The sequence below is a fragment of the Pseudomonas sp. RA_105y_Pfl2_P56 genome, assembly GCF_963970845.1.
Classification (GTDB): domain Bacteria; phylum Pseudomonadota; class Gammaproteobacteria; order Pseudomonadales; family Pseudomonadaceae; genus Aquipseudomonas; species Aquipseudomonas baetica_A.
In genome coordinates, this window is the sequence record NZ_CAXAPL010000026.1 from 1 (window position 1) to 56650 (window position 56650).

At 60.6% G+C, this 56650-nt stretch carries 56 protein-coding genes (1 of these 56 cut by a window edge); 35 read left to right on the top strand and 21 right to left on the bottom strand.

Annotated elements, in window-relative coordinates:
* Positions 1 to 220: 220 nt before the first annotated feature.
* From AACY11_RS18005 to pilG, 6 genes are all read right to left on the bottom strand, one after another.
* Positions 221 to 691, bottom strand: a complete 471-nt coding sequence (locus AACY11_RS18005) for a chemotaxis protein CheW (RefSeq protein WP_339430336.1) — start codon at positions 689 to 691, stop codon at positions 221 to 223.
* On the bottom strand, positions 684 to 6593 hold the full coding sequence (locus AACY11_RS18010; protein ID WP_339495453.1) for an Hpt domain-containing protein: 5910 nt from the start codon (positions 6591 to 6593) through the stop codon (positions 684 to 686). The genes AACY11_RS18005 and AACY11_RS18010 overlap by 8 nt, the downstream gene beginning before the upstream one ends.
* An 11-nt stretch (positions 6594 to 6604) precedes the next feature.
* The gene (locus tag AACY11_RS18015; RefSeq protein WP_339430338.1) at positions 6605 to 8665 is read right to left on the bottom strand and encodes a methyl-accepting chemotaxis protein; all 2061 of its coding nucleotides are present in this window, start codon (positions 8663 to 8665) and stop codon (positions 6605 to 6607) included.
* Between the two features lie 141 nt (positions 8666 to 8806).
* Positions 8807 to 9346: a chemotaxis protein CheW gene (locus AACY11_RS18020; RefSeq protein ID WP_339430339.1), complete on the bottom strand. Its 540-nt coding sequence runs from the start codon at positions 9344 to 9346 to the stop codon at positions 8807 to 8809.
* A gap of 10 nt (positions 9347 to 9356) precedes the next feature.
* Positions 9357 to 9722 (bottom strand): twitching motility response regulator PilH, encoded by a 366-nt coding sequence (pilH, locus tag AACY11_RS18025; RefSeq protein WP_221732374.1) that lies wholly within the window; start codon positions 9720 to 9722, stop codon positions 9357 to 9359.
* 60 nt (positions 9723 to 9782) lie between these two features.
* Positions 9783 to 10187 carry a twitching motility response regulator PilG gene (gene pilG / locus AACY11_RS18030; RefSeq protein ID WP_007913673.1) on the bottom strand — a complete coding sequence of 135 codons (405 nt, stop codon included), beginning with the start codon at positions 10185 to 10187 and terminating at the stop codon, positions 9783 to 9785.
* Positions 10188 to 10412: 225 nt separating this feature from the next.
* Between pilG and gshB the strand changes: the two genes are divergently transcribed.
* The 7 genes from gshB (at position 10413) to AACY11_RS18065 (ending at position 16342) form a co-directional block, all read left to right on the top strand.
* Positions 10413 to 11366, top strand: coding sequence for a glutathione synthase (gshB, locus tag AACY11_RS18035; protein WP_339430340.1), 954 nt, complete (start codon positions 10413 to 10415; stop codon positions 11364 to 11366).
* Between the two features lie 77 nt (positions 11367 to 11443).
* Positions 11444 to 12343, top strand: a complete 900-nt coding sequence (locus AACY11_RS18040; protein WP_339430341.1) for an energy transducer TonB — start codon at positions 11444 to 11446, stop codon at positions 12341 to 12343.
* A gap of 86 nt (positions 12344 to 12429) precedes the next feature.
* On the top strand, positions 12430 to 13002 hold the full coding sequence (locus AACY11_RS18045) for a YqgE/AlgH family protein (protein WP_339430342.1): 573 nt from the start codon (positions 12430 to 12432) through the stop codon (positions 13000 to 13002).
* Positions 13002 to 13439, top strand: a complete 438-nt coding sequence (gene ruvX / locus AACY11_RS18050; RefSeq protein WP_008077844.1) for a Holliday junction resolvase RuvX — start codon at positions 13002 to 13004, stop codon at positions 13437 to 13439. The genes AACY11_RS18045 and ruvX overlap by 1 nt, the downstream gene beginning before the upstream one ends.
* A 97-nt stretch (positions 13440 to 13536) precedes the next feature.
* Positions 13537 to 14043 (top strand): bifunctional pyr operon transcriptional regulator/uracil phosphoribosyltransferase PyrR, encoded by a 507-nt coding sequence (pyrR, locus tag AACY11_RS18055; RefSeq protein ID WP_339464693.1) that lies wholly within the window; start codon positions 13537 to 13539, stop codon positions 14041 to 14043.
* A gap of 26 nt (positions 14044 to 14069) precedes the next feature.
* A complete protein-coding gene (locus AACY11_RS18060) occupies positions 14070 to 15074 on the top strand; it encodes an aspartate carbamoyltransferase catalytic subunit (protein WP_339430344.1) in 1005 nt (334 codons plus the stop codon).
* A complete protein-coding gene (locus AACY11_RS18065) occupies positions 15071 to 16342 on the top strand; it encodes a dihydroorotase (protein ID WP_339495454.1) in 1272 nt (423 codons plus the stop codon). The genes AACY11_RS18060 and AACY11_RS18065 overlap by 4 nt, the downstream gene beginning before the upstream one ends.
* 73 nt (positions 16343 to 16415) lie before the next feature.
* Here the strand turns inward: AACY11_RS18065 and AACY11_RS18070 are convergent, their stop codons facing one another.
* A complete protein-coding gene (locus AACY11_RS18070; protein ID WP_339430346.1) occupies positions 16416 to 16850 on the bottom strand; it encodes a TM2 domain-containing protein in 435 nt (144 codons plus the stop codon).
* 248 nt (positions 16851 to 17098) lie between these two features.
* Here AACY11_RS18070 and AACY11_RS18075 point away from each other — a divergent pair, with 248 nt between their 5' ends.
* Positions 17099 to 17716, top strand: a complete 618-nt coding sequence (locus AACY11_RS18075; RefSeq protein ID WP_339430347.1) for a C40 family peptidase — start codon at positions 17099 to 17101, stop codon at positions 17714 to 17716.
* 144 nt (positions 17717 to 17860) lie between these two features.
* Here AACY11_RS18075 and AACY11_RS18080 read toward each other — a convergent pair whose 3' ends face one another.
* On the bottom strand, positions 17861 to 18895 hold the full coding sequence (locus AACY11_RS18080) for a type IV pilus twitching motility protein PilT (protein WP_339430348.1): 1035 nt from the start codon (positions 18893 to 18895) through the stop codon (positions 17861 to 17863).
* A 56-nt stretch (positions 18896 to 18951) separates the two neighbouring features.
* On the opposite strand from AACY11_RS18080, the gene AACY11_RS18085 reads away from it, so the two are divergent.
* The 10 genes from AACY11_RS18085 to AACY11_RS18130 all read left to right on the top strand — a co-directional run bounded on the left by AACY11_RS18085 (position 18952) and on the right by AACY11_RS18130 (position 25803).
* On the top strand, positions 18952 to 19638 hold the full coding sequence (locus AACY11_RS18085) for a YggS family pyridoxal phosphate-dependent enzyme (RefSeq protein ID WP_339495455.1): 687 nt from the start codon (positions 18952 to 18954) through the stop codon (positions 19636 to 19638).
* A gap of 23 nt (positions 19639 to 19661) precedes the next feature.
* Entirely contained in the window at positions 19662 to 20480 is an 819-nt protein-coding gene (gene proC, locus AACY11_RS18090) for a pyrroline-5-carboxylate reductase (protein WP_339430350.1), read from the top strand.
* Between the two features lie 10 nt (positions 20481 to 20490).
* The gene (locus AACY11_RS18095) at positions 20491 to 21081 is read left to right on the top strand and encodes a YggT family protein (protein WP_096817605.1); all 591 of its coding nucleotides are present in this window, start codon (positions 20491 to 20493) and stop codon (positions 21079 to 21081) included.
* Positions 21078 to 21368 (top strand): DUF167 domain-containing protein, encoded by a 291-nt coding sequence (locus AACY11_RS18100; RefSeq protein ID WP_169432301.1) that lies wholly within the window; start codon positions 21078 to 21080, stop codon positions 21366 to 21368. The genes AACY11_RS18095 and AACY11_RS18100 overlap by 4 nt, the downstream gene beginning before the upstream one ends.
* Before the next feature lie 65 nt (positions 21369 to 21433).
* Positions 21434 to 22573 (top strand): homoserine O-succinyltransferase MetX, encoded by a 1140-nt coding sequence (gene metX / locus AACY11_RS18105; RefSeq protein ID WP_339430352.1) that lies wholly within the window; start codon positions 21434 to 21436, stop codon positions 22571 to 22573.
* Between the two features lie 7 nt (positions 22574 to 22580).
* A complete protein-coding gene (metW, locus tag AACY11_RS18110; protein ID WP_339430353.1) occupies positions 22581 to 23201 on the top strand; it encodes a methionine biosynthesis protein MetW in 621 nt (206 codons plus the stop codon).
* Between the two features lie 26 nt (positions 23202 to 23227).
* Entirely contained in the window at positions 23228 to 23662 is a 435-nt protein-coding gene (locus AACY11_RS18115; RefSeq protein WP_221732391.1) for a DUF4426 domain-containing protein, read from the top strand.
* The gene (gene rdgB, locus AACY11_RS18120) at positions 23659 to 24255 is read left to right on the top strand and encodes an RdgB/HAM1 family non-canonical purine NTP pyrophosphatase (protein WP_339430354.1); all 597 of its coding nucleotides are present in this window, start codon (positions 23659 to 23661) and stop codon (positions 24253 to 24255) included. The genes AACY11_RS18115 and rdgB overlap by 4 nt, the downstream gene beginning before the upstream one ends.
* Positions 24252 to 25457: a radical SAM family heme chaperone HemW gene (gene hemW, locus AACY11_RS18125; RefSeq protein WP_339495456.1), complete on the top strand. Its 1206-nt coding sequence runs from the start codon at positions 24252 to 24254 to the stop codon at positions 25455 to 25457. The genes rdgB and hemW overlap by 4 nt, the downstream gene beginning before the upstream one ends.
* 22 nt (positions 25458 to 25479) lie before the next feature.
* A complete protein-coding gene (locus tag AACY11_RS18130; RefSeq protein WP_095186985.1) occupies positions 25480 to 25803 on the top strand; it encodes a DUF3392 domain-containing protein in 324 nt (107 codons plus the stop codon).
* Between the two features lie 130 nt (positions 25804 to 25933).
* Here the strand turns inward: AACY11_RS18130 and trmB are convergent, their stop codons facing one another.
* The 4 genes from trmB to AACY11_RS18150 form a co-directional block, all read right to left on the bottom strand.
* Positions 25934 to 26659: a tRNA (guanosine(46)-N7)-methyltransferase TrmB gene (trmB, locus tag AACY11_RS18135; protein ID WP_007913622.1), complete on the bottom strand. Its 726-nt coding sequence runs from the start codon at positions 26657 to 26659 to the stop codon at positions 25934 to 25936.
* A gap of 9 nt (positions 26660 to 26668) precedes the next feature.
* Positions 26669 to 27463, bottom strand: coding sequence for a thiazole synthase (locus tag AACY11_RS18140; protein ID WP_339430356.1), 795 nt, complete (start codon positions 27461 to 27463; stop codon positions 26669 to 26671).
* A gap of 60 nt (positions 27464 to 27523) precedes the next feature.
* Positions 27524 to 27724: a sulfur carrier protein ThiS gene (thiS, locus tag AACY11_RS18145; RefSeq protein ID WP_122604433.1), complete on the bottom strand. Its 201-nt coding sequence runs from the start codon at positions 27722 to 27724 to the stop codon at positions 27524 to 27526.
* Between the two features lie 71 nt (positions 27725 to 27795).
* Entirely contained in the window at positions 27796 to 28176 is a 381-nt protein-coding gene (locus AACY11_RS18150; protein ID WP_339430357.1) for a DUF423 domain-containing protein, read from the bottom strand.
* A 74-nt stretch (positions 28177 to 28250) separates the two neighbouring features.
* On the opposite strand from AACY11_RS18150, the gene mtgA reads away from it, so the two are divergent.
* Positions 28251 to 28973: a monofunctional biosynthetic peptidoglycan transglycosylase gene (gene mtgA, locus AACY11_RS18155; protein WP_339430358.1), complete on the top strand. Its 723-nt coding sequence runs from the start codon at positions 28251 to 28253 to the stop codon at positions 28971 to 28973.
* A 185-nt stretch (positions 28974 to 29158) separates the two neighbouring features.
* Here the strand turns inward: mtgA and rpoH are convergent, their stop codons facing one another.
* The 4 genes from rpoH to ftsY all read right to left on the bottom strand — a co-directional run bounded on the left by rpoH (position 29159) and on the right by ftsY (position 33326).
* On the bottom strand, positions 29159 to 30013 hold the full coding sequence (gene rpoH, locus AACY11_RS18160) for an RNA polymerase sigma factor RpoH (protein WP_003229146.1): 855 nt from the start codon (positions 30011 to 30013) through the stop codon (positions 29159 to 29161).
* A gap of 114 nt (positions 30014 to 30127) precedes the next feature.
* Complete coding sequence (ftsX, locus tag AACY11_RS18165; protein WP_221732397.1) at positions 30128 to 31153, bottom strand: permease-like cell division protein FtsX; 1026 nt, start codon at positions 31151 to 31153, stop codon at positions 30128 to 30130.
* On the bottom strand, positions 31150 to 31821 hold the full coding sequence (ftsE, locus tag AACY11_RS18170) for a cell division ATP-binding protein FtsE (RefSeq protein ID WP_003229148.1): 672 nt from the start codon (positions 31819 to 31821) through the stop codon (positions 31150 to 31152). The genes ftsX and ftsE overlap by 4 nt, the downstream gene beginning before the upstream one ends.
* Positions 31818 to 33326 (bottom strand): signal recognition particle-docking protein FtsY, encoded by a 1509-nt coding sequence (gene ftsY, locus AACY11_RS18175; protein ID WP_339495457.1) that lies wholly within the window; start codon positions 33324 to 33326, stop codon positions 31818 to 31820. Before ftsY ends, ftsE begins: the two co-directional genes overlap by 4 nt.
* Before the next feature lie 344 nt (positions 33327 to 33670).
* On the opposite strand from ftsY, the gene AACY11_RS18180 reads away from it, so the two are divergent.
* The 6 genes from AACY11_RS18180 (at position 33671) to AACY11_RS18205 (ending at position 41139) form a co-directional block, all read left to right on the top strand.
* Positions 33671 to 35026 (top strand): M16 family metallopeptidase, encoded by a 1356-nt coding sequence (locus AACY11_RS18180; RefSeq protein ID WP_339495458.1) that lies wholly within the window; start codon positions 33671 to 33673, stop codon positions 35024 to 35026.
* A complete protein-coding gene (locus AACY11_RS18185) occupies positions 35019 to 36506 on the top strand; it encodes a M16 family metallopeptidase (protein WP_339430361.1) in 1488 nt (495 codons plus the stop codon). Before AACY11_RS18180 ends, AACY11_RS18185 begins: the two co-directional genes overlap by 8 nt.
* Positions 36506 to 37108, top strand: a complete 603-nt coding sequence (gene rsmD, locus AACY11_RS18190; RefSeq protein ID WP_221732401.1) for a 16S rRNA (guanine(966)-N(2))-methyltransferase RsmD — start codon at positions 36506 to 36508, stop codon at positions 37106 to 37108. Before AACY11_RS18185 ends, rsmD begins: the two co-directional genes overlap by 1 nt.
* A gap of 113 nt (positions 37109 to 37221) precedes the next feature.
* Complete coding sequence (locus tag AACY11_RS18195; protein WP_339495459.1) at positions 37222 to 38562, top strand: M16 family metallopeptidase; 1341 nt, start codon at positions 37222 to 37224, stop codon at positions 38560 to 38562.
* Positions 38559 to 40043 (top strand): M16 family metallopeptidase, encoded by a 1485-nt coding sequence (locus AACY11_RS18200; RefSeq protein WP_339495460.1) that lies wholly within the window; start codon positions 38559 to 38561, stop codon positions 40041 to 40043. Before AACY11_RS18195 ends, AACY11_RS18200 begins: the two co-directional genes overlap by 4 nt.
* A gap of 88 nt (positions 40044 to 40131) precedes the next feature.
* Positions 40132 to 41139 (top strand): hydrolase, encoded by a 1008-nt coding sequence (locus AACY11_RS18205; protein WP_339495461.1) that lies wholly within the window; start codon positions 40132 to 40134, stop codon positions 41137 to 41139.
* Between the two features lie 37 nt (positions 41140 to 41176).
* On the opposite strand, the gene AACY11_RS18210 is transcribed toward AACY11_RS18205, so the two are convergent.
* Positions 41177 to 42031, bottom strand: a complete 855-nt coding sequence (locus AACY11_RS18210) for a sulfurtransferase (RefSeq protein WP_339464684.1) — start codon at positions 42029 to 42031, stop codon at positions 41177 to 41179.
* Positions 42032 to 42062: 31 nt separating this feature from the next.
* Positions 42063 to 42734 (bottom strand): TetR/AcrR family transcriptional regulator, encoded by a 672-nt coding sequence (locus AACY11_RS18215; protein WP_221732406.1) that lies wholly within the window; start codon positions 42732 to 42734, stop codon positions 42063 to 42065.
* Between the two features lie 146 nt (positions 42735 to 42880).
* Here AACY11_RS18215 and AACY11_RS18220 point away from each other — a divergent pair, with 146 nt between their 5' ends.
* From AACY11_RS18220 to AACY11_RS18240, 5 genes are all read left to right on the top strand, one after another.
* On the top strand, positions 42881 to 44311 hold the full coding sequence (locus tag AACY11_RS18220; RefSeq protein ID WP_339495462.1) for a coniferyl aldehyde dehydrogenase: 1431 nt from the start codon (positions 42881 to 42883) through the stop codon (positions 44309 to 44311).
* A gap of 32 nt (positions 44312 to 44343) precedes the next feature.
* Positions 44344 to 44889 (top strand): twin-arginine translocation pathway signal protein, encoded by a 546-nt coding sequence (locus tag AACY11_RS18225; protein WP_339495463.1) that lies wholly within the window; start codon positions 44344 to 44346, stop codon positions 44887 to 44889.
* A gap of 117 nt (positions 44890 to 45006) precedes the next feature.
* The gene (locus tag AACY11_RS18230; RefSeq protein ID WP_339495464.1) at positions 45007 to 46602 is read left to right on the top strand and encodes a GMC family oxidoreductase; all 1596 of its coding nucleotides are present in this window, start codon (positions 45007 to 45009) and stop codon (positions 46600 to 46602) included.
* A gap of 115 nt (positions 46603 to 46717) precedes the next feature.
* Positions 46718 to 47197 carry a pantetheine-phosphate adenylyltransferase gene (gene coaD / locus AACY11_RS18235; protein ID WP_221732410.1) on the top strand — a complete coding sequence of 160 codons (480 nt, stop codon included), beginning with the start codon at positions 46718 to 46720 and terminating at the stop codon, positions 47195 to 47197.
* Positions 47198 to 47299: 102 nt separating this feature from the next.
* Positions 47300 to 47551 carry a YfhL family 4Fe-4S dicluster ferredoxin gene (locus AACY11_RS18240; RefSeq protein WP_221732411.1) on the top strand — a complete coding sequence of 84 codons (252 nt, stop codon included), beginning with the start codon at positions 47300 to 47302 and terminating at the stop codon, positions 47549 to 47551.
* Positions 47552 to 47673: 122 nt separating this feature from the next.
* On the opposite strand, the gene AACY11_RS18245 is transcribed toward AACY11_RS18240, so the two are convergent.
* The 3 genes from AACY11_RS18245 to AACY11_RS18255 form a co-directional block, all read right to left on the bottom strand.
* Positions 47674 to 48006 carry a multidrug transporter gene (locus AACY11_RS18245; protein ID WP_339495465.1) on the bottom strand — a complete coding sequence of 111 codons (333 nt, stop codon included), beginning with the start codon at positions 48004 to 48006 and terminating at the stop codon, positions 47674 to 47676.
* A 69-nt stretch (positions 48007 to 48075) separates the two neighbouring features.
* Complete coding sequence (mutM, locus tag AACY11_RS18250; RefSeq protein WP_339495466.1) at positions 48076 to 48888, bottom strand: bifunctional DNA-formamidopyrimidine glycosylase/DNA-(apurinic or apyrimidinic site) lyase; 813 nt, start codon at positions 48886 to 48888, stop codon at positions 48076 to 48078.
* A gap of 12 nt (positions 48889 to 48900) precedes the next feature.
* Positions 48901 to 49713 (bottom strand): HDOD domain-containing protein, encoded by an 813-nt coding sequence (locus tag AACY11_RS18255; RefSeq protein WP_339495477.1) that lies wholly within the window; start codon positions 49711 to 49713, stop codon positions 48901 to 48903.
* Between the two features lie 300 nt (positions 49714 to 50013).
* Here AACY11_RS18255 and AACY11_RS18260 point away from each other — a divergent pair, with 300 nt between their 5' ends.
* The 5 genes from AACY11_RS18260 to ilvD all read left to right on the top strand — a co-directional run.
* Entirely contained in the window at positions 50014 to 51210 is a 1197-nt protein-coding gene (locus AACY11_RS18260; protein WP_339430370.1) for a class I SAM-dependent rRNA methyltransferase, read from the top strand.
* 453 nt (positions 51211 to 51663) lie between these two features.
* Positions 51664 to 52737: a SagB family peptide dehydrogenase gene (locus tag AACY11_RS18265; RefSeq protein WP_339495478.1), complete on the top strand. Its 1074-nt coding sequence runs from the start codon at positions 51664 to 51666 to the stop codon at positions 52735 to 52737.
* Complete coding sequence (locus tag AACY11_RS18270) at positions 52734 to 53711, top strand: diiron oxygenase (RefSeq protein WP_339430371.1); 978 nt, start codon at positions 52734 to 52736, stop codon at positions 53709 to 53711. Before AACY11_RS18265 ends, AACY11_RS18270 begins: the two co-directional genes overlap by 4 nt.
* Positions 53704 to 54936 carry an MFS transporter gene (locus tag AACY11_RS18275; RefSeq protein WP_339430372.1) on the top strand — a complete coding sequence of 411 codons (1233 nt, stop codon included), beginning with the start codon at positions 53704 to 53706 and terminating at the stop codon, positions 54934 to 54936. Before AACY11_RS18270 ends, AACY11_RS18275 begins: the two co-directional genes overlap by 8 nt.
* A 258-nt stretch (positions 54937 to 55194) precedes the next feature.
* Positions 55195 to 56650: the 5' portion of a dihydroxy-acid dehydratase gene (ilvD, locus tag AACY11_RS18280; protein WP_339430373.1), read on the top strand. 386 nt of this gene lie beyond the right edge of the window; 1456 of the gene's 1842 nt are visible here — the first part of the coding sequence; it begins with the start codon at positions 55195 to 55197; the stop codon falls past the right edge of the window.

Below are 56650 nucleotides of genomic sequence, written 5' to 3' on the forward strand. Positions count from 1 at the left end.
TACCCAAGCACTGGTCGCACTAGCCCGCAAGCTTGCCCGGGTGGTATTTGCTCTGTTGAAAAACCAGAGCGAATACTCACCTAAAGCGGTTTAGGGGCTAGGCATGAACCATAGAATCTCCCACAGGAGATCTTCAGAGAACGCAGATTTTGTGTACGACATAAACCTACTGTGCGAGCTTGCTCGCGAAGAGTCCAGTCTGGTCACCGCAAATCTTGGATCAGTCAACGAGACCCGCATCCACCAACAACTTCTCCAACCCCAACAAATCCGGCACCTTCGCCACCTGCTCCCCGACCTGCACCGCCGCCTGCTCCAATTCACACAACGGCACATCGACATAGCTCAACTGGCTATCGAGTTTGTACGAACGCGGTATCCCCTGCACCAGAAGCGCAATGAACTTCAGCTCCGGCAACCCGCCGAGGGCATTGAGAATGACGATCCGCGCCCGTTCGCCGATGACGATTTTCTGCCCGCACGCCGATTCAAAACTCAGCAGCGGGATCTGCCGTTCACGCCAGCTCACTCGCCCCAGATACCACGGTGGCGTATCGAGATCGAACGCGCTGGCCTGGTAGTCGATCAGCTCGGCCACGGCGACGTTGGGCAGGATCAGGTTGCGATCGGCCAGCGGCAGCAGCAGGCCGGTGAGTTGGCTGTTACGCGCATTGTACCGGCGCTCATGCATGTTTCTTGCTCCAGTGGACAATGCTCTCGAGCAGCACCGACTCCTGATACGGCTTGCCGAGGTAGTCATTGACGCCGATGGCCATGGCGCGGTCGCGGTGTTTCTGCCCGGTGCGCGAGGTAATCATGATGATCGGCAGGTGTTGCAGGCGTTCGTCGTGGCGCACTTGGGTGGCGACTTCGAAGCCGTCCATGCGCGGCATTTCGATGTCGAGCAGCATCAGGTCGGGCATGTGTTCTTCCAGCAGCAACATGGCATCGACCCCGTCCTTGGCCGTCAGCACGTTCATGCCGTGACGTTCGAGCAAACGGCTGGTGACCTTGCGCACGGTGACCGAGTCGTCGACCACCATCACCAGCAGCGGCTTGTGCGGTTCGCTGTCGATGTCCGGCAGCGTCGGATGCTGCGCAACGCGCGCCTGCATCGCCCGGATCGGCGCCAGCAAATCAAGAATCAGCACCACCCGGCCATCACCGAGAATGGTTGCGCCAGACACGCCCTGCACTGCCGCAAACTGCGGGCCAAGACTCTTGACCACAATCTCGCGGGTGCCCGCCATGGCGTCGACCTGCACGGCGACGTGACGGTCGTTGCACTGCACCAGCAGCACCGGCAACGGCAGGCTCTGGCCAATCAGTTTGGGGCGCGGCGCGGTTTTCAGCAGCTCGCCCAAATAACACAACTCATAGCGTTGCCCGGCGTATTGGTAGCTCGGCGGATCCTGGCGAAAATGCCCCTCCAGATCATTGGGCAATACCCGAACAATGCCTTCAATGGTGTTCAGCGGTATCGCGTACTGGTCTTCAAAGCACTGCACCATCAGCGCACGATTGACCGACACGGTGAACGGCAGGCGAATGCGAAAATGCACGCCCTGCCCCGGTACCGAATCGATGCTCATGCTGCCGCCCAGTTGCCGGACCTCTTCGTGAACCACATCCATGCCGACACCGCGCCCGGAAATCTGGGTGATTTTTTCGGCGGTGGAAAACCCCGGCTGGAGGATGAATTGCAGCACGTCGCGGTCGCTGATCTCGGCCTGCGCGGCGAGCATGCCGCGCTTGATCGCTTTGCGGCGCACAGCGTCCAGCGGCACCCCGGCGCCGTCGTCGCGGATGTCGAAAATGATGTCGCCGCCCTCGCGGGACAGGTCGAGGCGGATCTGTCCTTGCGCAGGTTTGCCCGCTGCCAACCGTACTTCGGCGGTTTCCAGCCCGTGGTCAACGGCGTTGCGCAGCATGTGTTCCAGCGGTGCGGCCATGCGCTCAAGCACGTTGCGATCCATCTCGCCTTCGGCATTGCCAACGACGAACGCGACATCTTTGTTCAGCTCTTCGGCGACCTGGCGGACGATGCGTTTGAGGCGCGGCAACATCCGTTCGAACGGCACCATGCGCGTGCGCATCAGGCCTTCCTGCAATTCGGTGTTGATCCGCCCTTGCTGCTGCAGCAGGTTTTCGGCGTCCTGATTGCGTCGATCCAGCGTTTCCTTGAGATCGAGCAGGTCGGAGGCGGATTCGAACAGGGCCCGCGACAGTTGCTGCAACTGCGAGTGACGGTCCATTTCCAGCGGATCGAATTCTTCGTAACCGAGGCGTTCGGCGTCCACTTGCTGACGGCTGAGGATACGTCCCTGGGTTTCGGTGTCGAGGCGGCGTAATTGATCGCGCATGCGCTCGATGGTGGTTTCCATCTCGTTGAGCGCCACTTGCGCGTCGTTGACTTGCTGTTCGATGCGGCCCCGGAAAATCGAGGTTTCCCCGGCCAGGTTGACCAGATCGTCGAGCAGTTCGGCGGAGACCTTGACCATGTCCGCACCGGCGTCCGGGGCGGTCGCCGTGGTTTCGGTTTTTACCGGCACAGGCAACAGCGGCGGCGTGTCGAGGCTCGCCGGGTGACTGAAATTCTGGATCGCATTGATCAACCGATCCGCCGGCGGGCACGGTTGCCCGGCGCGCACGGCATCGAGCATTTGCGCCAGTCGGTCATGGCCGCGCTGCACCAGGGCGAACAGCTCGGCCGAGGTTGGCAGCGTGGCCGCCGAGACGCTTTCGTAGAGGTACTCCAGCTCATGAGCGAGGTCGCCGATGGGGCCGATCTCGACCATCCGCGCGCCGCCCTTGAGGGTGTGCAGATCGCGCAGCAGGGTTTCGACTTCCTGGCGATTGCCCGGCTCGGCTTGCCAGCGCAGCAGCGCAGCGCCGGAGTTTTCGATGATGTCGAAACCTTCTTCGAGGAAGATTTCCAGCAGTTCCGGATCGTGCCCGGCGCTGTCGGGATCCACCGTCGGCGGCTGTGTTTCGCCCAGCGTCTGCCCCTGGCGCAGCTTTCGAATGGTTTCAATCAGATCCTGCGCCGGGGTCAGCGGCTGATGGTTTTGCAACTGATCAAGCAACTGAGCCAACCGGTCATGGCTCTTGTGCAGCAAGCGCTCCAAGGCTTGGTTATGGCTGTAGCGCCGATCGAGCAGCCCTTCATAAAGGCTTTCCAGTTCCTGAGCCAGATCGCCGATGGCCTCGACCTCAGCCATCCGCGCACCGCCCTTGAGGGTGTGCAGATCGCGTTGCAGGGACGACAGCGGCGCGGTGTTGTCAGGGTCTTTCAACCAGCGCTGCAAGGCCTGGCCGGAACTGTCGAGAATGTCCACCGCCTCTTCGAGGAAGATCTCGACAATCTCGTCAGCCGGCGCAGCAGACGCAGCGGTTTGTGACAGTTCGGCCGTCGCCGCACCCAGCTCGCGGATGCTCAGGCTGCGGCTGCCATCGCTGCGGATCAAGCCCATGGACGACGGGTCAAGACTCTCATCGAGCAGGTCATGCAAGGCACGAATCCGCTCAGGCTGCGGCGTGACTTCCTGACCGGCGGCCAGTTCGTCGAGCATGTTGATCAGCGCTTCGTGGGCGTTCTGCGCTTCCTGAAAAAACCTGTCGCTGACCGCCAGGCTGCTTTCTTCGACGGCCCCATAAAGGTCGAGCAAGGCTTCGCACAAGACGTCGACCGGCAGCAGATCCGCCAGGTGCGCACCTTCGCCGAGGGTGGTCAGTTCGTCCAGCAACGCGCTGAGTTCCTGACGTTCGCCGGGGTGCTGCTGCCAGCGCTGCAAGAGGCTTTCGGCGTCGAGCAGGATGTCCATGCCCTGGGCGAGGAAATTGTTGATCAGTTGCGGGTCGCGCTTGACGCGCAGGCCGGTGTTCAGCGCATTGAGGATCGATTCCAGACGTTCGGCGAGCAGTGTTTCCGTGCGTTTGATCAGCGACTGAGCACCGACAATCGGTGCCAGCGGATCGTGCTTGAGCTGACGCAGGCCGACCCGAAACAGACCTTCGGCTTCAAGCAGCAATTCCACCTCATCAAGGTCCAGCGCCAGTTGATGGGCCTTGAATTCGCGAGCGAGTTTATCGAGCGGGGCGGCCAGTTCGGCAATCGGCGAGACCCCGGCCATCGATGCACTGCCCTTGAGGGTGTGCAACGCACGTTGCAACTCGTCGCTGGCTTGCAGCGGCACGTGTTCGGCGGCTTGATCGAGGAAACGATTGAGGCTGACGAGATGGTTTTCGGCCTCGTTGCGAAAGATCTCCAGCAACAAGGGGTCGAGTGCCGCGACGTCATCGGTGTCTTCGGCGGCCAGCGGTTCGTCCCCCTTGGCCAGGGCGTGGGCGCGGGCGGCGAGTTGATCGACATCGCTGCGCTGGCGTTGACGGTGGGTGGCGAACTCGCTGATCAGTTCCGGCAGCAATAGCACGGTGTCGCCCAGCAGTTGCTGCACCACCGAACCGGGTTCGACGCTTTGTTCCAGCACGCGATTGAGCAGGTTTTCCACCGCCCACGCCAGTTCCCCAAGGATCAACGCACGCACCATCCGCCCGCTGCCCTTGAGGGTATGGAAGGCACGGCGCAGTTCGCTCAGCGCGGCGCGATCCTGCGGATGGGCCGTCCAGCGCGGTAAGTACTCGTGGAGGACTTCAAGGACTTCGTCGGTCTCTTCGAGGAACACTTCGCGCAGTTCATCGTCGACCGGTTCTTCATCCGCCGGCGGCGGCATCAGGCTGCCGGGGGTGATCAGTGCCGGCGGGTTGACCGCCGACACCGGGCTGGCCAGCACATCCGCCAGCGACTGGACGATGTGCGGGTCGTCGAGCGCCTGCATGTCTTGCATCACCAGCGCTTCGCTGGGGCTGAGCACATCCTCGAGCACCGGCACATGCTGTTCGTCGGGCTGCTCGTCGGGAAAGAAACCGAGGCTGGCGAGGGACTTTTGCGCGACGTCCAGCAGTTGCTCGCTCGGCGCCAGTGGGTCATCGCTCAAACGCTCAAGGTAATACTCAAGACTGGTGATGACGTCGGCGAGGTTGTCCAGTTGCTGCCAGCCTGGTTCGTGCGAATCAAGTAGCAGGTGTTCGCGGATGAAACCATTGCAGGCCTCGACCAGTTTGGCCGCGCGACCGAGCGCAATCACCGCCAGCGCACCGCGCACCTGGGTCAGCAGCGCCGGCAGCGGCAGCAGATGCTGGCGATCCCAGTCGGCGTCGATGTAGTCGACGATCATGTCCTTGGCCTGTTGCAGGCAGATGCGCGCTTCCTTGATCACGATCTGGTGGATCTGCGTCAGGTCGGTGGTCGGCAGGCGCGAATCTTCCGGGCTTTGCGGCTCGACCGTGCCAACCATGCCGGCCAGCGTGGCTTCGACATACAGCAGCGCCCCGGCGACGTCCATCAGGATGGCGTCGTTCGGCTCGCGCTGGCCTTGAGCGAGGCTGAGCACCACCGCCAGTTGATCGATGATGACTTTGCGCGGCTGGCCGAAACCGAGCACCGCGAGGGTGTCGGCGATCTGCCGCAGCGGCGCCAGAAGCGTCTCCAGATCCGAGATGTGCTGACGGTCGCTGCGCACGAACAGGTCCAGGCGCTCCTTGACCCGCACCAGCTCTTCACACAACGCCGCCAGCACCGAGCGCATCGCGTCGCGGTCGGGGCCGGCCAGGCGCGTGCGCTCTTCGTCGACCATCGCGCTGTCGGGCAACGCGTCGTCCAGGGAGTAGTGATCTTTCATGGTCAGCATCTGCCCGGTGGGATGTTCGGCTTTGGCAATATAGAACAACAGGCTTTTGAGCAGCTCCGGCGGTGGCGGCTGATTGAGGCCGGCCATGCCCTGTTCGAGCAGACGTTTGAGTTCCTTGTCAGCGTCCTTGAGCAGGCTGCGCAGCGCCGGGCTGTTGGCGATCTCGCCTTGGCGCATGCCTTCGACCAAGGCTGATGCCACCTGCCACAAGGGGCTCAACGGTGCATCGCCGCTCAAGGCTTCGAGGCGGGTGAAGACCTTCGCCAGATAATCGAGGTGCGTCTGATCGTCCTGCTCGCGCAGCAAACCGACCAAGGCCATTTGCAGCATCTGGCGCCATTTGCGCAGCATGTTTGGCAGTTCTGCCGGCGCCAGCAATGCCAGCGCTTGTGCGTTCAGGGGCGGCAGTTCGGGCAGTTGTGGGCTGAACAGGCTGGTTTCCGAGAGCAGGCTCTCGCCCCGGGCACTGCGCAAATCGTTGAGCAGCGGCAGCACCACCAACGGCAGATCGCGCCGAGCGTTCTGCACGCGATCAAGGTAGATCGGCAATTGCCCAAGGGCTTGCAGCAACAGGTGCAGGGCTTCGTCGCGATGACTGACGCGCTCGTGTTGCAGGGCTTCGACCAGTTGCTCCATTTCTTCGGCCAGCAGTGCCGCGCCATAGAACTCGACCATTTGCAGGCTGCCGTGGACCTGATGGATGTAATCCAGGCACTCGTCCAGCCCAGGCGTCGCCTGCGGATCATCGAGCACGGTTTCAATGGCCCGATGCGCCTGTTTCAGCGTTTCGGCAATTTCGCCTTTGACCCACTCGAGGGCCACATAGTCGTGGCGATCACCCATGGCAGCTCCAATCACACTTTATCCGTCGCCGACGCGGAGGCCGCCGGCAAGGTGAAGCCGGACACCGAGCGGCGCAACTGACTGGCCATTTTTGCCAGGTTGCCGATGCTCTCGGCGGTGGCCGTGGAACCGGACGACGTCTGCGAGGTGATCTGCTGGATCACGTTCATCGTCAGCGAGATCTGCCCAGCCGACGACGTCTGCTGCTGCGCCGCATTGGAGATGCTCTGAATCAGCGCCGCGAGCGTCTTGGACACGCCTTCGATTTCTTCCAGGGCCACACCGGCATCCTGCGCCAGCCGTGCGCCGCGCACCACTTCGGTGGTGGTCTGCTCCATCGAGATCACCGCTTCGTTGGTGTCCGTCTGGATCGCCCGCACCAGGGTTTCGATTTGCCGGGTGGCGGCGGACGAGCGCTCGGCCAGCCGCTGCACTTCGTCGGCCACCACGGCAAAACCGCGTCCGGCATCACCGGCCATCGACGCCTGAATCGCGGCGTTGAGGGCCAGAATGTTGGTCTGGTCGGCAATGTCGTCGATCAGGCTGACGATATCGCCGATTTCTTGGGAAGACTCACCCAAGCGTTTGATGCGTTTGGCGGTGTCTTGAATCTGCTCGCGAATGTTGTCCATGCCGTGGATGGTGTTGTGCACCACCTCGTTGCCCTTGTTGGCGATCTCTACCGAGCGCTCGGCCACCGCCGAGGATTCAGCGGCGTTGGCCGAGACCTGATCGATGGACTCGGCCATGTCGCTGATCGCGCTCGAGGCTTCGGAAATCTGCTGGGCCTGATGCTCGGAGGCCTGCGCCAAATGCATGGCGGTGGCCTGGGTTTCCTGCACTGCAGCGGCGACCTGGCCGGCGGTGAGGTTGATGGTGGCGACCAGATCGCGCAGTTGGTCGACGGAATAGTTGATCGAGTCGGCGATGGTCCCGGTGAAGTCTTCGGTGACCGAGGCGGTCACGGTCAGGTCGCCGTCGGCGAGGTCTTCGATTTCGTCGAGCAGACGCATGATCGCGTTCTGGTTGCGCTCGTTTTTCTCGGCAGTCTCGCGCAGTTGGCGATTGGTTTCCCGCACCATCACCAGGCCTATAAGGATGATCGAGGCCAGCGCCAGCAAGCCCAGCACGTAGCCACCGATGGTGTCGGTGTTGCGCCCGCCCGCCAGGTTTTCGAAACCGTTGGCCAGGTGCGAAGCTTCGTCGAGCAGGGTTTGCGACAGGTTGAAGATGTTGCTGGCCGACTCGCGAACCTTGAACAGCTCCGGCGAGGTTTCGAGGATTTCATCCACGGAGCCGGAGACGAACTGGAACAGCTCGGAAATATCACTCAAGCGCGCACGAGCGTCGCGGTCTTCGACCTGGCTGATTTTCAGCGTCGGGTTGCCCTGAAGCATGCCGTTGAGTACCTGGCCGAAACGGGTGGCGTCGCGGCCAAAGGCGTCGGCGGCTTGTTGGGAGTTTTCATCACCGGCCAGCACCGTGTTGACCGCGCCGAGGATGCGTTCGGCCAGCAGCGATTGGCGCTGAGCCATCGCCACTTGGGCGGCCGGAGCGCCGCGCTGAAGGAGAATCTCGACGACTTTTTCGTATTCGATCTGCAACTGCGGCACGGTTTCGGCCAGGGTCGCGGCGACCTGATGCAGGGACAGTACGGTCTGTTCGCTGGAGAGGATGGCGTCGGTGTTTTTCAGCAGGCGCTCCCAGTCCAGTTGCACGGCGCGCATTTCCGGGCGCACGGTAGACGGCGCGGCTGGCAGGCCGGTGGCCGGGTCACCCTTTTTCAGATACCCCCAACGCTGGGCGAAATCATTGCGCGCATCACTGAGCAACTTGAACGCAGCCGCTTTGCCGGCAGCGGCTTCGGTGGCGTTCTTGGCGATGCGTTGCGAGAGCACGCGCAGTTCCCCGGCGTGGCCGATGTACTGTTTGTCGTGGTTCGCCTGGGTGTTGAGGTAGGCGAAGTTGGCGAACAGCAGCATGATGAACACGATCAGTGCGATGAACAGCACGACGATCTGCGAGCGACTGCGCGATCCTTCCGCCGACTTGCCTGTGTTTGCTTTTGTCATCGGTCCTCGCCTATGAAACCTGCCGCATTCAATGTGGCAGCGGGCTTGCTCGCGAATGCGGTGGGTCAGCCAGCATCGAATTGAATGTCAGACCGTATTTGCGAGCAAGCCCGCTCCCACATGGGATTTGTGGTGTTTCGACTAAATTGCGACGCTCATGAACACCGGGGATTGTGCCAGCGCAAACAGGCTGAACACCCGCCAGTTCTGCTCACGGCGGAAATACCCTTTGACGAACTCGGCCTTGGAACCCTGCCGTTTACTGATCGAAATGGGCTCGAAGCTGTCCTGATCGAAGTGCTGCAAGCCAAAGACTTCATCGACCATCAGCCCGGCAAACACCTCGCCATGCTCCACCACCAATACCCGCCGCTGTTTACGCAGTGGCGACAGTTCATGACCGAAAAAACCGCACAGATCCATGATCGGCAGCAACCGCCCACGCAGGTTAGCGACTCCCTTGACCCACGGTTTGACCCCGGGCAACTGAGTGAAACGCGGTTCATGCAGCACTTCGCTGACTTCGCCCATCGGCGCCACATACCAGTGCTCGCCGAGGCGAAAGCCGATGCCGCTCCAGCGATCCTGGCGCGCCGGTTGCGACGGCAGGTCCGCCGCCAGCAAGCGGCAGCGCTGGTCGATCTGCCAGAGCAGTTCGAACGCGGTCAGCGATTCGCTCATGGTTGCGCGATCAGCCTTTGAGTACGTTGTTCAGGGTTTTGATCAGGGTCTCTTCGTCGACCGGTTTGGTCAGGTAGTCCCTGGCGCCCTGACGAGTGCCCCAGACCTTGTCGGTTTCCTGATCCTTGGTGGTGATGATGATCACCGGGATGTGGCTGGTATCGGCGTCCTTGGTCAACTGACGGGTCGCCTGAAAGCCATTGAGGCCGGGCATGACGATGTCCATCAGTACCGCGTCAGGTTTTTCCTGACGGGCCAGCGCGACACCGTCGGCGCCGTTCTCGGCTTTCAGCACTTCGTGGCCGTGCTTTTCCAGCATGCCGGTCAGTTTGTACATTTCAGTCGGCGAATCATCGACGATCAGGATACGTGCCATGGTTTTCCCCATTTTTCTTGTCGACATCCGGCCCGCTGGCCGAGCGTCACTGTGCGTGTCTTACTGCGGCAAAACAGCGGCGAAGCCCGGAACATGGGCCTGAATCGCGTTGAGCAGTTCTTCCTTGCTGAAAGGCTTGGTCAAAAATTGATCAGAGCCGACAATCCGGCCCTTGGCCTTGTCGAACAACCCGTCCCTGGACGACAGCATGATCACCGGCGTTGCCTTGAACGCGCTGTTGTTCTTGATTAAAGCGCAGGTCTGATAACCATCCAGACGCGGCATCATGATGTCGACAAAAATGATTCCGGGATGGTTGTCGGCGATCTTCGCCAACGCGTCGAAACCGTCAATCGCCGTGATCACTTCGCAGCCGACATTTTTCAACAATGTTTCGGCGGTGCGACGAATCGTTTTGGAGTCGTCGATCACCATGACCTTCAAGGCGCTGGACTGCTGTTCCATAAGGGGGCTCTACCGTCGCCTTTGCGAATCAAATTGTCCGTTTTGTGATGACTGATGGCCGGAAACCCTTGATGTTCAAGGGCCAGCACGGCATGGCAGCCTTTTTAGCACAGTCTCCAGATGCAATCTATCGACGGGTTTTTCCTTGACCGAAAACCCGCTCGGAGCCACTCTGGCGGCACTTTTTCAATACCGATCCGGTAGCCAATTTTCGAGGAAAACCCAATGAGCGTTCGCGTCGGGATTGTCATGGACCCTATCGCCAGCATCTCCTATAAAAAGGATAGCTCGCTGGCCATGCTGCTGGCCGCGCAGAAGCGTGGCTGGGAGCTGTTCTATATGGAGCAGCGCGACCTGTATCAGGCCGAAGGTCAGGCGCGGGCGCGGATGCGCCCACTGAAAGTCTTCGCCAACCCGGAAAAATGGTTCGAACTGGACGCCGAGCAGGACAACCTGCTGAGCGATCTGAACGTGATCCTGATGCGCAAGGATCCACCCTTCGACATGGAGTTCGTCTACTCCACTTATCTGCTCGAACAAGCCGAAACCGCGGGCGTGCTGGTGGTGAACAAGCCGCAGAGCCTGCGCGACTGCAATGAAAAGCTGTTCGCCACGCTGTTCCCGCAGTGCACGCCACCGACCGTGGTCAGCCGCCGCGCGGATGTGTTGCGTGAATTCGCCGCCAAACACGGCGATGTGATCCTCAAGCCGCTGGACGGCATGGGTGGCACCTCGATCTTCCGCCACCGTGCGGGCGATCCGAACCTCTCGGTGATTCTGGAAACCCTGACCGCTCTCGGCGGCCAGCAGATCATGGGTCAGGCTTACCTGCCAGCCATCAAGGACGGCGACAAACGCATTCTGATGATCGACGGCGAGCCGGTGGATTACTGCCTGGCGCGGATTCCGGCGCAGGGCGAAACCCGTGGCAACCTCGCGGCCGGTGGCCGTGGTGAAGCGCGGCCGCTGACCGACAAGGATCGCTGGATCGCCGCTCAGGTCGGCCCGACCTTGCGCGAGAAAGGCCTGCTGTTCGTCGGCCTGGACGTGATCGGCGAGCACCTGACCGAGATCAACGTCACCAGCCCGACCTGCATCCGTGAAATCGATAACGCGTTTGGCACCGACATTGGTGGCCTGTTGATGGATGCCATCGATCAGAAGCTTCAAGCTCGTTGAGATAGAACAACCAAGATGCGACCAACATTGCGTTATCATGCCCCGCCTCTGAAAAACGCGATGTTGGTTTCCTTGTCATGACCCTCCCGTCCGATCTGCCCACTGAACTCGCCCATCGCGGCGTGCGCCCGGCCGATCGCCTCGGATTTACCCTGTTTCTCGCGGCGCTGATTCATTTGGCGCTGCTGCTTGGCGTCGGCTTCACGATGGTCGAGCCCAAGCAGATCAGCAAAACCCTGGAAATCACCCTCGCCACCTTCAAGAGCGAAAAGAAGCCCGAGAAAGCTGACTTTCTGGCGCAGGAACATCAGGAAGGCAGCGGCACCCTCGACAAGAAGGCGATCCCCAAGACCACCGAAGTCGCGCCGTTCCAGGACAATCAGGTCAAAAAAGTCACCCCGCCACCGGCCGCCAAACCGCAAGTACAGGAAGCCGCGCCGAAGGCTGCCGTGACCACGGTCGCGCCAAAGCCGAAAAAAGCGCCAACCAAGAAAGAAGAACCCAAAACCAAAGTCAAACCGACCGTCGACGCGCCGGAGTTCGACAGCTCCCAGTTGTCCAGCGACATCGCCAGCCTCGAAGCGGAACTGGCCAAGGAACAACAACTCTACGCCAAACGCCCGCGCATCCACCGTTTGAGCGCCGCATCGACCATGCGCGACAAGGGCGCCTGGTACAAAGACGACTGGCGCAAGAAGGTCGAGCGCATCGGCAACCTCAATTACCCCGACGAAGCGCGGCGCAAACAGATCTACGGTAATTTGCGCCTGTTGGTCTCGATCAACCGCGACGGTTCGCTGTATGAAGTGCTGGTGCTGGAATCGTCCGGCCATCCGCTGCTGGATCAGGCGGCACAGCGCATCGTCCGGCTGGCGGCGCCGTTTGCACCGTTTACCGGCGATCTGTCGGATATCGACCGACTGGAAATCATCCGCACCTGGAAATTCGCCCGGGGTGACAAACTCTCGAGCAACTGAACACACCGCAAATCCCCTGTGGGAACTGTGTTGCTGCCAGCATCCCCAGCTTGTCAGTTCGCCCCTTGAACGCCACACTAGCGCACATGAAAAACGTCAGCCCCAGCTACCTCAAGCACCAATTCCTGATCGCCATGCCGCACATGGCCGACCCGAACTTTGCCCACACCTTGACCTACATCGTCGAGCACACGGCCAATGGCGCCATGGGCATCGTGGTCAACAGGCCGCAAGAGCTGAATCTGGCAGACATCCTTGAGCAATTGCGCCCGGAAATCGACCCGCCCGGCCTCTGCCAGCATGTGCCGATCTTCATCGGCGGCCCGGTGCAGACCGATCGTGGTTTCGTTCTGCACCCGGCGGGCAAGACGTTCCAGGCCACCGCCCAGCTCGACGGCGACCTGGCCCTGTCCACCTCGCAGGACGTGCTGTTCGCCATTGCTGACGGCGTGGGCCCGGCGAAAAGCCTGATCGCCCTCGGCTACGCCGGTTGGGAAGCCGGGCAGCTGGAGGCCGAAATGGCCGACAACGCCTGGCTGAACTGCCCGTACAATGCCGACATCCTGTTCAACACCACCAGCGAATTACGCCTTGAAGCGGCGGCCAGGCACTTGGGGATCAACCTCAACCTGCTGACCAGCCAGGCAGGTCACGCCTGATGGCCCTGCGCTTGATTCTCGGCTTTGACTACGGCACCAAACAGATCGGCGTTGCCGTCGGCCAGGTGATCACCGGCCAGGCCCGCGAACTCTGCACCTTGAAAGCGCAGAACGGCGTGCCCGACTGGAACCAGGTCGAGGCCCTTATAAAGGAATGGAAACCCGACGCCGTGGTGGTCGGTTTGCCGCTGAACATGGACGGCACGCCGAGCGAGATGTGCCTGCGCGCCGAGAAATTCGCCCGCCGCCTCAACGGCCGCTTCAATGTGCCCTTCTATACCCACGACGAACGCCTGACCACGTTCGAGGCCAAGGGCGAGCGTCTGGTACGTGGCGGACAAAAGGGCAGCTACCGCGACAACCCGGTGGACGCCATCGCCGCCGCCCTGCTGTTGCAAGGCTGGCTCGATGAAAACACTGCATTGTTCGAATCCTGACTGCATTTAATTCTGCAAAGCGCTACGGCGCTTTTCTTTTGGCCAAACGCCCAGCCACGTCCGGTAGGACACGGCTCGGGTTGAAGAAGGAGCAACCATGAGCCTGCCCAATCCCGCCGATCTGATCAGTCAGATGGCGACCCGCCTCAAGGCGCACCTTGCACAGCGTGATATCAGCGAACCGCGTTACATCGGCATCCGCACCGGCGGCATCTGGGTCGCGCAGGCTCTGCTCAAGGAACTGGGCAGCGACGCACCACTGGGCACGCTGGATGTCTCCTTCTACCGCGACGACTTCAGCCAGAACGGCCTGCACCCGCAAGTGCGTCCGTCCGCCCTGCCCTTCGAAATCGAAGGCCAGCATCTGGTATTGATCGACGACGTGCTGATGAGCGGACGCACCATCCGCGCCGCCCTGAACGAACTGTTCGACTATGGCCGCCCGGCCAGCGTGACCCTGGTGTGCATGCTCGATCTGGACGCTGGCGAGCTGCCGATCCGCCCGAACGTGGTCGGCGCAACGCTGTCGCTGGCCGCCCACGAGCGCGTAAAGCTGTCCGGCCCCGAGCCGTTGACGCTCGAACTGCAAGACCTGAATCCTTAATCCGCCCTATTGAGAGTACCCTCGCGATGACGCCTCTAGATACCAAGCGCCCGCTGCAGCTCAATGATCAGGGCCAGCTGCGCCACTTCCTCTCGCTCGATGGCCTGCGCCGCGAGTTGCTGACGGAAATCCTCGACACCGCCGACTCGTTCCTTGAAGTCGGTGCCCGCGCAGTGAAGAAAGTTCCGTTGCTGCGCGGCAAGACCGTGTGCAACGTGTTCTTCGAAAACTCCACCCGCACCCGCACCACCTTCGAAATGGCAGCCCAGCGGCTGTCAGCGGACGTGATCACCCTGAACGTGTCGACGTCGTCGGCCAGTAAAGGTGAAACCCTGCTCGACACCCTGCGCAACCTCGAAGCCATGGCCGCCGACATGTTCGTCGTGCGCCACGGCGACTCCGGCGCCGCGCACTTCATCGCCGAGCATGTCTGCCCGCAAGTGGCGATCATCAACGGCGGCGACGGCCGTCACGCGCACCCGACGCAAGGCATGCTCGACATGCTCACCATCCGTCGGCACAAGGGCGGCTTCGAAAACCTCTCGGTGGCCATCGTCGGCGACATCCTGCACTCGCGGGTGGCGCGTTCGAACATGCTCGCCCTCAAGACCCTCGGCTGCCCGGACATCCGCGTGATCGCGCCCAAAACCCTGCTGCCGATCGGCATCGAGCAGTACGGCGTGAAGGTGTACACCGACATGACTGAAGGCCTTAAGGACGTTGACGTGGTGATCATGCTGCGCCTGCAACGTGAACGCATGTCCGGCGGCCTGCTGCCGAGCGAAGGCGAGTTCTATCGCCTGTTCGGCCTGACCACTGCACGTCTGGCCGGGGCCAAACCCGATTGCATCGTCATGCACCCGGGGCCGATCAACCGTGGGGTGGAGATCGAGTCGGCGGTGGCCGACGGCCCGCACTCGGTGATCCTCAACCAGGTGACCTACGGCATCGCGGTGCGTATGGCTGTGCTGTCGATGGCCATGAGCGGACAGACTGCGCAACGTCAATTCGAGCAGGAGAACGCCCAGTGAAGCTCAGCATTCTCGGCGCCCGCGTCATCGATCCAAGCAGTGGCCTGGATCAAATCACCGATATTCACGTTCAAGCCTGCAAGATCGTCGCCCTGGGCGCGGCGCCGGCCGGTTTCAACGCTGTCGAAACCATCGACGCCACAGGCCTTGTGGCCGCTCCGGGCCTGGTCGACTTGAACGTCGCCCTGCGCGAGCCGGGTTACAGCCGCAAAGGCAGCATCGCCAGCGAAACCCGCGCGGCGGCGGCCGGTGGCGTGACCAGCCTGTGCTGCCCGCCGAAAACCAAACCGGTGCTCGACACCTCTGCCGTGGCCGAGCTGATTCTCGACCGCGCCCGCGAGGCCGGCAACACCAAGGTCTTCCCGATTGGCGCGCTGAGCAAAGGCCTGGACGGCGAACAACTGGCCGAACTGATCGCCCTGCGTGACGCCGGTTGCGTCGCATTCGGCAATGGTCTGGAGAGTTTCCGCAACACCCGTACCCTGTGCCGGGCGCTGGAGTACGCCGCCACCTTCGACCTGACGGTGATCTTCAACTCGCAGGATCACGATCTGGCCGACGGGGGGCTGGCCCACGAAGGCCCAACCGCCAGCTTCCTTGGCCTGCCGGGCATTCCGGAAACCGCTGAAACCGTGGCCTTGGCCCGGGACCTGCTGCTGGTCGAGCAAACCGGGGTGCGCGCGCACTTCAGCCAGTTGACCAGCGCTCGCGGCGTCGCGCTGATCGCTCAGGCGCAGGCCCGTGGTTTGAAAGTGACGGCAGACGTGGCGTTGTATCAGTTGATTCTGACCGACGAAGCGCTGATCGACTTCAGCAGCCTCTATCACGTCCAGCCGCCGCTGCGCACCCGCGCCGACCGCGACGGCCTGCGTGAAGCCGTGAAGTCGGGTGTGGTGTCGGCGATTTCCAGCCATCACCAGCCCCACGAGCATGACGCCAAACTGGCACCGTTCGGCGCGACCGAGCCGGGCATCAGCAGTGTTGAATTGCTGCTGCCTCTGGCGATGACGCTGGTTGAGGATGGCTTGCTCGATCTACCGACCCTGCTGGCACGCTTGAGCGCAGGCCCAGCGCAGGCGCTGCGCCTGCCAGCGGGCAAACTGGCGGTCGGCGGTGCGGCGGATATCGTGCTGTTCGATCCGAAAGCCTCGACCGTGGCCGGCGAAGGCTGGCTGTCGAAGGGCGAGAACTGCCCGTTCCTCGGTCACAGCTTGCCGGGTGTGGTTCGCTATACCTTGGTGGACGGACGGATCAGCCACCAGGCTTGATACCGGGCTGGCTCCCACACTGGATTGGTGTCGATCACAAATCCAGTGTGGGAGCGGTCTTGCTCGCGAAGGCTTACTGGAAGGCGCCGCGATTTTCGGCGTTACGCAGCGACACCTGATCATTGAGCGTCCAGAAGTCATACAGCACACCCACAAAGAACAACCCACCGGTCAGCAGGTACAGCAAGCCGCTGATCCACTTGCCCTGGTACATCCGGTGCACACCGAGCACGCCAAGGAACGTCAGCAGAATCCACGCCACGTTGTATTCGATCGGCCCTGCGGCAAATCGCAGATCCGCTTCGCGGTCCATCGCCGGGATCAGAAACACGTCGATCAGCCAGCCGATCCCTAACAAACCGAAGGTGAAAAACCAGATCGTCCCGGTCACCGGTTTGCCGTAATAAAAGCGGTGAGCGCCGGTAAAACCGAAAATCCACAGCAGGTAGCCGATCACTTTGCTGTGGGTGTCTTTTTCCTTCACACGGGGTAACCGATAGCTGTTCATGAAGACCTCGTTGCACACGATAGATAAATATTCTTGAATTCTTTGTGACTTTTTTACAGGTGGCCGACGTATGGCAAATGTTAAGGTGACGTCCGTCAAACCCTTATAACACCGGACCTCTGTCAGACAATCGCGTCAATTTGCAGCTTATTTGGTTCCGTTGCCTCCCGATTGAATCGACCAACGGCCTCGGTAGGGACAAAAAAGCTGTTATAAAGTTGCGCGCTATCACCTAAGAGCCACGCCTAATGCGACCATTTTTCAAGACATGGCTAACTATTTGCCTATTAATGCCACTGGCCGCCCACGCCACCAATCGTGAGCAACGTCTTCCCAACGTTAACGGCTTTACCCCTAAATCCCATGCTTCTGCGCCATCGAGCAAAAGCAAACAGGTCAAACACACCGTCCTGAGCAGCAATGGCCACAGCAAGCTGCTTCCGCAGATGGCGAACAAAACCAGCAGCAACGTCCTCAGCCGTGCGGTGAACGTCCTCGGTACGCCTTACCGTTGGGGCGGCAGCAGCCCCAGTAAAGGCTTCGATTGCAGCGGCCTGGTGAAATACGCGTTCAACGACGCTACGTTCGACCTGCCACGCACCTCCAATGCCATGGCCAGCGGTCACGGCGTGAAAGTCGAGCGCAAGGATCTGAAGCCGGGCGATCTGATCTTCTTCAACATCAAGAGCCGTCGGGTCAATCACGTTGCAATCTACCTGGGCAACGACCGCTTCATCCACGCACCACGTCGTGGCAAAGCGGTGAGCATCGACACACTGAACAAACCGTACTGGCAGAAGCATTACGTCGTGGCCAAACGCGTATTGCCCAACGAGTCGAAGCAGATGCGCGTGGTTCAGCGCTGAGCTGACTGATCCAGAATCTGTTCAAGCAGTACTGGCCCCTTCGCGAGCAAGCCCGCTCCCACATTGGATCTGTGTCGTTCACAAATCAAAGGTGGGAGCGGGCTTGCTCGCGAAGGGTGCAATGGAAGCGACACAAGCGCCCGCTCAGAAATTATCCGGCGTACGCGCCTTATCCCGCGCATGCTCGCGACTGATCAAGCCTTTGGTCACCAGATCCTTCAGGCACATGTCCAGTGTCTGCATCCCCAACGACCCGCCGGTCTGAATCGCCGAATACATCTGCGCCACCTTGTCCTCGCGGATCAGGTTACGGATCGCCGACGTGCCCAGCATGATTTCGTGCGCCGCCACCCGTCCGCCGCCAACCTTCTTGATCAGCGTCTGCGAGACGACTGCCAGCAACGACTCTGACAGCATTGAACGCACCATCGATTTCTCGTCACCGGGAAACACGTCCACCACCCGATCGATGGTCTTGGCCGCCGAGGTGGTGTGCAGCGTGCCGAACACCAGATGCCCGGTTTCAGCCGCGGTCAGCGCCAGGCGAATGGTTTCCAGGTCGCGCATCTCGCCCACCAGGATCACATCCGGGTCTTCCCGCAACGCTGAACGCAACGCGGTGGCGAAACTGCGGGTATCGCGGTGGACTTCACGCTGATTGATCAGACATTTGCGCGATTCGTGAACGAATTCGATGGGATCTTCGATGGTCAGGATGTGGTGATGGCGATGGGTGTTGAGGTAATCGATCATCGCCGCCAGCGTGGTCGACTTGCCGGAACCGGTCGGCCCGGTGACCAGCACCAGCCCGCGTGGCGCATCGGTGATCTTGCGAAAGACGTCGCCCATGGCGAGGTCTTCCATGCTCAACACTTTCGAGGGAATGGTGCGAAACACCGCCCCGGCGCCACGGTTCTGGTTGAACGCATTGACCCGAAAGCGCGCCACGCCAGGGACTTCGAAGGAGAAATCCGTTTCCAGGTGTTTCTCGAAGTCGACTCGCTGGGTGTCGTTCATGATGTCGTAGATCAATTCGTGCACTTGCTTGTGATCCAGCGCGGGCAGATTGATCCGTCGCACATCGCCATCGACGCGGATCATCGGCGGCAGACCGGCCGACAGGTGCAGGTCGGACGCGCCCTGTTTGGCGCTGAAGGCCAGCAGTTCAGTGATATCCATAGCGCTCCTCAATTCCAGTAGAATGCCGCGAACCTTCAGACCGCTGGCGCCTCTTGATGTCCACGATAGCAGACAACATCCAACTGGTTGGTTCGCGCATCCAGGCAGCGGTAAAAGCTGCAAAGCGCGATGAAAACAGCGTCCAACTGCTGGCGGTAAGCAAAACCAAACCCGCCCAGGCCCTGCGCGAAGCGCATGCCGCCGGCTTGCGTGACTTTGGCGAGAACTACCTGCAGGAAGCCTTGGGCAAACAGCTCGAACTGGCCGACCTGCCCTTGATCTGGCACTTCATCGGCCCCATTCAATCGAACAAGACTCGCGCCATCGCCGAGCATTTCGACTGGGTGCACTCCGTGGATCGCCTGAAAATCGCCCAACGCCTGTCCGAGCAGCGCCCGGCCGACCTGCCGCCGCTGAACATCTGCATTCAGGTCAACGTCAGCGGTGAAGCCAGCAAGTCCGGCTGCACCCCGGCCGACCTACCGGCACTGGCCTTGGCCATCAGCGCCCTGCCGCACCTGAAGCTGCGCGGACTGATGGCCATTCCCGAGCCAACCGAAGAGCGCGCCGAACAGGACGCCGCTTTTGCCGCCGTGCAACGTTTGCAGGAAAGCCTGAATCTGCCGCTCGACACACTTTCGATGGGCATGAGCCACGATCTTGAGTCGGCTATCGCCCAAGGCGCCACCTGGGTTCGTATCGGTACGGCCCTGTTTGGCGCCCGAGATTATTCCCAATCCTGAACATTTCCAGATAAGGACCTGACATGAGCAACACACGCATTGCCTTTATCGGTGCCGGCAACATGGCCGCCAGCCTCATCGGCGGCCTGCGGGCCAAGGGTCTGGAAGCCACGCACATCCGCGCCAGCGATCCGGGTGAAGAAACCCGCGCCAAGGTCAGCGCCGCGCATGGCATCGAAACATTTGCCGACAACGCCCAAGCCATCGACGGCGTCGACGTCGTCGTTCTCGCGGTCAAGCCTCAGGCAATGAAAGCCGTGTGCGAAGCCATCCGCCCGAGCCTGAAACCCAATCAACTGGTGGTTTCGATTGCCGCTGGCATCACCTGCGCCAGCATGACCGCCTGGCTCGGCGAACAGCCGATTGTGCGCTGCATGCCGAACACCCCGGCGCTGTTGCGTCAGGGCGTCAGCGGTTTGTACGCCACCGACGCAGTGACCGCCGAGCAGCGTCAGCAAGCCGAAGAGCTACTGTCCGCCGTCGGCATGGCGCTGTGGCTGAACGAAGAACAACAACTGGATGCGGTCACTGCGGTGTCCGGTTCCGGCCCGGCGTATTTCTTCCTGCTGATCGAAGCGATGACCGCTGCTGGCGTCAAACTCGGCCTGCCAAAAGAAACCGCTGAACAACTGACCCTGCAAACCGCCCTCGGCGCCGCGCACATGGCCGCTTCCAGCGACGTTGATGCCGCCGAACTGCGCCGCCGCGTGACGTCGCCGGCCGGCACCACAGAAGCTGCAATCAAATCGTTCCAGGCCGGTGGTTTCGAAGCCCTGGTTGAAAAAGCACTCGGCGCCGCCGCGCACCGCTCGGCCGAAATGGCCGAACAACTGGGCAAATAAGGAGCCTTACATGATTGGATTGAACACCGCAGCGGTTTACGTGCTGCAAACCCTCGGCAGCCTGTACCTGCTGATCGTACTGCTGCGCTTCGTCCTGCAACTGGTGCGGGCGAATTTCTACAACCCGCTGTGCCAGTTCGTGGTCAAGGCCACCCAGCCACTGCTCAAGCCTCTGCGCCGGATCATCCCGAGCGTGTTCGGTCTCGACATGTCGTCGCTGGTGCTGGCGATTCTGGTGCAACTGGCGCTGATGGCGCTGACCCTGCTGCTGACTTACGGCACCACCGGCAACCCGCTGCAACTGTTCATTTGGTCGATCATTGGCGTGACCGCGCTGTTTCTGAAGATCTTCTTCTTCGCCCTGATCATCAGCGTGATCCTGTCGTGGGTCGCTCCGGGCAGCCACAACCCGGGTGCCGAACTGGTCAACCAGATCTGCGAACCGGCCCTGGCGCCGTTCCGTCGCTTCCTGCCAAGCATGGGTGGCCTGGACCTGTCGCCGATCTTCGCCTTCCTCGCGTTGAAACTGATCGACATGCTGGTGATCAACAACCTCGCGGCGATGACGATGATGCCGGAAATCCTGCGCCTGCTGATGTGAGCTGGTTTCGCTGGGACGGGGACGACCTGATCCTCGAATGTCATCTTCAACCGGCGGCCCGTAGCGATGATTTCGCCGGGCTGCATGGTGATCGTTTGAAGATCCGCCTGACCGCGCCGCCGGTCGAGGGCAAGGCCAATGCCTATCTGATGGGTTTTCTGGCCAAGGCTTTTGGGGTTTCCAAGAGCCAGGTCAGTTTGCTCAGTGGTGAGCTGAATCGGCAGAAGCGGGTGAAGATCTGCTCGCCGAAGAAGTTGCCGGATTTGCCGGGGCTCTGCCGCCCCTGATCGTTGCTTGCCGCTAACCCCAGCGGTCTTTAGACTTACGCCTCATTTCAACGAGAGCAGGGTCGATGCCAACTGCCTTCCCCCCCGATTCTGTTGGTCTGGTGACGCCGCACACGGCGCACTTCAGCGAACCTCTGGCTTTGGCCTGTGGCCGTTCGCTGGCGGCCTATGACCTGATCTACGAAACCTACGGCACGCTGAACGCGCAGGCGAGCAACGCTGTACTGATCTGCCATGCCTTGTCCGGCCATCATCATGCCGCCGGCTATCACAGCCCAGACGACCGCAAGCCCGGCTGGTGGGACAGTTGCATCGGCCCCGGCAAACCGATCGACACCCACAAGTTCTTCGTGGTCAGCCTGAACAACCTCGGCGGCTGCAACGGGTCCACCGGCCCGAGCAGCCTCAACCCGGAAACCGGCAAGCCATTTGGCGCCGATTTCCCGGTGCTGACCGTCGAAGACTGGGTACACAGCCAGGCGCGTCTGGCCGACCTGCTGGGCATCGGCCAATGGGCAGCGGTGATCGGCGGTAGCCTGGGCGGCATGCAAGCGTTGCAATGGACCATCACCTACCCCGATCGCGTACGCCATTGCCTGGCCATCGCTTCGGCCCCCAAGCTGTCGGCGCAAAACATCGCCTTCAACGAAGTGGCGCGCCAGGCGATCCTCACCGACCCGGAATTTCACGGCGGTTCGTTCCAGGAAGCGGGTGTGATCCCCAAGCGCGGGCTGATGCTGGCGCGGATGGTCGGGCACATCACCTACCTGTCCGACGACTCCATGGGCGAGAAATTCGGCCGCGGCCTGAAGAGCGAGAAGCTCAACTACGACTTCCACAGTGTCGAGTTCCAGGTCGAAAGCTATTTACGCTATCAGGGCGAAGAGTTCTCCGGACGTTTCGACGCCAACACCTATCTGCTGATGACCAAGGCGCTGGACTACTTCGATCCGGCGGCGAACTTCGACGATAACCTGGCGAAAACCTTCGAGAACGCCACGGCCAAGTTCTGCGTGATGTCGTTCACCACCGACTGGCGCTTCTCCCCGGCCCGTTCGCGGGAACTGGTGGATGCCCTGATGGCGGCGCGCAAAGACGTCAGCTACCTGGAAATCGACGCGCCACAGGGCCACGACGCCTTCCTGATTCCGATCCCCCGCTACTTGCAGGCGTTCGGCAATTACATGAACCGAATCACGCTGTGAGAAAGCCATGAGAGCTGATCTGGAAATCATCCAGGAATGGATCCCCGCTGGCAGCCGCGTCCTCGACCTCGGGTGCGGTAACGGCGAGTTGCTGAGTTGGCTGCGCGACCATAAACAGGTCACCGGTTATGGCCTGGAAAACGACGCCAACAACATCGCCGAGTGTGTGGCCAAAGGCGTCAACGTCATCGAGCAGGATCTGGACAAGGGGCTGGGCAACTTCGCCAGCAACAGCTTCGACATCGTGGTGATGACCCAGGCCCTGCAGGCGGTGCATTACCCGGACAAGATCCTCGACGAAATGCTGCGTGTCGGTCGTCAGTGCATCATTACGTTCCCGAACTTCGGCCACTGGCGCTGCCGCTGGTACCTGGCGAGCAAGGGCCGCATGCCGGTTTCCGAGTTTCTTCCTTATACCTGGTACAACACGCCGAACATCCACTTCTGCACCTTTGAAGACTTTGAAGAACTTTGTCGCGAACGTGACGCGAAGGTCATTGATCGGCTTGCCGTAGATCAACAGCACCGCCACGGGTGGGCCAGTAAGCTATGGCCTAATCTGTTAGGTGAAATTGGTATCTACCGCGTCAGCAGCCCCGTGCTGGCTGACCACAAGGTCGCGGTCTGAGCCACGACAATCCGAGGAGAACGATCATGGGCCGTTTAGCGCTGTTGTTATTCACTGCCTGCCTGAGCGCCACCGCGATGGCTGCCGATGCCATCAAGAGTGAGCGCAAGGAAGTGTTCGGTGATGTCACCGTGCATTACAACACCTTCAACTCCACCTTCCTGACGCCCGACATCGCCAAGGCTGCCGAACTGATCCGCAGCAAGAACCAGGGCGTGATCAATGTCTCGGTGATCAAGGACGGCAAACCACTGAGCGCCAGCGTCACCGGCACGGTCAAAGACCTGACCAGCCAGAGCGTGCCGCTGAATTTCAAGCAAGTCACCGAACAGGGCGCGATCTACTACATCGCCCAATACCCGGTACCTCAGCAGGAAACCCGCACCTTTGAAATCAAGGTGCAGACCGGTGACAAGATCGACACCATCAATTTCAACCAAGAACTTTTTCCCGGCGAATGATGAACCTCAAGCAACTCGTACTGGCCAGCCATAACGCCGGCAAACTCAAGGAACTCCAGGCCATGCTCGGCGAATCGGTGCAACTGCGCTCGATCGGCGAGTGGAGCACGGTTGAGCCGGAGGAAACCGGCCTGTCGTTCGTCGAGAACGCGATCCTCAAGGCGCGCAATGCTGCACGCATTTCCGGCCTGCCGGCGCTGGCCGACGATTCCGGTCTGGCGGTGGATTTCCTCGGCGGTGCGCCGGGCATCTACTCGGCGCGCTATGCCGACGGCAAGGGCGATGCGGCGAACAACGCCAAATTGCTCGACGCCCTCAAAGACGTACCTGAAGCCGAACGCGGCGCGCAATTCGTCTGCGTCCTGGCGCTGGTGCGTCACGCCGATGATCCGTTGCCGATCCTCTGCGAAGGGCTGTGGCACGGGCGCATGCTGACCGCCGCCAGCGGCGAGCACGGTTTCGGCTACGACCCGCTGTTCTGGGTGCCGGAGCGCGATTGCTCAAGCGCCGAACTGACTCCTGCCGACAAGAACCAGATCAGCCACCGCGCCCGAGCAATGGATCTGCTGCGCCAGCGTCTGGGCCTGAAATGACCGACACCCCCTCTGCGTCGTCGCTGATCATCGGCGGCGGCGCCTCTTCGCCTCGGGCACCGCTACCCACGCTGCCGCCCTTGGCGCTGTACATCCACATTCCGTGGTGTGTGCGCAAATGCCCGTATTGCGATTTCAACTCGCACACCGCCAGCCCAGTGCTGCCGGAGCAGGAATACGTCGACGCGTTACTGGCCGATCTCGATGAGGATCTGCACGCCGTTTACGGTCGTGAGTTGAGTTCGATTTTCTTCGGTGGTGGCACTCCCAGCCTGTTCAGTGCCGACGCCCTCGGCCGTTTGCTGGAAGGCGTCGAGCAGCGCATTGCGTTCGCCGCCGACATCGAAATCACTCTGGAAGCCAATCCCGGGACGTTCGAGCAAGAGAAGTTCGTTGCGTATCGCAAACTGGGGATCAATCGCCTGTCGATCGGCATTCAGAGCTTCCAGCAGGAAAAACTCAAGGCCTTGGGCCGCATCCACAACGGCGATGAAGCCGTGCGCGCGGCAGGCATGGCGCGGCGGGCGGGTTTCGACAACTTCAACCTCGACTTGATGCACGGCTTGCCGGATCAGTCGCTGGACGATGCCTTGAGCGATCTGCGCCAGGCCATTGAACTCAAGCCCACGCACATTTCCTGGTATCAACTGACGCTGGAACCGAACACGGTGTTCTGGAACCAGCCGCCTGTGCTGCCGGAAGACGACACGCTGTGGGACATTCAAGAAGCCGGGCAAGCGCTGCTGGCCGAACACGGTTACGCGCAATACGAAGTCTCGGCCTATGCCCTGCCCGGTCGCCCGGCGCGGCACAACCTCAATTACTGGAGTTTCGGTGACTTCATCGGCATCGGCGCCGGCGCCCATGGCAAACTCAGCCACCCGGACGGGCGCATCGTGCGCACCTGGAAGACGCGCCTGCCGAAGGACTACCTCAACCCGGCGAAAAATTTTCAGGCTGGCGAAAAGGCACTGACCAATGATGAAATGCCGTTCGAATTTCTGATGAACGCTCTGCGCCTCACTGCGGGTGTGGAATCGCGCCTGTACCCGCAGCGCACGGGGCTGTCGCTGGAAAGCCTCGCCGAAGGCCGGGCGGCGGCAGAACAAAGCGGTCTGTTGCAGGTCGAACCGTCACGCCTGGCGGCCACCGAGCGCGGACAACTGTTTCTAAACGATTTGCTGCAACAATTTCTGAACTGACTTCAGCCCAAAGGGAAAACGCATGGATTTGATACTCGACCTGCTCGCCACCGTCTCCCGCTGGAGCCGCAGCAACCTCTCGGAAATCGCCCTGGCCCTGGTGGGTTGCCTGCTGGTGCTGTTCGGCGCCGACTTCAAAGGCTGGGTCGAACAACGCCTGGGCAGCATCGCCGGCGCCCTGCGCGTGCCGCTGATGGCCCTGCTGTGCATGATCGGCAGCGGTGCCGCGTTGATCTACGCCACGCCATGGGTGATCAAGGGCTTGAGCCAGTTCAACAACTACAGCCTGGCACCAGTGCTGTTGGTGGTGCTGGTACTGATCGGCGTAGTCGCCGACCGCCGCTGATTTTCAACACACACAAAACAACTGTGGGAGCGGGCTTGCTCGCGAAGACGTTAGATCAATCGACATTGATATCGACTGTTACGGCACCTTCGCGAGCAAGCCCGCTCCCACATTGGGTATTGCGTGATGGTTAAGCGAGTTTTTCGAACTTCAGGTCCCACACGCCATGGCCAAGACGTTCGCCGCGGCGTTCGAACTTGGTGATCGGGCGTTCGGCCGGGCGTGGCACGCACTTGCCGTCTTCAGCGAGGTTGCGATAGCCCGGGGCGACGTTCATCACTTCCAGCATGTATTCGGCGTACGGTTCCCAGTCGGTGGCCATGTGCAGAATGCCGCCAACCTTCAACTTGCTGCGCACCAGTTCAGCGAACGACGCCTGAACGATACGACGCTTGTGGTGACGGCTCTTGTGCCACGGGTCCGGGAAGAACAGCATCAGGCGATCGAGGCTGTTGTCGGCGATGCAGCGGTTGAGCACTTCGATCGCGTCGCAATCGTAGACCCGCAGGTTGGTCAGGCCCTGAGTCAGCACGCCGTTGAGCAGCGCGCCGACACCCGGACGGTGAACCTCAACGCCGATGAAATCCTGCTCCGGTGCAGCCGCCGCCATTTCCAGCAGCGAGTGGCCCATGCCGAAACCGATTTCCAGCGAGCGCGGTGCCGAACGGCCGAACACCTGATCGTAATCCACCGGCGCGTCGGCCAGCGGCAGCACGTAAAGCGGCGCGCCCTGATCCAGACCGCGTTGCTGGCCTTCGGTCATGCGCCCGGCGCGCATCACGAAGCTCTTGATGCGGCGGTGTTGGCGCTCGTCGCCTTCTTCCGTCTGGATAGGCGTGTCGTTCGATTCAGTCATCAATGGCTCTTACTTGATCAGACCATCCAGCGGCGAAGAGGCGCTGGCATAGAGTTTTTTCGGCATACGGCCAGCGAGGTAGGCCAGACGGCCTGCAACGATGGCGTGTTTCATGGCTTGGGCCATCATCACCGGCTGCTGGGCGTGGGCGATGGCCGAGTTCATCAGTACGGCGTCGCAGCCCAGTTCCATGGCGATGGTGGCGTCGGAAGCAGTGCCGACACCGGCATCGACCAACACAGGGATTTTCGCTTCTTCGAGGATGATCTGCAGGTTGTAAGGGTTGCAGATGCCCAGACCGGAACCGATCAGGCCGGCCAGCGGCATGACCGCGATGCAACCGATTTCTGCAAGTTGGCGGGCGATGATCGGGTCATCGCTGGTGTACACCATCACGTCGAAGCCTTCCTTGACCAGCGTTTCGGCAGCCTTGAGGGTTTCGATCACATTGGGGAACAGCGTCTTCTGGTCGGCCAGCACTTCCAGCTTCACCAGATTGTGGCCATCGAGCAGCTCGCGGGCCAGGCGGCAAGTACGCACGGCTTCTATCGCGTCGTAGCAACCGGCGGTGTTCGGCAGGAAGGTGTAGCGATCCGGCGACAGCACGTCGAGCAGGTTCGGCTCGCCTTCGATCTGCCCGAGGTTGGTACGGCGCACAGCGAAGGTGACGATCTCGGCACCCGAGGCTTCGATGGCCTGGCGGGTTTCGTCCATGTCACGGTACTTGCCGGTACCCACCAGCAAGCGCGACTGGTAAGTACGACCGGCCAGAACAAAAGGCTTGTCGCTGCGAACGATGCTCATTGGGAATCCTCTTTAGGGGTGAGGGTCTTGCAGAATTCTGTGGCCTTGCGGACCGGGCGATCAGCCGCCGCCGATAGCGTGCACCACTTCGACGTTATCGCCGTCGTTGAGCGTGGTGTCGGCATGCTGGCTGCGCGGGACGATATCCAGATTGAGTTCGACTGCCACTCGACGCCCGGTCAGTTCCAGACGAGTGATCAGGGCCGCAACGGTCTCGCCGTCGGGCAGTTCAAGGGATTCGCCGTTCAACTGAATGCGCATGCGTAACGCCGCCATCATTTTTAGGGGCTGGCATTCTAGCCCGATCATGACCTAAAGGTCAGCACCAAGCGTCAAGCGGTTGGTTGCAAGCGCCAGGCGGCGAGGCCCAGGCATACCCAACCGACCAGGAACGCCAGGCCACCAAATGGGGTGATGATGCCGAGCTTGCTGATGCCGGTGGTGGTCAGCACGTACAGACTGCCGGAGAACAACACGATACCGACAGCGAACGAAACGCCAGCCCAGGTCACCAGCCGCCCCTGAATCTGCGTGGCCAGCAGCGCCACACCAAACAGCGCCAAGGTGTGCAGCAGTTGATAGGTCACGCCCGTGTGGAAAATCGCAAGGTACTCGGGCGTCAGGCGGCTTTTCAGGCCATGAGCGGCGAACGCGCCCAAGGCTACGCCAGTAAAACCAAAGAAAGCGGCCAGCATCAGAAAGCCACGCAACATTGGGAACTCCATTCAGACTCGATCGGCAGGGTCTGTATAATGGCCCGCTCCACCGGTTCGGCCAAGCCATCTCTATGCTGCGTTCTATTTTCCGTCGTCTCACGAAGGCCCTGCTCTGGTTCGCCAGCGGCAGCGTCTTGCTGGTGCTGGTGTTTCGTTTCGTACCGCCGCCGGGTACGGCATTGATGGTCGAACGCAAGATTGAATCGTGGGTCGATGGTGAGCCGATTGACCTGCAGCGCACGTGGAAGCCGTGGAACGAAATCTCCGACGATCTCAAAGTGGCAGTCATGGCCGGTGAGGATCAGAAATTTCCCGAGCATTGGGGTTTTGACTTTGGCGCCATTCAGGCAGCGCTGGCCCATAACGAACTCGGCGGCTCGATCCGTGGCGCAAGTACCTTGAGCCAGCAAGTCTCGAAAAACCTGTTTCTGTGGTCCGGCCGCAGCTATCTGCGTAAAGGCCTGGAAGCGTGGTTTACCGCGCTGATCGAGGTGTTCTGGCCCAAGCAGCGAATTCTTGAGGTGTATCTGAACAGCGCCGAGTGGGATGACGGGGTGTTTGGCGCCGAAGCGGCGGCCCGGCATCACTTTGGTGTGAGCGCCAGGTCGCTGTCCCGCCAGCAGGCGAGTTATCTGGCAGCCGTATTGCCGAACCCACGGGTTTGGAGCGCAAGCCATCCGACCGCGTATGTCTCGCGGCGAGCGGGATGGATTCGCCAGCAGATGAGGCAACTGGGCGGGACGAGCTATCTGCTCGGGCTCAATGATTCGCGTCGGGCGCCTTGGTCCGAATGACAAAACGTCGTCTTAGCGCCCTGAAGGCCCCTGTGGGAGCCAGGCTTGCCCGCGAAGGCGTGGAATCAGACAACATCTATGTTCAATGATCTACCGCTTTCGCTCCCACATTTGGTTTTGCACTGAACCATAAAAAACGCCCCGATCATTACTGATCGGGGCGTTTTTTATTGCCTGTAGGGCGGTTACGCGGCAATCGACAACTTGAGCTTGTTCATCGCACTCTTTTCGAGCTGACGGATACGCTCGGCCGACACATTGTACTTCTGCGCCAAGTCGTGCAGCGTGGCCTTCTCTTCTGCCAGCCAGCGCTGGTAGAGGATGTCACGGCTACGCTCGTCCAGCACTTCCAGAGCTTCGTGCAGGTTGTGGTTGGAGTTGTCACTCCAGTCGGCATCTTCCAGTTGACGCGCCGGGTCGTACCGGTGGTCTTCCAGATAGTTGGCTGGCGACTGGAAGGCGCTGTCATCGTCGGCTTCGGCAGCCGGGTCGAAGGCCATGTCATGGCCGGTCAGGCGACTTTCCATCTCTCGCACTTCCCGCGGCTCGACGCCGAGGCTTTCCGCCACACGGTGGACTTCCTCGTTGTTCAGCCACGCCAGACGTTTCTTCTGGCTGCGCAGGTTGAAGAACAGTTTGCGCTGGGCCTTGGTGGTCGCGACTTTCACAATGCGCCAGTTGCGCAGGATGAACTCGTGAATTTCCGCCTTGATCCAGTGCACAGCGAACGACACCAGGCGCACACCCATTTCCGGGTTGAAACGTTTTACGGCCTTCATCAGGCCGACGTTACCTTCCTGGATCAGGTCAGCCTGAGCCAGACCGTAGCCGGAATAGCTACGGGCAATGTGTACCACAAAACGCAGGTGGGCGAGCACCATCTGCCGAGCCGCCCCCAAATCCTGCTCATAGTAGAGACTCTCGGCCAGTTCACGCTCCTGCTCCGGCGTCAGCAATGGAATGCTGTTGACGGTGTGCACATAGGCTTCCAGGTTCGCACCCGGAACCAACGCGTACGCAGGTTGCAAAGAATTGGTCATACGAAAAAACCTCCGGCTTACATACTTGTGCCTTTCAGCACTGCGAAAAATTGACCGGGAACTCAGGTACAAGTTCCCCAAAAAACCGTAAGGCCAATCACGCGCAAAAAGATTCTACTTCGGCGCCAGCTCCCTGAGATGGCGTGCTACTGCAATCCATGCACCGATATAACCCAACAGCACCGCGCCAAGCAAGAGCGACAGACCGTCGGCAACTGGCACTCCGGCCAGTGCGAAATCACTGCCGTACAAGCCGGCCAGTCCAACCACCGCATCGTTCAGCCAGTTCAGGCCGAACGCCAATACTCCCCAGGACAACAGCCCCGCACCGAAGCCATACAGCGCGCCCATATAAAGGAAAGGACGGCGCACATAGCTGTCAGTGCCGCCGACGAGTTTAATCACTTCTATCTCGGTGCGGCGGTTTTCAATATGAAGACGAATGGTATTGCCTATCACCAAAAGTAATGCAGACACCAAAAGCACCGTCAGGCCGAAGACAAAACGATCACCGAGCTTGAGGATGGCGGCCAGACGCTCGACCCAGACTAGATCAAGTTGCGCCTGTTGTACCTTGGGCAGTTCGGAAAGTTTTTGTCTTAATGCTTCCAGCGTCGCTTTATCGACCTCGTCCGGCGTCACCAGCACTACGCCCGGGAGCGGGTTTTCGGGCAGCTCACGCAGGGCTTCGCCCAATCCCGACTGCTGCTGGAACTCTTCCAGCGCCTGGTCACGGCCAACATATTCAGCATCAGCTACACCGGGCATGGCTTTGATCTGCTCGCGCAGCGACTCGCCCTGCTCTGGGCTGGCATCGAGTTGCAGGTACAGCGAGATCTGCGCCGCACGCTGCCACGAACCGCCAAGACGCTCGACGTTGTTGAGCAACAACGACAAGCCCATCGGCAAGCTCAGCGCCACGGCCATCACCATGCAGGTGAAGAAACTGCCGATCGGCTGCTTGCCCAGACGACGCAAACTGTCGAGCAGACTGGCACGGTGGCTTTCGACCCAGGCGCGAAACAGCGTGGCGAAGTCCGGGCCGTCGTCATCGTCGTGCTTTTTCTTTTTTGGCGGTTGTGGATCGGCGGCTTTCGGGGCCACGCGCTCGGAAACCTTCGGACTGCGTGTCGCACTCATACGCCGGCCTCCCCGTCGCCGATCAATCGGCCGCGTTGCAAGGTCAGCATGCGATGACGCATGCGCGCAATCAGCGCCAGGTCGTGACTGGCGATCAGCACGCTGGTGCCCAGTCGGTTGATGTCTTCAAACACCCCCATGATCTCGGCCGCCAGACGCGGGTCGAGGTTACCGGTCGGTTCGTCCGCCAGCAGTAACGCTGGGCGGTGAACGATGGCGCGGGCGATGCCGACGCGCTGTTGCTGACCGGTGGACAGGTCGCCCGGGTACAGATCGGTTTTATCCGACAGCGCCACACGCTCCAGCGCCGAGTCGACCCGCTTGGCGATTTCGGCCTTGGACAGGCCGAGAATCTGCAGTGGCAACGCGACATTGTTGAAAACGGTGCGGTCGAACAGCAACTGGTGGTTCTGGAACACCACACCAATCTGCCGGCGCAGAAACGGAATCTGCGCGTTGCTGATGGTGCTCAGATCTTGCCCGGCCAGCAGCAGTTTGCCGCTGGTCGGACGCTCCATCGCCAGCAACAGGCGCAACAAGGTGGATTTACCCGCACCGGAATGGCCGGTGACAAACAAGAACTCGCCACGACGGACTCGAAAGCTCAGCTCATGCAAGCCGACGTGACCGTTCGGGTAGCGTTTACCGACCTGTTCGAAACGAATCATGAACGCTCCCGCTCGGCAAACAGCGCCTGGACAAAGGGTTCGGCTTCAAAGGTACGCAAATCGTCGATGCCTTCACCGACGCCAATGTAGCGGATCGGCAGACCAAACTGCTTGGCCAGGGCAAAAATCACCCCACCCTTGGCGGTGCCGTCGAGCTTGGTCAGCGCCAGGCCGGTCAGTGCGACGGTCTGGTTGAATTGCTTGGCCTGGTTGATGGCGTTCTGGCCGGTACCGGCGTCGAGCACCAGCAGCACTTCGTGCGGGGCGTCGGCGTCGAGTTTGCCAATGACGCGGCGAACCTTTTTCAGCTCTTCCATCAGGTTGTCTTTGGTGTGCAGACGACCGGCGGTATCAGCGATCAACACGTCGATACCACGGGCCTTGGCGGCCTGCACGGCGTCGAAGATCACCGAGGCCGAGTCGGCGCCGGTGTGCTGAGCGATCACCGGGATCTTGTTGCGCTCGCCCCAGACCTGCAATTGCTCCACGGCCGCGGCGCGGAAGGTGTCACCGGCGGCGAGCATGACTTTCTTGCCTTCCAGTTGCAGTTTTTTCGCCAGTTTGCCAATGGTGGTGGTTTTGCCGGCGCCGTTGACGCCCACCACCAGAATCACGAACGGCTTGTTCTGCGAAACGATTTTCAAGGGTTGCTCAACTGGCTTGAGCATAGCGGCCAGTTCAGCCTGCAAGGATTTGTACAGTGCGTCGGCGTCAGCCAGCTCTTTACGGGCGACCTTCTGGGTCAGGCGTTGAATGATCTGCGTGGTGGCTTCGACACCAACGTCGGCCGTCAGCAGACGGGTTTCGAGGTCGTCGAGCAGCTCGTCATCGATGGTCTTCCTGCCGAGAAACAGGCTGGCCATGCCCTCGCCGATGCTGGCGCTGGTCTTCGACAAGCCTTGTTTGAGACGGGCGAAGAAGCCGGCTTTGGTTTCTTCGGTGCGCGGGGCTTCGGCCGACACTGGCGCGGGCGCAGCGTCCGCCGCAACGATTGGCGCGGCAACACCTGGCGCGGGTTTTGGCTCTGGTTGCTGGACGACTGGAGCAACTGGCTCAACAACCACGGGCGCAACAGGCTCAGGAACAACCGGCGCAGGCTCGACAACCGGCTCAACCACAGGCGCCGGAGCCAACTCGGCAACGAACGCGGCTGGCGCTGGAATGGGCGGCGTGACGTGAGGGGCGGCTTCTTCCACCAGCGCCACCGGCTCTTCGGCCACTGGCAAGGTGAGCCACGGCTCTGCAACCGGGGTCAGCGGCAACTCGGCAACCACCTCCGGCGCCGGCTCTGGCTCGGCCGCCGGTTGTAACACTGGCTCGGCAATCGGCAGAATGGTCGGCGCCGGCTCTTCTTCTATTACAGGAGCGGGTGCGTTGACCGGTTCAGGAATCGCGGGCGGCTGTTCGACGACGGGTTCCTGCGGTTTTTTACGCAGCCATCCGAACAGGCTTTTCTTCTCGCCAGCCGCAGCTGGGGTCTTCTTGTCGTCGTTGGAACCAAACATGGAGGACGGCTATCTCACAGTAGCGACGCGCCATAAGGGCGCCCCGGCAAATAAATATTCGATGCAGAACAGACTGTGTTTCACCCAGCTTGTTCACGCGCAACATTTTGTCGAGGCACCAGCGGCACCCCAAAGAATCGTATTAACGAAGGACTAAACCGGCAAAATCGGCGAAAAAGCGTAGTTTAGTCGATACACCGCAGCTTTCTGCCGCAAACCCATGCAGCCGGATCAGGCCTGAAAACCTGATAGGCGTGGTCGCCGGTAAAACGGATCAGTATCCTAGCACCTCCTCGCCCGCCTAGGCTAAGACCAAGCGGGCAGCCCAACAGGTTAAAAAACGAATGAATGCTCTAGCCCGCCGCGCTGCTGGCCTGCTGCTCAGCACAGTCTGCCTGCCTCTTTCGGCCCTGGCGGCCGACCCGCAACCGACCCACGAATTCACCCTCGACAACGGCCTCAAGGTCGTCGTTCGCGAAGACCATCGCGCGCCGGTAGTGGTGTCGCAGGTCTGGTACAAGGTGGGTTCCAGCTACGAAACCCCGGGCCAGACCGGTCTGTCCCACGCCCTTGAGCACATGATGTTCAAGGGCAGTGAGAAAGTCGGCCCCGGCGAAGCCTCGCTGATCCTGCGCGACCTCGGCGCCGAAGAGAACGCGTTCACCAGCGACGACTTCACCGCTTATTACCAAGTGCTGGCCCGCGATCGTCTGGGCGTCGCCTTTGAGCTGGAAGCCGACCGCATGGCCAACCTGCGCCTGCCGGCCGACGAGTTCGCCAAGGAAATCGAAGTCATCAAGGAGGAGCGCCGCCTGCGCACCGATGACAAGCCGATGTCCAAGGCTTACGAGCGCTACAAGGCGATGGCTTACCCGGCCAGCGGTTATCACACGCCGACCATCGGCTGGATGGCTGATCTGGACCGGATGAAGGTCGAAGAGCTGCGTCACTGGTATCAATCCTGGTACGTGCCGAACAACGCCACGCTGGTGGTGGTCGGTGACGTCACCCCTGACGAAGTGAAAACCCTCGCCCAGCGCTACTTCGGGCCAATCGCCAGGCGCGACGTGCCACCGGCAAAAAAACCGCTGGAACTGGCAGAACCCGGCGAACGCCAGATCACCCTGCATGTGCAGACCCAACTGCCTAGCCTGATGCTCGGCTTCAACGTGCCAAGCATCGCCACGGCTGAAGACAAACGCTCGGTCAATGCCCTGCGCCTGATCTCGGCGCTGCTTGACGGCGGTTACAGTGGGCGCATTCCAACGCAACTGGAGCGTGGCGAAGAATTGGTGTCCGGCGGGTCGTCGAGCTACGACGCCTACACCCGTGGCGACAGCCTGTTCACCCTGTCGGCCACGCCGAACACCCAGAAGAAAAAAACCATCGCCCAAGCCGAGGCCGGTCTCTGGAAACTGCTGGAACAACTGAAAACCACCGCGCCGACCGTCGAAGAACTGGAACGCGTACGTGCGCAAGTGATTGCCGGTCTGGTCTACGAGCGGGATTCGATCACCAGCCAAGCCACCGCCATCGGCCAGCTTGAAACGGTCGGTCTGTCGTGGAAACTGATGGACACTGAACTCGCCGACCTGGAAAGCGTGACCCCGCAAGACATCCAGAACGCCGCCAAGCTGTATTTCACCCGCGAACGTCTCAGCGTCGCCCACGTCCTGCCTCTGGAGACGACTCATGAGTGAGCGTAAACCCCCACGCCTGTTGCTCGGTCTGATCGCCATCGCGGTAATCGGCTCTGCGGCGTTTGTCCTGACGCCCGGCGCTAAAACCGACGCCAGCGAAGCGCTGGACAAGGCCAGGACCAGCCAAAAGCTGCAATCGCTGACCGAACTCGACGGCAAAGCCCCGGCCAGCCGCAAACTCGACGTGCAAACCTGGAACACTGCCGAAGGTGCCAAGGTGCTGTTCGTCGAGGCGCATGAACTGCCGATGTTCGACATGCGCCTGATCTTCGCCGCTGGCAGCAGCCAGGACGGCAACACACCGGGTTTGGCGGTGCTAACCAACGCCATGCTCAACGAAGGTGTCGCCGGCAAGGACGTCGGCGCCATTGCGCAAGGCTTTGAAGGGCTGGGGGCTGATTTCGGCAACGGCGCCTTCAAGGACATGGCGCTGGCCTCGCTGCGCAGCCTGAGTGCTGCCGACAAGCGCGAGCCGGCCCTGAAGCTGTTCTCGCAAGTGGTGGGCAAGCCGACCTTCCCTGCCGACTCGTTCGCGCGCATCAAAAACCAGATGCTGGCCGGTTTCGAGTACCAGAAACAGAACCCCGGCAAACTCGCCAGCCTGGAACTGATGAAGCGTCTATACGGCGATCACCCGTACGCTCATTCGAGCGACGGCAATGCGCAGAGCGTCCCGCAGATCACCCTCGCGCAATTGCGTGAATTCCATGCCAAGGCCTACGCCGCTGGCAACGTGGTGATCGCGCTGGTCGGGGACTTGTCCCGCGCTGACGCCGAGGCCATTGCCAATCAGGTTAGCGCCGCCCTGCCCAAAGGCCCGGCGCTGGCGAAAATCGCTCAGCCGCAGGAACCGAAGGCCAGCATCAGCCACATCGAGTTCCCGTCCAAACAAACCAACCTGATGCTCGCGCAACTGGGCATCGACCGTGACGATCCGGACTACGCGGCGCTGTCGATGGGCAATCAGATCCTCGGTGGGGGTGGTTTCGGTACTCGATTGATGAGTGAAGTCCGCGAGAAACGTGGCCTGACTTATGGCGTCTACTCGGGTTTCAGCCCGATGCAGGCCCGTGGCCCGTTCATGATCAACCTGCAGACCCGCGCAGAAATGAGCGAGGGCACCCTGAAACTGGTGCAGGACGTACTCGCCGACTATCTGAAAACCGGCCCGACCCAGAAAGAGCTCGACGACGCCAAACGCGAACTGGCCGGCAGCTTCCCGCTGTCTACCGCGAGCAATGCCGATATCGTCGGCCAACTTGGCGCGATGGGCTTCTATAATCTGCCGCTGAGCTATCTGGACGACTTCATGCGTCAGTCGCAGAGCCTGACGGTGGAGCAAGTGCGCGACGCCCTGAACAAACACCTGAGCACGGATAAAATGGTCATCGTCACCGCTGGCCCGACCGTGCCGCAAAAGCCGTTACCGGCCCCTTCTGATAAACCTGCCGAGCAACCGCTCGGGGTTCCGGAGCATTAATGGCGACTCGAGCACCTAAAAAACCCGCCCACAACGTCCACAACGGCGTGAACCAGCTACGCATCATTGGCGGCCAGTGGCGCAGCCGCAAGCTGAGCTTTCCCGACGCGCCCGGCCTGCGCCCGACGCCGGATCGCGTGCGTGAAACGCTGTTCAACTGGCTGGCGCCCTATGTGGAGGGAGCCAAGGTCCTCGACCCGTTCGCCGGCAGTGGTGCGCTGTTTCTCGAAGCCCTGTCCCGTGGCGCCGCTATGGGGCAGGCGCTGGATGCGAGCAATATCGCGGTATCCAGCCTCAAGGAACACCTCGGCACCCTGCGCTGCACCAACGGACAGGTGCAGACGGCCGACGCCCTGCGTTATCTGGAAACCCAGACCGCCAGCGCTTTCGACCTGGTATTCCTCGACCCGCCGTTCAATCAGAACCTGCTGCCCGCCGTCTGCACGCTGCTGGAAGAGCGTCAGTGGCTGGCCGACGACGCCTGGGTGTATACCGAAAGCGAAACGGCGCCGTCGACCCTCGGCCTGCCGGCCAACTGGCGTCTGCACCGCGAGCAGAAATCCGGCCGTGTCTATTACGCGCTGTGGCAACGCAGCGCCTGATCACAAGCAACATGCGTTAGCTGATCTGCGATAAATAGATACCGCACAGCCCCCTCCGAATCTCGCCACAGTGGTTGCCGCAATCTGCGTTAACCACTGAGGACGATTCACGTATGGACACATTTTGCAGCCGGATGCTGCTCTTTCTTTGCCTGGCGCCCCTGATGTCCCTGGCCGCCCCGCCCCCACCGACTCACCACTTCACTCTGGACAATGGCCTTAAGGTGCTCGTGCGCGAAGATCATCGCGCGCCGCTGGTGACCTCACAACTCTGGTTCAAGGTCGGTTCCGCCGACGAAGCACCGGGCCAGAGCGGGCTCTCCCACACGCTCGAACACATGCTCTACAAAGGCAGCAGCAAGACTTGCGCCGGCGAGGCCACGGCGATTCTGCAATCGCTCGGCGCCCGGGAAAACGCTTTCACCAGCAAAGATGTCACCGCCTATCACCAAACCCTGACCCCCAGGTACCTGGGTGTTGCGTTCGAGCTGATGGCCGATCTGATGTCAACTGCACACCTGCGCGATGAAGACCTGACCCCGGAACTGGCGGTGATTCGCGAAGAACGGCGTTCGCGAACCGAAGACGACCCCAGCGGCCTGGCACTTGAGCGTCTCACCGCCGTGACGCATTTGGCCAGCAGCTATCGCACGCCGACTATTGGCTGGATGCATGACCTGAACCAACTCAATGCCAGCGATCTGCGCCATTGGTATGAAACCCGCTATGCGCCCGGCAACGCCACGCTGGTCGTTGTCGGTGACGTGACGCTCGATCAGGTCAAGCAGTTGGCGCAGCGTTACTTTGGCCATCTGCAAGCAAGAGCCGTTCCGGGCGCGTTAAGGCCCACGGAGCTGAAACAGCCCGGCGAGCGCAGACTGATCCTGCATCTGCCCGTCCCCGCCCCCCAACTGATCATGACCTTTAATGTGCCGGGGTTGGTCACCGCCGAAAATCGGCGAACCGTGCACGCTCTGCGCCTGATCGACACATTGCTGGGTGGTGCCAACAGTGCACGCCTGCAAAAGCGCCTGCAATTTACCGAGCAGTTGTTCAGCGAGGTGGCAACCTCTTACGACACCCTCACACGCGGTGACAGCCTGCTATTGCTGACCGCCAATCTTGCCAGCGCCCACCCTGACGATCTTGAGGCTGCCGAAAAGCGAGTCTGGCAAATGATCGAAGAATTGCGAACCAGCCCGCCAGCCGCCGATGAGCTGGAACGTGCCCGCACTCAGTTGATTGCCCGGCAGATCTACGCGCAAGACTCCATCGTAGAGCAGGCCCAGGGGTTAGCCGCATTGCAGAGTATCGGCCAACCCTGGCAGTTGCTGGATCAGGATGCGGACGAGCTGGCACAGGTGACACCCACTGATATACAGCAGGCCGCCATGACCTTTTTGACCCGCGAACGCCTGAGTGTTGCGCATGTGTTCAAGGAGACCCGCCCATGAACGACTACCGTTGGCCTACCTGGGTCGCATTGTCAGGTCTCGGCCTGATCGCCTGTCTGTGCGGCGCCCGAACGTTTGCAGACACTTCGATTGTTGCGCCGGCAAACTTCCCCGCGCCACGCCTGGAGTCTCTCCGGGTGCCGGTTTCTGATCCGGCCACGCCACGGGGGCTGTCCATCAAGGGCTGGAAGACCCTGACCGGCACCAAGGTGTTGTTCATCCGCACCACGGCATTACCGATGTTCGATCTGCATGTCAGCTTCGCGGCGGGCAGCGCGCGGGACGGCGGCACGCCGGGGCTCGCCGCCACCACGTTTGGCATGCTTAACGAAGGCGTGCCAGGCAAAGACTTGCCTGCCATCGTCGAAACCTTCGACGGCCTGGGTGCGCAGCTCGAAATGACGATCGATCACGAACGTGCCAACCTGGTGTTGCGCAGCTTGAGCGACGCTCAAAAAAGCGCCCCGGCACTGCACCTGTTTACTCAGATACTCGGCGAACCGTTGCTGACCGACGAGGCTTTACAGAGGGTAAAAAACGAACTGCGTGACCACCTCCTGTTCAGGTCGGAGCAGGCAGGCAATTCGTCCGAGCAGTCAGTCAAGGCATTGCTTGCCCCGGGCAGCCCCTATTCGCTGCCGTTCTATGGCACGAATCAGGGCCTGCAGTCGCTGAGCCGCCAGGCAGTCAAAGACTTCCACCAACGTTTCTACAGCGCCAGTCATGCACAGATCACCCTGGTCGGTGACCTGACGCTGGACCAGGCAAAAGCCATCAGCCTGCAAGTCAGCCACGCATTACCGGTCATGCCTGCGGGCACGGGGGCTACGCCGATGCCTGCGCTAAGACCGCTGGGCACCAAACGGACCTTCCATGAGGAGCAGCCACTGACCCAGACCTCGTTGATACTGGGCCAGCTCGGTGTGTCGCGCCAGCATCCGGACTATGCCGCGCTGTACGCGGCCAACCTGATTTTTGGTGGCACGGCAAACAGCCGACTGATGAACGAACTACGGGAAAGGCGCGGGTTGGTGTACGACGTGCATTCACAAAACAGTCACTGGGCCAGCGCGGGCTTGATGACAATTTCCCTGCAAGTCAGCCCGTCATTGAGCGCAGGCATTCTGGCGTTGACCCGATCAATGTTCCGCGACTATCTGCGCGACGGGCCGACGCAACAAGAGCTCGACCAGATCAAGCTTAGAGTGACCAACATGGTCGCCCTGGACAGCGCCAGCAACAAACAAATACTCAAGCAATTGGTGGACATCAATCGCCATGATCTGCCACTCGACATCGATTACATCGCCCAGCAGGTGCAACGCCTGACGCTCAAGCAAATCAAAGAGGCGCTGAACCGACACCTGGCTGCCGATCAGTGGCGCGTGGTGACGATCGGTGCAACCGTCGATCAGCAGCCGTTGCCTGCACCACCGGCCACACCGCCCGGCACATCTTCCAGTGCATGTGTCGCGCCGTAGCAGGCTTTGTGGCAAGTTAGGTTTTAAATTGAAAAGCAGCAGACGACCGGCGTCTGCTGCTTTGCGCAAGACCTAGTCGAGATTTGCCGTGCAACCACGTTCACCTTCCCCCGCCCTTCGTTTCAGTCCGGCCTTTGGCCTGGGCAATCCACACCTGCAAACCCTGTGGGGTCCGTTGTGGCGTAAAACCGTTCATCTTGATCGCCAGCGTGAACGCCTGTGGCTTGAAGATGGCGATTTCCTCGACCTCGACTGGCACGGCCCTCACAGTGCCAAAGCTCCGTTGGTATTGGTGCTGCACGGGCTGACCGGTTCCTCGAACTCGCCATACGTTGCCGGCCTTCAAGCCGCGCTCGCCGCGCAAGGCTGGGCCAGTGTCGCCCTGAACTGGCGCGGCTGCTCAGGCGAACCGAATCTGCTGCCGCGCAGTTACCACTCCGGTGCCAGCGAGGACCTCGCCGAAACCATTCGGCACCTGCGCGCCAAACGACCACTGGCGCCGCTGTATGCGGTCGGTTATTCCCTGGGCGGCAATGTGTTGCTCAAGCACCTCGGGGAAACCGGCAACACCAGCGGTGTGTGTGGTGCGGTGGCCGTGTCGGTGCCGTTTCGCCTCGACCAATGCGCCGATCGTATCGGCCAGGGTTTTTCCAGGGTCTATCAGGCGCACTTCATGCGCGAGATGGTCGCCTACATCAAGAACAAGCAAAGGCAATTCCAGCACGACGGACGCGAGGACGGTATGGCCGCACTGGCGGCGCTCGGCTCGCTGGAAAACATGCGCACGTTCTGGGATTTCGATGGCCGGGTGACCGCGCCACTGCACGGGTTCACCGATGCCGAGGATTACTATCGCCGCGCGTCGAGCCGTTACTTTCTCGGTGAGATCCGCACACCGACCCTGATCATTCAAGCGGCGGACGATCCGTTCGTGTTCCCGCATAGCCTGCCGCAAGCCAGTGAACTGTCGGCGACGACTGAATTCCAATTGCTGGCTCGCGGCGGTCACGTCGGATTCGTCGAGGGCTCGTTGCGCAAGCCCGGCTATTATCTGGAAAGGCGCATCCCGCAGTGGCTGGCGGGCCTGATGTCATGATTGATCAGGCTCGCCCCCACAAGGAAGGGCGTGGTAATTACTCGCCGGTAGCGATTCCACGCGAAGGCTCGTTGATCCACTCGCTCCACGAACCGGCATACAACGCCCCCAACGGATAACCCGCCAGGCACAGCGCGAACAGGTTGTGACACGCCGTCACGCCCGAGCCGCAATACGCGACCAGTGCCGACGGCGAACGCTCGCCAAGTCTGGCGGCAAAGCGCTGCTTGAGTTGATCGGCCGGCAGGAATCGACCGTCACCACCCAGGTTGTCGGTAAACGCCGCACATTGCGCGCCGGGAATGTGCCCGGCAATCGGGTCGATAGGCTCGACTTCACCCTTGAAACGCGGCAAGGCCCGGGCGTCAAGAAGGGTCAGCGTCGGTTGACCGAGCCGCTGCTGCAATTGCTCGGCGCTGAGCAGCAAGGTCGTGTCCGGCTGGCCGCTGAAACTGCCACGGACAGTGGTCGGTGCATCCAGGCTCAGCGGCAGACCCGCCGCGTGCCAGGCCTTGAGCCCGCCATCGAGAATGAACACGCCATCACGCTTGCCCAGCCACGCCAGCAACCACCACGCTCGGGCCGCATAGGCACCCGGGCCGTCGTCGTACAAAACCACGTCGCTGTCAGCGTTGATGCCCCAGGCTTGCAGACGCTCGACCAGCGCCGCAGGCGCAGGCAACGGATGCCGGCCCGTCACACCCTTGACCACTTTGCCGCTGAGGTCACGCTCAAGATCGGCGAAACTCGCTCCGGCAATGTGCCCCTCGGCGTAGCTGCGCTGACCGTAGTCCGGGTCATCGAGGGCAAAACGACAATCGAGAATCACCAGCCCCGGCTGCTCCTTGCGGACATCCAGTGCGGTAGGGCTGATCAGTTGCGCAATCGACATAACGGGCTCCTGTGGAATTCGACAGAACGGTTTACTTCACGTCCTCAAGGGCCTGGGCCAGCGGTACGTAGAATTCTTCGAACAGCGCATTGACCTGATCGCGCGCCTGCTCGGTGACAAACCCGGCTTCCAGCACCAACACCTGATACACGCCACGTTTGATGGCTTGCTCGCTGAGGTGGTTGGAGTTCTCACGGGTGGTGCACAGAAAGCGTACCCAGGACGTCAGGATGATCCAGGCATTGAGGGTCAGCGATTCAATCTGCACACGGTCCATGTCGAGGATCCCGGCGGCCACGAAACCCTCGTAGATCGCCGCGCCTTGAATCACGCAGCGCTGGGAAAAGCGTCGATAACGGGCCGCCAGTTCCGGATCGCTGTCGAGCAAATGCTCAAGATCGCGGTGCAGAAAACGGTAACGCCACATCGCCGACAGCAGCTCCTTGAGATAGAAGCGCTTGTCTTCGACCGTCGCGGCGCGTCCCTGAGGTGGGCGCAGGAAGCTGTCCACAAGGCTTTCGTACTCACTGAACAACACGGCGATGATCGCCTGCTTGTTGGGGAAGTGGTAGTACAGGTTGCCCGGAGAAATCTCCATGTGAGCAGCAATATGATTGGTGCTGATGCTGCGCTCGCCCTGTTGATTGAACAGTTCGAGGCTGTTCAGCACGATACGCTCGCTGGTTTTTATTCGTGGGGCCATGGCTTGAGCTTTAGTTCAGAGTGCGGTGACGGGCATCTTACGACCTATCCGGAAATGGATAAAACAAAGCTGCACAAGGAAGCCATTTGACTTTCTAGAGTATAGGCTCTAAAAATTGCCCCATTACAATAATTCCGGAGCCCACTATGACTGCCGATATAGCCTACCTGCAAACGCTGCAACAGCCACTGGAAGCGCTTGATCGGCAGTTCAACGCGCAACGGGTCGCGTATGCCGCCAACCCGATGCCGCCTGCTGCCCAGCGCCAGCAATGGCTCAAGGCCCTGCGCGATGTGCTGAGCGATGAACGTCAGGCCTTGATCGAGGCGATCAGTGCCGACTTCAGCCACCGCAGCGCCGACGAGACCCTGCTGGCCGAATTGATGCCCAGCCTGCACGGCATTCACTACGCCAGCCGCCACCTCAAGGGCTGGATGAAAGCCTCGCGGCGCAAGGTCGGCCTGGCCTTCCAGCCCGCCTCGGCGAAAGTCGTGTATCAGCCGCTGGGCGTGATTGGCGTCATCGTGCCGTGGAATTACCCGCTGTATCTGGCCATCGGCCCGTTGGTCGGCGCACTGGCGGCGGGCAACCGGGTGATGCTCAAACTCAGCGAATCGACGCCGGCCACCGGGCTGTTGCTCAAGGCATTGCTGGCGCGAATCTTCCCCGAGGATCTGGTGTGCGTGGTGCTCGGCGAAGCAGATATCGGCGTGGCGTTTTCCCGTTTGCGCTTTGATCATCTGCTGTTTACCGGCGCCACCAGCATCGGCAAGCAGGTGATGCGCGCGGCAGCGCAAAACCTCACCCCGGTCACCCTGGAACTGGGCGGCAAGTCCCCGGCCATTGTCTCCCGTGACGTACCGTTGAAGGATGCGGCCGAACGCATTGCCTTCGGCAAAACCCTCAACGCCGGCCAGACCTGCGTGGCCCCGGATTACGTGCTGGTGCCGCAAGACCGCGTCGGCGCGTTCGTCGAAGCCTATCGCCAGGCCGTGCAGGGCTTTTATCCAACCCTCGCCGACAACCCGGACTACACCGCAATCATCAACGATCGCCAATTGGCGCGGCTCAACGGATACATCAGCGATGCCACCAGTAAGGGCGCCCTGTTGATTCCGTTGTTCGACCAAGGCCAGGGTCGCCGCATGCCACACAGCGTGCTGCTCAATGTCAGCGACGAGATGACCGTGATGCAGGACGAAATTTTCGGGCCGTTGCTGCCGATCGTGCCGTATCAGGATCTGGAGCAGGCATTGGCTTACATCAATCAGCGGCCACGACCTCTGGCTCTTTACTACTTTGGCTACGACAAACGCGAACAGAACCGCGTGCTGCACGAAACCCATTCGGGTGGTGTGTGCCTGAACGACACCTTGCTGCATGTGGCTCAGGATGACATGCCATTCGGCGGCATCGGCGCTTCGGGCATGGGTCACTACCACGGTCGCGAAGGCTTTCTGACGTTCAGCAAAGCCAAAGGCGTACTGATCAAACAGCGTTTCAACGCCGCCAGACTGATTTACCCACCGTACGGAAAATCCATTCAGAAACTGATTCAGAAGCTGTTCATCCGCTAATCATTCGTCATCGCCGCCGGGTAATAAAAACAATGCACCCAAGCCTGACTGAAACACCTGCCCTGTCGCGCCGTGGCCTGCTGAAATTCAGCCTCGGCGCCACCGCGTTTCTCGCCACTGCCGGGCTCGGCGCCAGCCTCAGTGGTTGTTCGTCGAGCGTCCCGGCCCAGGGTTTCACTGTTTTGCGCGATGGCGATCTCTTGTTTCTGCGCGCATTGATTCCGGTAATGCTCGACGGCGCCGTGGCCGTCGAGAAGACGCCCGGCGCGGTCGACGGCACGCTCCAGTCGCTGGACTACAGCCTCGATCACCTGTCGCCGGAAATGCTCAAGCTCACCCGGCAGTTGTTCGACGTGCTGGGCATGGCCGTGACGCGCGGGCCCCTCACCGGCATCTGGGGCAGTTGGGAAAACGCCAGCCCTGAAGCAATGCGCCACTTCCTCGACCGGTGGAAAAACAGCGCGTTGAGCCTGTTGCGCATGGGCCACAGCTCGCTTCAGCAAATGGTGATGATGGCCTGGTACACCCGCGCCGAGTCCTGGGCGCATTGCGGTTATCCCGGCCCGCCGACTGTCTGAACCCAAGACGCGCCCTTCGCGGGCAAGCCCGCTGCCACCGAGGACTGCATTTCAATGTGCAAGCGAGCTTGCTCGCGAAGGGGCCCGCTGGAACAACAAAAACAAGAGAGCCTGAACATGCCAGTACCCGACCCGTTCCGCGAAGGCCTCGCCCGAGGCTGGAAAACCTACAACGGCGCACAACTCACGGAAGACCTGACCCTCGAAACCGATGTCGCGATCATCGGCAGCGGCGCTGGCGGTGGTACCACGGCAGAAATCCTCAGCGCCGCCGGCTATAAAGTGTTGCTGATCGAAGAAGGCCCGCTGAAAACCAGTTCCGATTTCAAAATGCTTGAAGACAAGGCCTACAGCAGCCTCTATCAGGAAGGCATTGGCCGCATGAGCAAGGACGGTGCGATCACTATCCTGCAAGGCCGGGCGGTCGGCGGTACCACGCTGATCAACTGGACATCGAGCTTTCGCACCCCAGAACCGACCCTCGAACATTGGGCCAAAGAACACAGCGTCAAAGGCCACAGTCCGACCGAGATGGCGCCATGGTTCGAAAAAATGGAACAGCGTCTCGGCGTCGCTCCGTGGCTGATTCCGCCCAACGCCAACAACGACGTGATCCGTAAAGGCTGTGAACAGCTCGGTTATAGCTGGCACGTTATTCCACGCAACGTGCGCGGCTGCTGGAACCTCGGTTACTGCGGCATGGGCTGCCCGACCAACGCCAAGCAATCGATGATGGTCACGACCATTCCGGCCACCCTGGAAAAGGGCGGAGAGCTGCTTTATCTGGCCCGCGTGCAAAAGCTGTTGATCACCGGCGACAAGGTTTTCGCCCTGCAATGCGTCGCCATGGACGAGCGTTGCGTCGAACCGACCGGGCGCTCCATCACGGTCAAGGCACGGCATTACGTGCTCGCCGGCGGCGGCATCAACAGTCCGGCGCTGCTGCTGCGTTCAGACGCGCCAGACCCACACAAAACCTTGGGCAAACGCACATTCCTGCATTTGGTGAACATGTCCGCCGGGCGCTTCGATGACGTCATCAACCCGTTCTACGGCGCGCCGCAGTCGATTTATTCCGACCATTTCCAGTGGAAGGACGGCGTCACCGGCCCCATGGGCTACAAACTCGAAGTGCCGCCGCTGCAACCGGCGCTCGCGGCCACCCTGCTCGGCGGTTTTGGTCAGGACAACGCGCAGCGCATGGCCGATCTGCCACATACCCACGTCACGCTGGCGCTGCTTCGCGATGGGTTTCACCCCGACAGCAGCGGCGGCAACGTAGAGCTGCGGGGCGACGGCTCGCCAGTGCTCGACTATCAAGTTTCGCCCTATGCCTGGGAGGGGTTGCGCCGGGCCTTCCACAGCATGGCCGAGATCCAGTTCGCCGGGGGCGCCAAAGCGGTGATGCCGATGCACGCCGACGCGCGTTATGTGAAGACCCTGGCCGAGGCCCGTACGTTGATCGATGGCTTGCGCCTTGAGCTGTATCGCACACGGTTGGGCAGCGCCCACGTCATGGGCGGCTGTGCGATGGGCGAAGAGCCGAAAACCGCCGTCGCCGATAGCCTTGGCCGTCATCATCAGCTCACCAATCTGTCGATTCACGACGGCTCGCTGTTCCCCACCAGCATCGGCGCCAACCCGCAGTTGTCGGTATACGGGCTGACGGCACAATTGGCGACGTCCCTCGCCGATCGACTGAAAAACCCATGAAAAACCGGATCATTCCCATCGTCTATAGTGCTTTCTTACCCAACAGGCGACTTGGCCGACCGGGACGGCTGCGATACCATCCGACTCCCCAACGGACTCCCGCCAGGACGACGCGATGAACCGAGTGTTGTACCCAGGTACCTTCGACCCTATTACCAAGGGCCATGGCGATCTGGTCGAACGCGCCTCGCGCCTGTTCGACCATGTGATCATTGCTGTCGCTGCCAGCCCGAAGAAGAACCCGCTGTTCCCGCTGGAACAACGGGTCGAACTGGCTCGCGAGGTCACCAAACACCTGCCGAACGTAGAAGTGGTCGGCTTCTCGACGTTGCTGGCGCATTTCGCCAAAGAGAAGAACGCCAATGTGTTCCTGCGTGGTTTGCGTGCGGTGTCGGACTTCGAATACGAATTCCAGCTGGCCAACATGAACCGTCAATTGGCCCCGGATGTGGAGAGCCTGTTTCTCACCCCGTCCGAGCGTTATTCATTCATTTCTTCGACGCTGGTGCGCGAAATCGCCGCGTTGGGCGGCGATATCAGCAAGTTCGTCCACCCAGCCGTGGCAGACGCCCTGACCCTGCGCTTCAAGAAGTAACGACCGTTCAAACGGCGCCCGCGTGCACTGCGGGCGCCAATGCGGCACAATTGCGCGCATTGATTTATAGCGCCCGGGCCTGCCGCCCCGGCTGGAGTGAGCATGTCCCTGATCATCACCGACGATTGCATCAACTGCGACGTCTGCGAACCCGAGTGCCCAAACGCCGCGATTTCCCAAGGCGAGGAGATCTACGTGATCGACCCGAACCTGTGCACCCAGTGCGTTGGCCACTACGACGAACCGCAGTGCCAGCAGGTTTGCCCGGTGGATTGCATTCCACTGGACGAAGCCCATCCTGAAACTCAAGAACAGTTGATGGAGAAGTACAACAAGATCACCGGCAAGGCCTGATCTGACCGCTTTGTAGCGTTTCTTCGGGCCTCTTCGCGAGCTAGCCCGCTCCCGCACTGGAATGCATTCCAAAAGTGAGAGCGGGCTTGCTCGCGAAAGGACCATCAACAACCGCGCTGAATTCAGAACACCTCACTCGCGCTGCTCAACCCCCCCCCCGTACACCCCAGACACCGCACAAACGCCGCTTTTGCCGGATCAACCACCAACGCCTGCCCTGCATCGCCTATCCCGCCACCCAGCGCGGTAAACGGCAACGACACAACAAACACGCCCGCCCCGATGACCGTCGCCACGACCAACAAAGGTCGGGCAATCAGCAAGTCGCCGATCATGGCGTAGGCCGGTGGGTTCTGGAGGGTGTAGCGCGGATCACCGCTGCCGTTTTCCGTGGCTTGAACAGCCAGGCTGGAACACAGCAGCAATGCGACAAGGAGCACTTGCGAGGATTTCATGGCACGATCCTTCGGGCTGAACAGTGAGACAACTCACTATAGACCGTGGGATTTTTTCAGCTTCCTGCTTCAGGTCTGGCAGCGCGGACAGAAAACACTGGCACGCTGACCAAGCTTCACTTCACGCAGCCCGGTGCCGCAGACCTTGCAGTGTTCACCGCCGCGACCATAGACAAACAGTTCCTGCTGGAAATAGCCCGGCTGCCCGTCACCGCCGATGAAATCGCGCAACGTGGTACCGCCACGTTCGATGGCGGCGGCGAGGATGCGTTTGATCTCGATCGCCAGTTTCAGATAACGTCGACGGGAAATGCCACCGGCCTCGCGGCGCGGGTCGATCCCTGCGGCAAACAGCGCTTCGGTCGCGTAAATATTGCCGACCCCGACCACCACCGCGTTGTCCATGATGAACGGCTTGACCGCCATCGAACGCCCGCGTGACAACTGGAACAGCCGCTCGCCATCGAACAGATCGGTCAAGGGCTCAGGCCCGAGACGAATCAGCAACTCGTGATTGAGCGGATCGTTGCTCCACAGCATCGCGCCGAAACGCCGTGGATCGGTGTAGCGCAAGGCCAGGCCCGACTCAAGCTCGATATCGACATGCTCGTGCTTGAGCGCCGGCAAACCGACCTCGACCAGGCGCAAATTGCCTGACATGCCCAAATGGCTGATCAACGTGCCGACTTCGGCATTGATCAGCAGATACTTGGCCCGCCGCTCGACCAACACGATGCGCTGCCCGGACAGGCGCACATCGAGGTCTTCGGGAATCGGCCAGCGCAGCCGGCGGTCACGCACGATCACCCGGCTGACGCGCTGGCCCTCCAGGTGCGGGGCAATGCCCCGGCGGGTGGTTTCGACTTCGGGCAGTTCAGGCATGGTGTCCTCGAATCAACGCGCGCCGAGGTCGCGGATCGTTTGTTTGAGCGTTTCGAAGTCGTAGTCCGACAGCCCCATGTAATCGAGAATCATCGGACCGATGCTTTCCCACTCGTAGTCTTCGGTCTGGTTGCCCAGCACCCGGTACGAAGCGCAGATGTGCTCGGCCATCTTGAGGATCGCCAGCAGGTTTTTCATCTGATTGTAGTGCGACGACTCATCCCTGAAGATCGCCAAGGCATTGTGGTGATTGGCGATTGACGCGCTGACATGCTCCGGCAGACGCCAGGATTTGGCGGTGTAATAACCGACCACCGCATGATTGGTGTTGAACTCTCTGTTTTCAGTGTCCACCACCCGACATTCGGCACTGGCATTGGCGTAAGCCTTTTCCAGTACCGACATGTAATGGGGGAAGCGCTGCAGCATCAACGGCACACCGCAATCGTGAAACAGGCCCAAGGCATAGGCCTCGTCACTGGCCTGAATGCCGATGCGCTTGGCCAGCGTCAGGCAAGTCATCGCCACATCCTGGGCGGTATCCCAGAAACGATTGAGCGTGACGATGGTGTCGTCGTTCAGCTCGCCCTTGATCGACTGCGCGTTGATCAGATTGACGATCGAACGGCTGCCCAGCAGATTCACCGCGCGCTGGATCGAAGTGATCTTGTTGCTCAAGCCGTAATACGGCGAGTTGACAATTTTCAGCAGCGAGCCGGACAGGCCGGGATCCTGGGAGATCAGTCTGGCGATCACCTCCAGGTCCGGATCGGGCATGTACTGCTCCATTTGCAGATCCACCATGATCTGCGGCTGCGCGGGCACGCTGATGCCTTGCAGGGATTGTTGAATCTGTTCGGTGGTCAGCTCTTGGGACATAAGTACACACTCTGGGACAGGCGGCGATTCTAACGCTTAAAAACCGCAAGACGACACCTCGGTGGGCATTTGTCAGGAACTTTCATTCAAGCCCTGGCTTCGGACTTTTTGATACCGACCGGATAATCGAAACCCGCTCGGTGGCAAATTCGCGGCTCTCGAAGGCGCATCGGCGTTTCATCGCTCATCAAACCCGACATAACTCGCAACACGGTATACTCCCGCTCTTTTTTCCGGAGCGACGTCATGTCCCTGCCTAGCTTGCGCCTCAAAGCCAACGCCGACCGTCGCCTGCGCGCCGGTCACTTGTGGGTCTACAGCAACGAAATCGACGTGACCGCCACGCCACTGCATGGCTTCAATGCCGGCGATCAGGCCATCCTCGAAGCGGCGGGTGGCAAGCCGCTGGGCATCGTGGCAATGAGCCCGAACAACCTGATCTGCGCCCGACTGCTGTCGCGCGACATCAAGGTAGCACTGGACAAATCGCTGCTGGTGCACCGCCTGAACGTGGCTCTGTCCCTGCGCGAGCGTCTGTTCGACAAGCCGTTCTATCGGTTGGTCTACGGCGATTCCGACCTGCTCCCAGGCCTGGTGGTCGACCGTTTCGGCGACATCCTGGTCGTGCAGATCGCCTCGGCGACCATGGAAGCGCATAAAGAGGACGTGATCGCCGCACTGACTCAAGTGCTCAAGCCAAGCGGCATTCTGTTCAAGAACGACTCCGCCGCCCGTGACGCCGAAGGCCTCAACCGCTACGTCGAAACGGTATTCGGCCTGGTGCCGGAGTGGGTGGCACTGGAAGAGAACGGCGTGAAGTTCGAAGCCCCGGTCATTCAAGGCCAGAAAACCGGCTGGTTCTACGATCACCGCATGAACCGCGCACGCCTGGCGCCTTACGCCAAAGGCAAACGCGTCCTCGACCTCTATAGCTACATCGGTGGCTGGGGCGTGCAGGCTGCAGCGTTCGGCGCCAGCGAAGTGTTCTGCGTCGATGCCTCGGCCTTTGCCCTTGACGGTGTCGAGCGCAACGCCGCGTTGAACGGCTTCGCCGACAAAATGACCTGCATCGAAGGTGACGTTTTCGAAGCCTTGAAAGAGCTCAAGGCCAGTGAAGAACGCTTCGACGTGATCGTGGCCGACCCGCCGGCGTTCATCAAACGCAAGAAAGACATGAAAAACGGTGAAGGCGCCTACCGTCGCCTGAACGAACAAGCCATGCGCCTGCTCAACAAGGACGGCATCCTGGTCAGCGCTTCGTGCTCGATGCACCTGCCGGAAGATGACCTGCAAAACATCCTGCTGACCAGTGCACGTCACCTGGATCGCAACATCCAGTTGCTGGAGCGCGGCGGCCAAGGCCCGGATCACCCGGTACACCCGGCGATCAACGAAACCCGCTACATCAAGAGCATCACCTGCCGCCTGCTGCCTAACAGCTGATCAATGCGGATGACGGGGAGCCAGCAGGCTCCCCGTTTGCTTTACGCCTGCCCCTGGCGAACTCTGCGTCACCTCTACGTCAACAATCACGACTTCCTACACGGACTTTCCTACTAACGTGAAGGATATTTCCTTACGCCCTTAAATTATTGAAAAACACCCTACAAAGTCCAACTCCAGCTAAAGATAGTTCCGACAAAATTACTGGAACATTCCTACTTAATATCCACTTGCCAATATTCCATTACAAACTATTATGAAGTTGTCACCACGAGGTGACTTCAACTATCAACGAACAAGGAGTTCACATCATGAAAAGCATTTCTCTGGAAACCAACAAAATCGCAAACCTGGCTTTTCTGGTTGCACCTAAAGCCCGCTAAGTGAGTCAGGACGCCGTGGAGTGCCGGCAACGCGGCGTCCTTTCGACTTTATCCAGAGTGAATGAATACCATGCACATATACCCTTATCTATTTATATTGCCGCGCTCGCCCGGACTAATAGTATGGAACTACAAAGACCACACCCAACATGAACTTGACCTGAACTATTCAACCCGCCTCGCCCAACTAATAAGCAACCCCAACCTCTTCGACCCACACAACATAATAGACACGCAACTATTAAGCGCGGGCATTCTAACCGTTTCAAAAATAGACAACCCGCCATGGGGTTGGGATGAACTGTCGAAGATCTATCACATCGGCACTCAAAACATTCCCTGCGAACACAGCCCGCAGAATATTCATGAGTGGTCCAGGCTATATCTGGCGCACTGCAACGAAGTATTGGCCACCCCGGCTCCCGCAACAGACCGGCCCATGCATGTGGCCGGACAGCGCATCGCTTTGCCCCTCCCGCGCAGTTTGAACGACGACAGCCTGAGTAACGCACTGCTCCAGCGCAAAACCTGTCGCTCCTACACCGGCGCAGCGATGACGCTCGATGACGTCGGCACCCTGCTTTACCTTTCTCTCGGTTACCTCCATGAGCGCGACCTCAATCGCGACGACAGCATTGCCCAAGACCTTGGCGCACGCCGCAGCAGTCCGTCCGGTGGTGGCCTGAATGCATGCGAAGGGTTTCTGCTGGTGCGCAACGTCGACGACCTGGAGCCCGGCATTTACGCCTACCACCCTGCCGAACACACCATTAGCCGGGTCAATCCCTTGCCTCAACCGGCGCTGGGCGACTTGCTGGGCGGCCAGCACTTCATCAACAACCTGCCGCTGGGATTGTTCATCACCGCTCGATTCGATCGGCTCTGGTGGAAGTACGAGCACTCACGCGCCTATCGCATGGCATTCATTGAGGCGGGTCATCTGTCGCAGACCTTTCAACTGATCGCCACAGCACTGGGTCTCAACACCTGGTTGACCGGTGCATTTGCCGACAAGCAGGTCGAAACGCTCCTCAAAATCGAGGGAAGCGCTGAACAACCTTTGTTCTTTGTTGGCTGCGGAGAAAGCGACGGACAGGTGATGTGCCAGGAAATGCGTGATCTCTTGCGCGAGGTACAAGCATGACCCTCCCTATCCCGGATTCGAACGAAGTACCGGTGTCATGGGCGCTTAAATTCACCCTGGGGGATTGGGACAGCCGCGCCTCGGTACGCAGCAGTACCCACGACTATCAATTGCCGGACGACGTGCTGCAGCAACTGCAAACCCGCTACTGGTTTCCACCGGCCTTTTTGCCTTATCTGGCCCACCCGGCCATCGAGGCCGCCGGACGCGAAGTGCAACACCGACTGACGGCCAACCATCTGGTGCACTTTCTCGATTACACCACCCTGCTCGAACATCGCATCGTCAATCGCGCGGTTGAGGTCATCGTTCATCGGGAACTGCCTATCTACGTGCCTCTGCCAATGAAACACGCGGCGCTGCAACTTTATACCGACGAGGGCTACCACGCGTTGTTCTCCAATCGTCTCGCGGAGCAGATCGCCGGGTTCTACGGGATGAGCGCACGTCCGGCGATTCCGAAGCGGATCACTCGCATGAACGCACTGATCGCCCGCACCCCGCAGAAGCACCGTGCACTGGCATGGCTTCTGCTTGGCTTCGTCTCGGAGACCATCATTGCCCGGGAGCTGCTGGACGTCTGTCGCGACAGTCTGGTGTCCAGCGTGAACGACATGCTGCGCGATCACCTGGCCGACGAAGCCCGCCACAGCCGCTACTTTGCCGAAGTGTTCCATTACTTCTGGCTTTCGATGAACAGTCGCCAGCGCACGTTTGCAAGCAGAACGCTGCTGGAGATCATCGGGCTTTTCTTCGAGGTCGACGAACGCTGGCTGCAACAGAGCCTGCGCGGTGCGGGCATTGCCGACAGCGACGTGATGGACATTGTCGCCAGCATGGCAACGGTGCAGGCCAACCGCGCGCGCGCACGTTCAGGCTCCATCGCTACGCTGGATGCACTGCGCAAGGCCGGATTTTTCGCAACGCCCCATAACCAGACACTTTTTGCCAAGGCAGGACTGATCGATGGATAACGGAAAGTACGCGGTAATCACACGCCAGCGTCGCGGGGCTGTCGGCCTTTTACTGGCCATGGTGCTGCTGGGCGTGTTTCCACTGGATGTCCTGCTTCCATCATTTCCGGCACTGGCGGCGCATTTCCGCAGCACACCGGCGGACATCGCGCTTTCAATCAGTCTGTTCGCCGTGGGCATCGCATTTGCCCAGTTGTTGATCGGCCCGCTATCCGATGTGATCGGACGCAAGGGCTTGTTGCTCGCCGGTATGAGCGTATCGATGCTCGGCGCCCTCGGTTGCGTGTTGACCGGCGACTACACGCTGTTCCTGATATTCCGGGTGGTGCAGGCACTGGGTTGCGGCTGTTTTGTGCTGTCCCAGGCACTGGTACAGGACCTGTTCGAAGGCGAGGAGCGTGATCGCTTGCGTATTCTGATGGTCACCGCCACCGGGATTTTTATCTCCGTGTCGCCGCTGGCCGGCACCTTTCTGCAAGCCACCCTCGGCTGGCGCGGCAGTTTCGGGGTGTTCATCGCGCTGTCCGCCACGGTGCTGATCAAGGCATGGCTGTTTCTGGAGAACACTCGCCCTGTCGTCAGCGGCACGCACCCGGGTTTCCTCAAGGCCTATCGACGGGTGCTGGGAGATTTCGACTTTGTCGGCTACTGGCTGATTTCAGCCTTCGCATTCGCCTGTCATTTCTCCTTTATCGTGATTTCCCCACTGATCTTCATGGATCAACTGCAACTGTCGGCCTATGACTTTTCGCTGATCCTGCTGGTGTACGGCGCTGCGTATGTCGTCGGTGGCATCATCGCCACCGTACTGAACCGACGCATCACGCCGGGCCGGCAGATCATCACCGGGCTGAGTCTGATCCTGCTGTCAGGTTTGGTGATGCTTTATCTGGCGGCCAACCATGCACTGGCCCCAGCCACCGTTCTGATTCCGATGCTGATCTGCACGGCCGGCACCACCATCGCACGACCGGCAGCCACCTCGCGGGCCATGGGCCTGTTTCCCGAAAACGCCGGCACGTCGGCTTCGGCTGGCAGCACGATCATTTTCATTTGCGGCGGAATAATCAGTGCATTGATCAGCCTGAGCCCGGCCAACCTGCAATCCACGCTGGGTTACTGCTTTGTTTTGCTCAGTGGCGTGGCTCTGGCGTTGAACAGGGGGGTGAGCCGCCGCGCCAACATGCTCAAGATCAACACGACCGCGCAACCGGATGGCGAATAATCCTGCCAGTCGTCATCCCGCAACCGCCGCTGGCACTGCAACAACACTTTGCGCCATTCCCTCCAGACGCCAGCGGTGTAGAATCGCCAGATTCATCGCCATTCATCCCCCGGCGGGTTTATGAGCTCAGGCTGAGACCAGCGGCGATCCCGCAACGTCATCGGCCACTTCCAGACACACGGCCATTACCGGGTGTTCCAGACGTCAATAGAAGCTCACTTCCCCTTTGATACCTGATTAGCCGCCCGGAGTGCTTCAATGCCTGATTACCGTTCGAAAACATCCACCCACGGCCGCAACATGGCCGGCGCCCGCGCACTGTGGCGCGCCACCGGGATGAAAGATGACGACTTCAAAAAGCCGATCATCGCCATTGCCAACTCGTTCACCCAGTTCGTGCCGGGCCACGTGCACCTCAAAGACCTGGGCCAACTGGTCGCTCGCGAGATCGAACGCGCCGGTGGCGTAGCGAAAGAATTCAACACCATCGCGGTGGATGACGGTATCGCCATGGGTCACGACGGCATGCTCTATTCGCTGCCGAGCCGTGAAATCATCGCCGACTCCGTCGAATACATGGTCAACGCCCACTGTGCCGACGCCATCGTGTGCATTTCCAACTGCGACAAGATCACCCCGGGCATGCTGATGGCCGCCCTGCGCCTGAACATTCCGGTGATCTTCGTTTCCGGCGGCCCGATGGAAGCCGGCAAAACCAAACTCGCGTCCCACGGCCTCGACCTCGTCGACGCCATGGTGATTGCCGCCGACTCCAGCGCTTCTGACGAGAAGGTTGCCGAGTACGAGCGCAGCGCCTGTCCGACCTGCGGTTCCTGCTCCGGCATGTTTACCGCCAACTCGATGAACTGCCTGGTGGAAGCCCTGGGCCTGGCATTGCCGGGCAACGGTTCGACCCTGGCCACCCACAGCGATCGCGAACAACTGTTCCTGCAGGCCGGCCGGACCATCGTCGAGTTGTGCAAGCGTTACTACGGCGACAACGATGAGGCGGTATTGCCGCGCAACATCGCCAACTTCAAGGCGTTCGAGAACGCGATGATGCTCGACATCGCCATGGGCGGTTCGACCAACACCATCCTGCACTTGCTGGCAGCCGCTCAGGAAGCCGAGATCGATTTCGACCTGCGCGACATCGATCGTCTTTCGCGCAGCGTTCCACAACTGTGCAAAGTTGCGCCGAACATCCAGAAGTACCACATGGAAGACGTGCACCGCGCCGGCGGTATCTTCAGCATCCTCGGTTCTCTGGCCCGTGGCGGCCTGTTGCACACCGATCTGCCGACCGTACACAGCCGCAGCATGGAAGAAGCCATCGCCAAGTGGGACATCACCCAGACCACCGATGAGGCCGTGCACCACTTCTTCAAGGCAGGCCCGGCGGGCATTCCAACCCAGACTGCGTTCAGCCAGTCGACCCGTTGGGAAACCCTGGATGACGACCGTGAAAATGGCTGCATCCGCAGTTTCGAACACGCCTACTCGAAAGAGGGTGGCCTGGCCGTGCTGTACGGCAACATCGCGATGGACGGCTGCGTGGTGAAAACCGCCGGTGTCGACGAGTCGATCCATGTGTTTGAAGGCAACGCGAAGATCTTCGAAAGCCAGGACAGCGCCGTGCGCGGCATCCTCGCCGACGAAGTGAAAGAAGGCGACATCGTCATCATTCGCTACGAAGGTCCGAAAGGCGGCCCGG

Coding starts and splice junctions, on each gene's coding strand:
- AACY11_RS18005 (WP_339430336.1), bottom strand. CDS start 691: ATGCATGAGCGCCGGTACAATGCGCGTAACAGCCAACTCACCGGCCTG.
- AACY11_RS18010 (WP_339495453.1), bottom strand. CDS start 6,593: ATGGGTGATCGCCACGACTATGTGGCCCTCGAGTGGGTCAAAGGCGAA.
- AACY11_RS18015 (WP_339430338.1), bottom strand. CDS start 8,665: ATGACAAAAGCAAACACAGGCAAGTCGGCGGAAGGATCGCGCAGTCGC.
- AACY11_RS18020 (WP_339430339.1), bottom strand. CDS start 9,346: ATGAGCGAATCGCTGACCGCGTTCGAACTGCTCTGGCAGATCGACCAG.
- pilH (WP_221732374.1), bottom strand. CDS start 9,722: ATGGCACGTATCCTGATCGTCGATGATTCGCCGACTGAAATGTACAAA.
- pilG (WP_007913673.1), bottom strand. CDS start 10,187: ATGGAACAGCAGTCCAGCGCCTTGAAGGTCATGGTGATCGACGACTCC.
- gshB (WP_339430340.1), top strand. CDS start 10,413: ATGAGCGTTCGCGTCGGGATTGTCATGGACCCTATCGCCAGCATCTCC.
- AACY11_RS18040 (WP_339430341.1), top strand. CDS start 11,444: ATGACCCTCCCGTCCGATCTGCCCACTGAACTCGCCCATCGCGGCGTG.
- AACY11_RS18045 (WP_339430342.1), top strand. CDS start 12,430: ATGAAAAACGTCAGCCCCAGCTACCTCAAGCACCAATTCCTGATCGCC.
- ruvX (WP_008077844.1), top strand. CDS start 13,002: ATGGCCCTGCGCTTGATTCTCGGCTTTGACTACGGCACCAAACAGATC.
- pyrR (WP_339464693.1), top strand. CDS start 13,537: ATGAGCCTGCCCAATCCCGCCGATCTGATCAGTCAGATGGCGACCCGC.
- AACY11_RS18060 (WP_339430344.1), top strand. CDS start 14,070: ATGACGCCTCTAGATACCAAGCGCCCGCTGCAGCTCAATGATCAGGGC.
- AACY11_RS18070 (WP_339430346.1), bottom strand. CDS start 16,850: ATGAACAGCTATCGGTTACCCCGTGTGAAGGAAAAAGACACCCACAGC.
- AACY11_RS18075 (WP_339430347.1), top strand. CDS start 17,099: ATGCGACCATTTTTCAAGACATGGCTAACTATTTGCCTATTAATGCCA.
- AACY11_RS18080 (WP_339430348.1), bottom strand. CDS start 18,895: ATGGATATCACTGAACTGCTGGCCTTCAGCGCCAAACAGGGCGCGTCC.
- AACY11_RS18085 (WP_339495455.1), top strand. CDS start 18,952: ATGTCCACGATAGCAGACAACATCCAACTGGTTGGTTCGCGCATCCAG.
- proC (WP_339430350.1), top strand. CDS start 19,662: ATGAGCAACACACGCATTGCCTTTATCGGTGCCGGCAACATGGCCGCC.
- AACY11_RS18095 (WP_096817605.1), top strand. CDS start 20,491: ATGATTGGATTGAACACCGCAGCGGTTTACGTGCTGCAAACCCTCGGC.
- metX (WP_339430352.1), top strand. CDS start 21,434: ATGCCAACTGCCTTCCCCCCCGATTCTGTTGGTCTGGTGACGCCGCAC.
- metW (WP_339430353.1), top strand. CDS start 22,581: ATGAGAGCTGATCTGGAAATCATCCAGGAATGGATCCCCGCTGGCAGC.
- AACY11_RS18115 (WP_221732391.1), top strand. CDS start 23,228: ATGGGCCGTTTAGCGCTGTTGTTATTCACTGCCTGCCTGAGCGCCACC.
- rdgB (WP_339430354.1), top strand. CDS start 23,659: ATGATGAACCTCAAGCAACTCGTACTGGCCAGCCATAACGCCGGCAAA.
- hemW (WP_339495456.1), top strand. CDS start 24,252: ATGACCGACACCCCCTCTGCGTCGTCGCTGATCATCGGCGGCGGCGCC.
- AACY11_RS18130 (WP_095186985.1), top strand. CDS start 25,480: ATGGATTTGATACTCGACCTGCTCGCCACCGTCTCCCGCTGGAGCCGC.
- trmB (WP_007913622.1), bottom strand. CDS start 26,659: ATGACTGAATCGAACGACACGCCTATCCAGACGGAAGAAGGCGACGAG.
- AACY11_RS18140 (WP_339430356.1), bottom strand. CDS start 27,463: ATGAGCATCGTTCGCAGCGACAAGCCTTTTGTTCTGGCCGGTCGTACT.
- thiS (WP_122604433.1), bottom strand. CDS start 27,724: ATGCGCATTCAGTTGAACGGCGAATCCCTTGAACTGCCCGACGGCGAG.
- AACY11_RS18150 (WP_339430357.1), bottom strand. CDS start 28,176: ATGTTGCGTGGCTTTCTGATGCTGGCCGCTTTCTTTGGTTTTACTGGC.
- mtgA (WP_339430358.1), top strand. CDS start 28,251: ATGCTGCGTTCTATTTTCCGTCGTCTCACGAAGGCCCTGCTCTGGTTC.
- rpoH (WP_003229146.1), bottom strand. CDS start 30,013: ATGACCAATTCTTTGCAACCTGCGTACGCGTTGGTTCCGGGTGCGAAC.
- ftsX (WP_221732397.1), bottom strand. CDS start 31,153: ATGAGTGCGACACGCAGTCCGAAGGTTTCCGAGCGCGTGGCCCCGAAA.
- ftsE (WP_003229148.1), bottom strand. CDS start 31,821: ATGATTCGTTTCGAACAGGTCGGTAAACGCTACCCGAACGGTCACGTC.
- ftsY (WP_339495457.1), bottom strand. CDS start 33,326: ATGTTTGGTTCCAACGACGACAAGAAGACCCCAGCTGCGGCTGGCGAG.
- AACY11_RS18180 (WP_339495458.1), top strand. CDS start 33,671: ATGAATGCTCTAGCCCGCCGCGCTGCTGGCCTGCTGCTCAGCACAGTC.
- AACY11_RS18185 (WP_339430361.1), top strand. CDS start 35,019: ATGAGTGAGCGTAAACCCCCACGCCTGTTGCTCGGTCTGATCGCCATC.
- rsmD (WP_221732401.1), top strand. CDS start 36,506: ATGGCGACTCGAGCACCTAAAAAACCCGCCCACAACGTCCACAACGGC.
- AACY11_RS18195 (WP_339495459.1), top strand. CDS start 37,222: ATGGACACATTTTGCAGCCGGATGCTGCTCTTTCTTTGCCTGGCGCCC.
- AACY11_RS18200 (WP_339495460.1), top strand. CDS start 38,559: ATGAACGACTACCGTTGGCCTACCTGGGTCGCATTGTCAGGTCTCGGC.
- AACY11_RS18210 (WP_339464684.1), bottom strand. CDS start 42,031: ATGTCGATTGCGCAACTGATCAGCCCTACCGCACTGGATGTCCGCAAG.
- AACY11_RS18215 (WP_221732406.1), bottom strand. CDS start 42,734: ATGGCCCCACGAATAAAAACCAGCGAGCGTATCGTGCTGAACAGCCTC.
- AACY11_RS18220 (WP_339495462.1), top strand. CDS start 42,881: ATGACTGCCGATATAGCCTACCTGCAAACGCTGCAACAGCCACTGGAA.
- AACY11_RS18225 (WP_339495463.1), top strand. CDS start 44,344: ATGCACCCAAGCCTGACTGAAACACCTGCCCTGTCGCGCCGTGGCCTG.
- AACY11_RS18230 (WP_339495464.1), top strand. CDS start 45,007: ATGCCAGTACCCGACCCGTTCCGCGAAGGCCTCGCCCGAGGCTGGAAA.
- coaD (WP_221732410.1), top strand. CDS start 46,718: ATGAACCGAGTGTTGTACCCAGGTACCTTCGACCCTATTACCAAGGGC.
- AACY11_RS18240 (WP_221732411.1), top strand. CDS start 47,300: ATGTCCCTGATCATCACCGACGATTGCATCAACTGCGACGTCTGCGAA.
- AACY11_RS18245 (WP_339495465.1), bottom strand. CDS start 48,006: ATGAAATCCTCGCAAGTGCTCCTTGTCGCATTGCTGCTGTGTTCCAGC.
- mutM (WP_339495466.1), bottom strand. CDS start 48,888: ATGCCTGAACTGCCCGAAGTCGAAACCACCCGCCGGGGCATTGCCCCG.
- AACY11_RS18260 (WP_339430370.1), top strand. CDS start 50,014: ATGTCCCTGCCTAGCTTGCGCCTCAAAGCCAACGCCGACCGTCGCCTG.
- AACY11_RS18265 (WP_339495478.1), top strand. CDS start 51,664: ATGCACATATACCCTTATCTATTTATATTGCCGCGCTCGCCCGGACTA.
- AACY11_RS18270 (WP_339430371.1), top strand. CDS start 52,734: ATGACCCTCCCTATCCCGGATTCGAACGAAGTACCGGTGTCATGGGCG.
- AACY11_RS18275 (WP_339430372.1), top strand. CDS start 53,704: ATGGATAACGGAAAGTACGCGGTAATCACACGCCAGCGTCGCGGGGCT.